This is a genomic window from Nostoc sp. NMS7, from assembly GCF_017115085.1.
GTDB lineage: Bacteria > Cyanobacteriota > Cyanobacteriia > Cyanobacteriales > Nostocaceae > Nostoc.
Genome location: NZ_JABXKJ010000009.1, coordinates 1 through 56051, shown reverse-complemented (window position 1 = coordinate 56051; position 56051 = coordinate 1). Strand labels below are relative to the sequence as shown.

General features: G+C 40.1%; 48 protein-coding genes and 5 pseudogenes. 19 read left to right on the top strand and 34 right to left on the bottom strand.

What is annotated here, in order from left to right; all coding sequences use genetic code 11:
- The first annotated feature begins 40 nt into the window (after positions 1–40).
- From HWQ38_RS01110 to HWQ38_RS01100, 3 genes are all read left to right on the top strand, one after another.
- Positions 41–250, top strand: a complete 210-nt coding sequence (locus HWQ38_RS01110) for a hypothetical protein (RefSeq protein ID WP_292789333.1) — start codon at positions 41–43, stop codon at positions 248–250.
- 331 nt (positions 251–581) lie between these two features.
- Positions 582–2099 (top strand): fdxN element excision recombinase XisF, encoded by a 1518-nt coding sequence (gene xisF, locus HWQ38_RS01105; protein ID WP_292789330.1) that lies wholly within the window; start codon positions 582–584, stop codon positions 2097–2099.
- Between the two features lie 175 nt (positions 2100–2274).
- A complete protein-coding gene (locus HWQ38_RS01100) occupies positions 2275–2655 on the top strand; it encodes a hypothetical protein (protein ID WP_292789327.1) in 381 nt (126 codons plus the stop codon).
- A 658-nt stretch (positions 2656–3313) separates the two neighbouring features.
- Here the strand turns inward: HWQ38_RS01100 and HWQ38_RS01095 are convergent.
- Positions 3314–3553: a hypothetical protein gene (locus tag HWQ38_RS01095; RefSeq protein WP_292789324.1), complete on the bottom strand. Its 240-nt coding sequence runs from the start codon at positions 3551–3553 to the stop codon at positions 3314–3316.
- A 167-nt stretch (positions 3554–3720) separates the two neighbouring features.
- On the opposite strand from HWQ38_RS01095, the gene HWQ38_RS01090 reads away from it, so the two are divergent.
- A complete protein-coding gene (locus HWQ38_RS01090) occupies positions 3721–7218 on the top strand; it encodes a HEAT repeat domain-containing protein (protein ID WP_292789321.1) in 3498 nt (1165 codons plus the stop codon).
- 204 nt (positions 7219–7422) lie between these two features.
- A complete protein-coding gene (locus tag HWQ38_RS01085) occupies positions 7423–7998 on the top strand; it encodes a hypothetical protein (protein ID WP_292789319.1) in 576 nt (191 codons plus the stop codon).
- 70 nt (positions 7999–8068) lie between these two features.
- Here the strand turns inward: HWQ38_RS01085 and HWQ38_RS01080 are convergent, their stop codons facing one another.
- The 8 genes and pseudogenes from HWQ38_RS01080 to HWQ38_RS01045 form a co-directional block, all read right to left on the bottom strand.
- A complete protein-coding gene (locus HWQ38_RS01080) occupies positions 8069–11761 on the bottom strand; it encodes an AAA-like domain-containing protein (RefSeq protein ID WP_292789317.1) in 3693 nt (1230 codons plus the stop codon).
- A gap of 10 nt (positions 11762–11771) precedes the next feature.
- Positions 11772–13391 (bottom strand): AAA-like domain-containing protein, encoded by a 1620-nt coding sequence (locus HWQ38_RS01075; RefSeq protein WP_292789315.1) that lies wholly within the window; start codon positions 13389–13391, stop codon positions 11772–11774.
- A gap of 78 nt (positions 13392–13469) precedes the next feature.
- Positions 13470–13724 carry a hypothetical protein gene (locus HWQ38_RS01070; RefSeq protein ID WP_292789312.1) on the bottom strand — a complete coding sequence of 85 codons (255 nt, stop codon included), beginning with the start codon at positions 13722–13724 and terminating at the stop codon, positions 13470–13472.
- Positions 13725–14199: 475 nt separating this feature from the next.
- Positions 14200–14499: a hypothetical protein gene (locus tag HWQ38_RS01065; RefSeq protein WP_292789309.1), complete on the bottom strand. Its 300-nt coding sequence runs from the start codon at positions 14497–14499 to the stop codon at positions 14200–14202.
- Between the two features lie 274 nt (positions 14500–14773).
- Positions 14774–15011: pseudogene (locus HWQ38_RS01060) on the bottom strand (glycosyltransferase family 1 protein); the annotation flags it as partial.
- 313 nt (positions 15012–15324) lie between these two features.
- A pseudogene (locus HWQ38_RS01055) lies at positions 15325–15815 on the bottom strand (NFACT family protein); the annotation flags it as partial.
- Between the two features lie 383 nt (positions 15816–16198).
- The gene (locus HWQ38_RS01050; protein WP_292789308.1) at positions 16199–16630 is read right to left on the bottom strand and encodes a hypothetical protein; all 432 of its coding nucleotides are present in this window, start codon (positions 16628–16630) and stop codon (positions 16199–16201) included.
- A 44-nt stretch (positions 16631–16674) separates the two neighbouring features.
- A pseudogene (locus HWQ38_RS01045) lies at positions 16675–16773 on the bottom strand (IS1 family transposase); the annotation flags it as partial.
- A gap of 76 nt (positions 16774–16849) precedes the next feature.
- Here HWQ38_RS01045 and HWQ38_RS01040 point away from each other — a divergent pair.
- Positions 16850–17035 carry a hypothetical protein gene (locus tag HWQ38_RS01040; RefSeq protein ID WP_292789339.1) on the top strand — a complete coding sequence of 62 codons (186 nt, stop codon included), beginning with the start codon at positions 16850–16852 and terminating at the stop codon, positions 17033–17035.
- A 23-nt stretch (positions 17036–17058) separates the two neighbouring features.
- Here HWQ38_RS01040 and HWQ38_RS01035 read toward each other — a convergent pair whose 3' ends face one another.
- Entirely contained in the window at positions 17059–17697 is a 639-nt protein-coding gene (locus HWQ38_RS01035; RefSeq protein WP_292789305.1) for a type ISP restriction/modification enzyme, read from the bottom strand.
- A 308-nt stretch (positions 17698–18005) separates the two neighbouring features.
- On the opposite strand from HWQ38_RS01035, the gene HWQ38_RS01030 reads away from it, so the two are divergent.
- The 3 genes from HWQ38_RS01030 (at position 18006) to HWQ38_RS01020 (ending at position 21497) form a co-directional block, all read left to right on the top strand.
- Entirely contained in the window at positions 18006–18149 is a 144-nt protein-coding gene (locus HWQ38_RS01030; protein ID WP_292789302.1) for a hypothetical protein, read from the top strand.
- 417 nt (positions 18150–18566) lie between these two features.
- Positions 18567–19697, top strand: a complete 1131-nt coding sequence (locus HWQ38_RS01025; RefSeq protein ID WP_292789299.1) for a hypothetical protein — start codon at positions 18567–18569, stop codon at positions 19695–19697.
- Between the two features lie 681 nt (positions 19698–20378).
- Entirely contained in the window at positions 20379–21497 is a 1119-nt protein-coding gene (locus HWQ38_RS01020) for a hypothetical protein (protein ID WP_292789296.1), read from the top strand.
- Positions 21498–21548: 51 nt separating this feature from the next.
- Here the strand turns inward: HWQ38_RS01020 and HWQ38_RS01015 are convergent.
- Positions 21549–21662, bottom strand: a pseudogene (locus tag HWQ38_RS01015) (nucleic acid-binding protein); the annotation flags it as partial.
- 235 nt (positions 21663–21897) lie between these two features.
- On the opposite strand from HWQ38_RS01015, the gene HWQ38_RS01010 reads away from it, so the two are divergent.
- The 3 genes from HWQ38_RS01010 to HWQ38_RS01000 all read left to right on the top strand — a co-directional run bounded on the left by HWQ38_RS01010 (position 21898) and on the right by HWQ38_RS01000 (position 23992).
- Positions 21898–22566: a hypothetical protein gene (locus HWQ38_RS01010; RefSeq protein ID WP_292789293.1), complete on the top strand. Its 669-nt coding sequence runs from the start codon at positions 21898–21900 to the stop codon at positions 22564–22566.
- 81 nt (positions 22567–22647) lie between these two features.
- The gene (locus HWQ38_RS01005) at positions 22648–22779 is read left to right on the top strand and encodes a hypothetical protein (RefSeq protein ID WP_292789291.1); all 132 of its coding nucleotides are present in this window, start codon (positions 22648–22650) and stop codon (positions 22777–22779) included.
- A gap of 229 nt (positions 22780–23008) precedes the next feature.
- Positions 23009–23992 carry a tyrosine-type recombinase/integrase gene (locus HWQ38_RS01000; protein WP_292789288.1) on the top strand — a complete coding sequence of 328 codons (984 nt, stop codon included), beginning with the start codon at positions 23009–23011 and terminating at the stop codon, positions 23990–23992.
- 32 nt (positions 23993–24024) lie between these two features.
- Here the strand turns inward: HWQ38_RS01000 and HWQ38_RS00995 are convergent, their stop codons facing one another.
- The 11 genes from HWQ38_RS00995 to HWQ38_RS00945 form a co-directional block, all read right to left on the bottom strand.
- The gene (locus tag HWQ38_RS00995; protein WP_292789285.1) at positions 24025–28278 is read right to left on the bottom strand and encodes a helicase-related protein; all 4254 of its coding nucleotides are present in this window, start codon (positions 28276–28278) and stop codon (positions 24025–24027) included.
- Between the two features lie 22 nt (positions 28279–28300).
- On the bottom strand, positions 28301–28744 hold the full coding sequence (locus tag HWQ38_RS00990; protein ID WP_292789282.1) for a type II toxin-antitoxin system VapC family toxin: 444 nt from the start codon (positions 28742–28744) through the stop codon (positions 28301–28303).
- Positions 28744–29115 (bottom strand): DUF2281 domain-containing protein, encoded by a 372-nt coding sequence (locus tag HWQ38_RS00985; RefSeq protein ID WP_292789278.1) that lies wholly within the window; start codon positions 29113–29115, stop codon positions 28744–28746. The genes HWQ38_RS00990 and HWQ38_RS00985 overlap by 1 nt, the downstream gene beginning before the upstream one ends.
- 167 nt (positions 29116–29282) lie before the next feature.
- Positions 29283–29522, bottom strand: a complete 240-nt coding sequence (locus tag HWQ38_RS00980) for a DUF2281 domain-containing protein (protein WP_292789275.1) — start codon at positions 29520–29522, stop codon at positions 29283–29285.
- 24 nt (positions 29523–29546) lie between these two features.
- Positions 29547–29741 (bottom strand): hypothetical protein, encoded by a 195-nt coding sequence (locus tag HWQ38_RS00975; RefSeq protein ID WP_292789272.1) that lies wholly within the window; start codon positions 29739–29741, stop codon positions 29547–29549.
- 58 nt (positions 29742–29799) lie between these two features.
- On the bottom strand, positions 29800–32916 hold the full coding sequence (locus HWQ38_RS00970) for a type ISP restriction/modification enzyme (protein WP_292789270.1): 3117 nt from the start codon (positions 32914–32916) through the stop codon (positions 29800–29802).
- Between the two features lie 384 nt (positions 32917–33300).
- Positions 33301–33549 carry a helix-turn-helix transcriptional regulator gene (locus HWQ38_RS00965; protein WP_292789268.1) on the bottom strand — a complete coding sequence of 83 codons (249 nt, stop codon included), beginning with the start codon at positions 33547–33549 and terminating at the stop codon, positions 33301–33303.
- A gap of 476 nt (positions 33550–34025) precedes the next feature.
- Entirely contained in the window at positions 34026–34430 is a 405-nt protein-coding gene (locus HWQ38_RS00960; RefSeq protein ID WP_292789266.1) for a hypothetical protein, read from the bottom strand.
- Complete coding sequence (locus HWQ38_RS00955; protein WP_292789263.1) at positions 34427–35020, bottom strand: ParA family protein; 594 nt, start codon at positions 35018–35020, stop codon at positions 34427–34429. Before HWQ38_RS00955 ends, HWQ38_RS00960 begins: the two co-directional genes overlap by 4 nt.
- Positions 35021–35666: 646 nt before the next feature.
- Positions 35667–35924 carry a C-terminal helicase domain-containing protein gene (locus HWQ38_RS00950; protein ID WP_292789336.1) on the bottom strand — a complete coding sequence of 86 codons (258 nt, stop codon included), beginning with the start codon at positions 35922–35924 and terminating at the stop codon, positions 35667–35669.
- A 105-nt stretch (positions 35925–36029) separates the two neighbouring features.
- On the bottom strand, positions 36030–38417 hold the full coding sequence (locus HWQ38_RS00945; protein WP_292789260.1) for an NB-ARC domain-containing protein: 2388 nt from the start codon (positions 38415–38417) through the stop codon (positions 36030–36032).
- 448 nt (positions 38418–38865) lie between these two features.
- Between HWQ38_RS00945 and HWQ38_RS00940 the strand changes: the two are divergent.
- Positions 38866–38967: pseudogene (locus HWQ38_RS00940) on the top strand (AAA family ATPase); the annotation flags it as partial.
- A 105-nt stretch (positions 38968–39072) separates the two neighbouring features.
- Here the strand turns inward: HWQ38_RS00940 and HWQ38_RS00935 are convergent.
- The 8 genes from HWQ38_RS00935 to HWQ38_RS00900 form a co-directional block, all read right to left on the bottom strand.
- Entirely contained in the window at positions 39073–40524 is a 1452-nt protein-coding gene (locus HWQ38_RS00935) for a hypothetical protein (RefSeq protein ID WP_292789257.1), read from the bottom strand.
- On the bottom strand, positions 40521–41090 hold the full coding sequence (locus tag HWQ38_RS00930; protein WP_292789072.1) for a hypothetical protein: 570 nt from the start codon (positions 41088–41090) through the stop codon (positions 40521–40523). Before HWQ38_RS00930 ends, HWQ38_RS00935 begins: the two co-directional genes overlap by 4 nt.
- A 64-nt stretch (positions 41091–41154) precedes the next feature.
- A complete protein-coding gene (locus HWQ38_RS00925; protein WP_292789254.1) occupies positions 41155–41796 on the bottom strand; it encodes a hypothetical protein in 642 nt (213 codons plus the stop codon).
- Complete coding sequence (locus tag HWQ38_RS00920) at positions 41735–42010, bottom strand: hypothetical protein (protein ID WP_292789252.1); 276 nt, start codon at positions 42008–42010, stop codon at positions 41735–41737. The genes HWQ38_RS00925 and HWQ38_RS00920 overlap by 62 nt, the downstream gene beginning before the upstream one ends.
- 46 nt (positions 42011–42056) lie before the next feature.
- Positions 42057–42725 carry a hypothetical protein gene (locus tag HWQ38_RS00915; protein ID WP_292789249.1) on the bottom strand — a complete coding sequence of 223 codons (669 nt, stop codon included), beginning with the start codon at positions 42723–42725 and terminating at the stop codon, positions 42057–42059.
- A gap of 12 nt (positions 42726–42737) precedes the next feature.
- Positions 42738–43250 (bottom strand): hypothetical protein, encoded by a 513-nt coding sequence (locus HWQ38_RS00910; RefSeq protein WP_292789246.1) that lies wholly within the window; start codon positions 43248–43250, stop codon positions 42738–42740.
- 327 nt (positions 43251–43577) lie between these two features.
- Positions 43578–43850, bottom strand: coding sequence for a hypothetical protein (locus HWQ38_RS00905; protein ID WP_292789243.1), 273 nt, complete (start codon positions 43848–43850; stop codon positions 43578–43580).
- Positions 43840–44352 (bottom strand): hypothetical protein, encoded by a 513-nt coding sequence (locus tag HWQ38_RS00900; RefSeq protein ID WP_292789241.1) that lies wholly within the window; start codon positions 44350–44352, stop codon positions 43840–43842. Before HWQ38_RS00900 ends, HWQ38_RS00905 begins: the two co-directional genes overlap by 11 nt.
- A gap of 314 nt (positions 44353–44666) precedes the next feature.
- On the opposite strand from HWQ38_RS00900, the gene HWQ38_RS00895 reads away from it, so the two are divergent.
- Complete coding sequence (locus HWQ38_RS00895) at positions 44667–44903, top strand: helix-turn-helix transcriptional regulator (protein ID WP_114085508.1); 237 nt, start codon at positions 44667–44669, stop codon at positions 44901–44903.
- Between the two features lie 244 nt (positions 44904–45147).
- Here the strand turns inward: HWQ38_RS00895 and HWQ38_RS00890 are convergent, their stop codons facing one another.
- A complete protein-coding gene (locus HWQ38_RS00890; protein WP_114085507.1) occupies positions 45148–45369 on the bottom strand; it encodes a hypothetical protein in 222 nt (73 codons plus the stop codon).
- A 1-nt stretch (position 45370) separates the two neighbouring features.
- On the opposite strand from HWQ38_RS00890, the gene HWQ38_RS00885 reads away from it, so the two are divergent.
- The 4 genes from HWQ38_RS00885 (at position 45371) to HWQ38_RS00870 (ending at position 52609) form a co-directional block, all read left to right on the top strand.
- Entirely contained in the window at positions 45371–46462 is a 1092-nt protein-coding gene (locus HWQ38_RS00885) for a hypothetical protein (RefSeq protein ID WP_292789239.1), read from the top strand.
- A gap of 73 nt (positions 46463–46535) precedes the next feature.
- The gene (gene dnaB, locus HWQ38_RS00880) at positions 46536–47924 is read left to right on the top strand and encodes a replicative DNA helicase (RefSeq protein ID WP_292789238.1); all 1389 of its coding nucleotides are present in this window, start codon (positions 46536–46538) and stop codon (positions 47922–47924) included.
- 255 nt (positions 47925–48179) lie between these two features.
- On the top strand, positions 48180–49061 hold the full coding sequence (locus tag HWQ38_RS00875; protein ID WP_292789236.1) for a CHAT domain-containing protein: 882 nt from the start codon (positions 48180–48182) through the stop codon (positions 49059–49061).
- 137 nt (positions 49062–49198) lie between these two features.
- The gene (locus HWQ38_RS00870) at positions 49199–52609 is read left to right on the top strand and encodes an NB-ARC domain-containing protein (protein WP_292789234.1); all 3411 of its coding nucleotides are present in this window, start codon (positions 49199–49201) and stop codon (positions 52607–52609) included.
- Between the two features lie 195 nt (positions 52610–52804).
- On the opposite strand, the gene HWQ38_RS00865 is transcribed toward HWQ38_RS00870, so the two are convergent.
- From HWQ38_RS00865 to HWQ38_RS00855, 3 genes are all read right to left on the bottom strand, one after another.
- Complete coding sequence (locus HWQ38_RS00865) at positions 52805–53158, bottom strand: CU044_2847 family protein (protein WP_292789231.1); 354 nt, start codon at positions 53156–53158, stop codon at positions 52805–52807.
- 702 nt (positions 53159–53860) lie between these two features.
- A complete protein-coding gene (locus HWQ38_RS00860) occupies positions 53861–54583 on the bottom strand; it encodes a DUF6753 family protein (protein WP_292789229.1) in 723 nt (240 codons plus the stop codon).
- The gene (locus HWQ38_RS00855) at positions 54583–55002 is read right to left on the bottom strand and encodes a hypothetical protein (protein ID WP_292789227.1); all 420 of its coding nucleotides are present in this window, start codon (positions 55000–55002) and stop codon (positions 54583–54585) included. Before HWQ38_RS00855 ends, HWQ38_RS00860 begins: the two co-directional genes overlap by 1 nt.
- Before the next feature lie 154 nt (positions 55003–55156).
- On the opposite strand from HWQ38_RS00855, the gene HWQ38_RS00850 reads away from it, so the two are divergent.
- Positions 55157–56032, top strand: coding sequence for a hypothetical protein (locus HWQ38_RS00850; RefSeq protein ID WP_292789226.1), 876 nt, complete (start codon positions 55157–55159; stop codon positions 56030–56032).
- The last annotated feature ends 19 nt before the right edge of the window (positions 56033–56051 follow it).

The following is a 56051-nucleotide window of genomic DNA, read 5'->3' as shown; positions in this document are numbered from 1 at the left end:
CAGGGCTATGGAGCTTATTTTATCAGTATCCTAGCCTTTTTTGTCGCCCCGTCAGCAGCAATATACTAGTGCATTAAAAGCAGCTAAAACAGCTTATATCGACGATTTCTATTGGCAGGGAGGACAGCCCTACAAAGCTCAAGAGATGCAAGTGGGTGAACAACTTCATCAAACCCGCAAAACAAAAAAACGGCAACGTGTTGAAGGAGTTGTAAACATATTAGGCTACATACTCTGGCAGTGGGCTTAATATTTCTTTACCGATCCCGAAAAACCGATTTGACACTGATTACTTTCAGTTATTTTGGAATCAGGCTAATTGAAAGCCTGATTTTTTATTACTTCCTGTCCCAATTTACTTGCTACTTAAGCAACTTAATTAGGCATGTTTTTTGTAGCCAATTACTAAGTGTATAGGGCGTATTTTGATTAGCTTCTCATTCTGTTTATGCTTAATTTGTGCATAGCCGGCCTGCTTTGTGTATGCACAAAATGATAGACTAATTCTAAGCTTTAATCCTAAAACTCATCATCTATTGGAGCGACTGAAACCTTTGTTGAAGTTAAATCAGGGAGTAAAAATGAAAAGAATAATTGGTTACGCCAGAGTATCTTCTCGTGAGCAAGCCGAAGACCATCAAGCTTTAGAACAACAAATCGCCCGTCTCAAAGCAGCTGGAGCGACTGAAATGTTTGTTGAAGTTAAATCAGGGCGGCGAGATGATAGAGCCAAATTAAATCAAGTTATGATTTTAGTGCAACTAAAGCAAGTTGATGGAGTAATTGTCACCAGAGTAGATAGAATTGCTAGGTCTTTACCCAAGTTGCGACAGGTTATTGATGTTTTTCTAAATTCTGATGTCAACCTGGTCATCTTAGATCAAAGTATTGATTTAAGTACATCTCAGGGGAAATTAATGGTCAATATACTCGGTTCCTTTGCTGAGTTAGAAGTGGACATGCTATCCGAAAGAGTCAAACATGGAAAACAACATGGGAGAAATCAAGTAAAAGCTTGTGAGCAAGCTCCTTGGGGTTATGTTGTTAAAGATAGCAAGTATGTTTTAGATAACAGTCCCTATCTTTGCCTAATTACTGAAGATAGACCAAAAAATTACCTTCAGTTGAAAAAGTCTGATATACCTCTTGAACAACTTCCGGGAAGAACTGTAGCTCAACTAGGAAAGGAATTTATTCAAAGCTACATCCAAGAAAAAAGCATCAGAGGAGCTTTGAGATGTGTATTTAAAAAATATGGAGTAGGTAAAACCAGTGCCAAAATCAACTCTCATGACCGAGTATTTTATTGGACACAAAGAGGTTTTTCTCTTTGGTTAATTAATCCTGTACTTTGTGGACACACATCTTACCTGAAAGAGAATAAAAGAAATCACTTAAAACATCCTAGTGAATGGACAACTATTAAAGATACTCATCCAGACCAAAGACTGATGACTGATGAAGAGGCAGCAGAAATTCAATATCTGCTTGAATTCAATAAAAAGATAGGTAGCGGAGCCTTGGGACAAAAAGCTGATGTCAACAATCATTACCGAGAGTATGCTTATCAAGCAGGAATGATTTTTTGTGGAGAATGCGGCTCCAAATGTACTATTAAATATACTTATAGTAAGAAAAAACGGTATTCTTACTATGCCTGTAGATATTCCCAATTAGGTTGTAGTAATTCTCGCTCAGTTATGCCGCAAAAAATTGAAGAGAATTTAATTAAAATTTTAGTTCGGAAGTCTCAGAAGTTTGCGATAGGCTCGGACTTTGATGATGACTATATTTCACCCAACTCAGACCGAGTTAGTACATTACAAGCCAAGCTAAAAACGGCATCAGAAATTTCTGACTCCGATCCAGATTTGGAGAAATTTAAGCAGAAGCTACGTCAGCAGATTGCATCAGCAGTTGATTCATCTAGTGAAGATTACCTGAGTAGTTGTACAGCTAGTGAAATTCTGCGGACTGGGGACAATTTAGCTTTCTGGCATACGCTGTCTAACGACGAGAAAGTTGGAGTTTTTCCCCGATTGGTTTCTCAAATTTTTATCCACGATGGAGAAGTGAAATCGGTTGTTTTCATCGATTAGTAGACGTATCTTGAAAGTCTACTTTCACCCAGGATTGTGAGAGCAGTAACCGATGTACTCTCTTGCAAAAGTCCGTGGACTGCTCTGTTTGGGGGAAAATTTAATACCTTTAACCCTTCTCCCAACCCCCCATTTGAATAATTTGTCTAGTTTCATCTCTAGGAGCGTATTAAAGATGATAAATTCTCTTGAACAATTTCAACTAAATAAACTTAGAACCCAGATTGCCTATGCTATTGTGCTGAAAAAAGAGAATTTTCGGAAACCAGAGGTAATTGGTTCGCTTAGCTGTCCCTTTTGCCAATCCCAGCTAGTTTACCAGAGGATGCAGCGCAAAGATGGCGATACCCATATTTGTCGCCAATGTCAACACAACTTCTCAATGGAGTTGGTTGATGGGTGTAGATGTTGGTTTCCAGGAAAGCTTGCCAAATGTCATGATTGTTCTCGCTTTCAAGCGATGCTACCACTGCTCAAGGAAGCGAATGATGGTTTACGTAATCTCAGTCGCCAAGAGTTAGAAAGCTTATTGTCTCACCTCTATAAACAGGGATGAAATGAGCATCCGAATTTTTCAATGACCAAAATGGTTTTATCAATAGGTATGAAGTTAACCCCAGATGGGTGGTACGATTCATGAATTCTCTGTAAAGAACATGAATCTTTTTCGGAACTTGCCACCACTAAGGCTGTATATCCCTACATACCGAACCACTTATACAGTAACCGGGGCATTGAATTTATGAAGCCCCATGTAAATTTCTAGCTTTACTAAAACTGCTCTCAAGTCAAAACTTGAGAGCAGTTTTGCATTCTCAATCAGTAACAGCAAAGCGCTCGCGCTTTGTCCAAACGGATAAACACCTCGCACCTAGAAAAGCTAACTTACATTTCCTGACTTCCAACTTACTTAGCCGGGATACCTGTAAAATAGGACACGTTGTAAATTTTTGTTGCAGAGCGTGTTTTATTGATTTACCAACTTGCCCATAAATGATATCGGGGCAATCAAATTTTTGCACGATAAAATCAACTCTTCACCCCAATAGTCCCTTAAGCTTGCCCATAAACAATCATTTTTGGTGATGTTTTCATCTTGAGTTGACATCAAAACCATGTTTTAAAACAACGCTAAATCAATGGTTTTAACTCTTTTGCTTTACAAAACTTCACAACGTGTCCCAATTTGCACGTATCCCGGCTGTACCCCTAATCTACTGAGATTTTAGAGTTTTAATCAGGGAAGCAACCGCACCAATTACGATTGCAACACTTAGGGCGATCGCAAAGGGACTATAAGGGTTTTGCAGCAATACAGGTGTAATATCAACTTGGTATGGCGCATTGCCAGAGCCAATTACTGGGATAGCTTGCTGCGGCTTAACATCAAGTCCTTTGACTGCCTTTATCACTTGTGGCGTGGGTTGGTTTTGATTGGCCTTTGTCATCGTCATAATTCCGTCTCAATTGGTTATGAGACAAAGTTACGTTGAGTGAGAAGTGAAGCGCTGGACATTTAGGGACTGGACGGGGACAGAGATTAATTGACCTTTTCTGACCCAAAAAAAATCAACGAATCCCCTAAAGTAGAAATATCTTCATCCGCACAAATAAATTAACTATGGGGGAAACACGGAATCGCAATAGTGTTCGAGTCAATGAAGAGGGAAAAAAGAAACTTCTAGATGCGAAGGCTGCAATTGGTAAGTATGAAGGCAAGCGTCTAACTCAATTGGAACTTGCCGGACGTGCCGCAGTGGGTGAGAAGACGGTTAAACGCTTTTTTAGTGGTAAAGAAGATGTTGATTGGGAATCTGCCAGTGCGATCGCCAAAGCCTTAGATTTAGAACTAATAGACTTAATCGATGTAAAAGCGACGACTCTGCCACTTGAAACTACAGCTACTTCTATTGACTGGCATGAAGTGTGCAGCACCATGCTAGAACCGCAGCGCCGGATGACCAGCAACCCCTTGATGCAAAATGAATCTGCTAAAAAAGAAAGAAAGCAAATTTATGTTCCCCTAGCACTGGTGCAGAGGACGAAAACAGATAAACGCAACAAGGAAGATTTTTCCCCAGATGCGGGAACACGTCTTTATGAGCCGGAGTATGAAACGCAGCAGCGATTTGAGCATGAAGCTTTCCTAAGTCAAATTCTAGAACGCGGCTCAGGTAAAACCAAAGGTCAGCAGATAGCTGTGATTGGGGAACCAGGTGCAGGGAAGACAACACTGCTGCAAGCGATCGCTTTTTGGGTTTTAGAGAAAGACTTAGGATTGCCCATCTGGGTTTCTCTGGCAGATTTGGGACGAAATGGAACTTTGACAGATATTCAAACATATATATTTAATAGTTGGCTTGAGCAAGCAATTCCCCTAACACAGTTAACTCAAGAAACACGGGATGACTTGACAAACCAAATTCAGCAGGGGCGAGTGTGGCTGCTGTTGGATGGGGTGGATGAAATATCTGGAGGGGAAGCTTCTCACCAGCCATTAGAGGAAATTTCTCGTCAGTTAACTGGATGGGTAGGGCGTTCATCGCGGGTGGTTTTAACTTGTCGGCTGAATGTTTGGCAAGCAGATCGTAATGCACTAGAAACCTTTGAAACCTATCGCTTACTTGACTTTGACTATCCCCAACAGGTACATCAGTTTATCGATAATTGGTTTGTGGAAGATATTGAAAAAGGACAACGGTTAAAGACACAATTAGATTCATCTGAACGGGTGCGCTTGCGGGACTTAGTGCAAACTCCCCTGCGGTTGGCGCTGTTATGTGCTATTTGGGAAAGTGAGGAGGGTAATTTACCAGAGACAAAGGAGGGACTGTACCATCAGTGTGTGCAGCAGTTCTACAAATGGAAACAAAACTGCACAGTTCCCTTCCGCACCAGCATCAAAGATCAATGGAATTTAAATCAGGCATTGGGACGTTTAGCCTTGCGGGATATCAATGAAGGCAGTTCACGGTTCCGGTTGCGGGAAAGTTTCATTATTAAGGATAAGGAATTAGGCTATCCAGATGATGAGACTTCGTTGTTTTACAAAGCATTAAAACTCGGTTGGCTGAATGATATAGGGATTGCGGCGGAATCTCCCAGCAAAGAAAAAGTTTATGCCTTCTACCATGCGACCTTTGAAGAATATTTCGCAGCGTTGGCTGTTGACGAATGGTGCTATTTTCTAAAACACGTTCATGAGAACCCAGAACAAGGAACCTATCGCATATTTGAACCACAGTGGAAAGAGGTGATTTTGCTGTGGTTGGGGCGAGAACATATAAAAGAGCAGAAGGAAGAATTTATTAAGGCATTGGTACAGTTTGAGGATGGGTGTAATAGTCAGAGTCAAATTCCTGACTGGAAAGGATTTTATGAATACCGAGCCTATTTTCTAGCCGCAGCCGGGATTGCCGAATTTAAAGACTGTAGTTTGGCAGATGTAATTGTGGCACAAATAGTTAAGTGGAGTTTCGGTTATTTCAATTCTGAAAAGCAGGAATGGCAGAAATTTAACATAGAGATACAACATAAGGCTAAAGCAGTAATAGAAGAGACGGAACGCAAAAAAACTATCACGGTATTAGAGGAGTTAATAAGAAATTCTCTAGATGAAGATACTTGTATGCAAGCAGCAGTAACTTTAGGGAAAATAGCTAAAGATAATCCCATAGTTGTCAAGGTATTAGAGGAGTTAATAGGAATTTTTAAATCTGAAAGAATCGGTATACAAACAGCATTAAATTTCGGGGAAATAGCTAAAGATAATCCTATAGCTATCACAGCATTAGTGGAGTTAATAGGGAATCCTCAATCTGCAAATAATCGTATAGAAGCGGCAGTCTTTTTAGAGAAAATAGCTAAAGATAATCCTATAGCTATCACAGCATTAGTGGAGTTAATAGAAAATTCTCAATCTGAAGATACCCGTATACAAGCAGCAGAAATTTTAGGGAAAATAGCTAAAGATAATCCTATAGCTATCACAGCATTAGTGGAGTTAATAGAAAATTCTCAATCTGAAGATACCCGTATACAAGCAGCAGAAAGTTTAGGGAAAATAGCTAAAGATAATCCCATAGCCATTAGGGCATTGGTGGAGTTAATAGAAAATTCTCAATCTGAAAATACCCGTATACAAGCAGCAGAAAGTTTAGGGAAAATAGCTAAAGATAATCCCATAGCCATTAGGGCATTGGTGGAGTTAATAGAAAATTCTCAATCTGAAAATACCCGTATACAAGCAGCAGAAAGTTTAGGGAAAATAGCTAAAGATAATCCCATAGCCATTAGGGCATTGGTGGAGTTAATAGAAAATTCTCAATCTGAAAATACCCGTATACAAGCAGCAGAAAGTTTAGGGAAAATAGCTAAAGATAATCCCATAGCCATTAGGGCATTGGTGGAGTTAATAGAAAATTCTCAATCTGAAAATACCCGTATACAAGCAGCAGAAAGTTTAGGGAAAATAGCTAAAGATAATCCCATAGCCATCACGGCATTAGAGGCGTTAACAGAAAATTCTCAATCTGAAAATACCCGTATACAAGCAACAGAAAGTTTAGGGAAAATAGCTAAAGATAATCCCATAGCCATCACGGCATTAGTGGAGTTAATAGAAAATTCTCAATCTGAAGATACCCGTAGGCAAGCGGCATTAACTTTAGGAGAAATAGCTAAAGATAATCCCATATCCATCACGGCATTAGTGGAGTTATTAGTGAATTCTATGAATGTATTTATCCCTATACAAGCAGCAAAAAGTTTAGGGAAAATAGCTAAAGATAATCTCACAGCTATCATGGCATTAGTGGAGTTATTAGGAAATTCTCAATCTGAATATATCCGTTTACTAGCGGCAGAAACTTTAGGGGAAATAGCTAAAGATAATCTCACAGCTATCATGGCATTAGTGGAGTTATTAGGAAATTCTTTGAATGTAATTACCCAGATGCAAGTGGCAGATAATTTAAAAAAATTGTTAACAAAATCTGAAAATATGAAAGTAGTTGTCATCGTTTTGAAAAATCACTTATCAAATCAGGCTTACGAAGTTATCTGGCACTGCACCCAAACTATGACTTATCCAGCCTTTTATCAAGCTTGGCATCGCTAGTCAGCATTGAGCCGAGATACGGATACCGTTGACGAAATATCATTTTGAGGCTCTGATTACACGTAATTGCCCAAATGTGTAATGCAGAATGACTCAAAAGGTGTAACAATGAGCTAACTACAAATTTTTACCTTAATTGCGAAATTTAGCCTATAAACCATGTAGTAATAGGTAAAATAGGATGCCGCGCTTACGAGGTAGCACATGGAGCCATTAACTGCTGGTGCGATCGCTTTCACAACCTGGGTAGTGGGTAAAATCATTGACTGGTCAACAGACAAAACCTTCGATATAGCTTCAGAAAGGCTGATGCAACTTCTGAAGCAGAAATCCCCAGATACAGCCAAAGCTTTAACGTTAGCAAAGGAAAACGCCGCCTTACCACCAGGCGAACGAGAAGATATTGGTGAAGCTGTTTTGGTAGAAGAAGTGAAAAAGGCAGCAGCCACAAACCCAGAAATTAAAGCAGCAGTAGAAGCTTTAGGAAATGATATCAATCAAGTTGTAACTGAGAATCTCGAAGTAGAAAAGCGATTAACAACTGTGATTGAAAATTGGCAAGGGATAAATATTAAAGGCGGAAAGCCAACTATCAAGAACAACACCCTTAACTTTTGTACAGTGACTTTTTATTTGTCGCTGTGCCAAATTAATGTCATCAAGGGTATGAAGCCTGAACTCTCTAGCGTTCAGCTTAGAAGCAGTACAGGTAACTTACAGGCTATATCAACACACATTGCTGCAAACCTAAAGTGGGTAAGGCGTAGCTTAATGACATGAATTTATCTCAACGTCATTTAATTTGTCACTGTACAGCAAGTGTGATCGGATGATTATTTTAATTTTATTTTTATTTGGTAGTTTTTATACTCAAATGGCAGAAATCATAAAGTTCTTTTTGCTCATCCTGATGAGTAGCAAGATAATCTTTCAACCAAATACACCCATCCTGCATAAGTTCATCTAAATATTTAATCTCCCAAACTATTGCTGTACCATCATCTCCTGCTGTCACGAGACGTTTTCCATCTTTGCTAAAATTTACACTTCTGACAATCCCTTCATGCCCTTTCATATCTGCTAAAAGTTGCCCAGAAGTAGTCCACAGTTTAACTGTACCGTAACGACCAACAGTAACTAAAATATTATTTTGATTATTTGGGGTTTCTCTAAAACTAACATTTTTGACACTGCCTTGATAAGTTTTAGTTTCTTGTAGGAGCTTTCCTGATAAATCCCAGCGTCGAATTATGCCATCGTCACCAGCAGTAATAACTTCTTGGTCGTGATTAATAAAACTGACCCCATATATATTTCCGCGATAACCTTTAGATTCTAATTGTATTGCTTTTCTATCTTGAATTTTCCAGAGTTTTGCTTTACCATTTTCCCCAACTGCGACCAGAAAATCAGAATTACTGAATCTAACAGCTTCAACTTTTGCCCCCAAAGTGAATGGGTCATATGCCGATCTCCCAGTACTAAGTCTCCATAATTTTACTGTAGCGTCGTCTTCACTCCCACCTGACGCTAGTAAATCGCCACTTTGATCAAAATTTATACTCCAGATAGCACGCTGATCTGTTTTAATCAGTTGCGGCTCACTGGAGTTTGCTCTCCATAGTCGGATAATACTATCACTTCCAGCAGCAGCAATCACATTTCCATTGGGTTGAAAGCGAACACTTTTCAGTTGAATACCTGGTTCTTTGATTATTTCTTTATATTTAGGTTCAGATTTAGTTGATATATCCCACAACTTAACTTTCCCATCATCATCAGCTGTCGCGATTGTTTTTCCATCCAAACTAAAACGAACGCTATATATTGGTTTTCTATTAGTGTCTTTTTTTCCTAGAACAACTAATTCTGGTCTTCCTTTGACAAATTTATCGACTTTCCAAATTCTTACAAGACCATCATTCTTCCCCGCAGTAGCAAGTTCTAGTTCGCCTTTATTGACATCATCCGAAAAACGAAAACTAACAATACTGCCTTGATGTCCCTGAAATTCTGCGAAATTGTGATGCTTAATTAAAGAATTATCTTCTTCTATTTCCCACAATTTAATCATGCCGCCTTTACTGGCAGTTACCAAAATATTAGAATTCTCTGTAGGGCTAAAACGAACAACTTCAACACCTTCTGGGTCTACTGGAATGGTTAATAATGCTTTATCTGGTTTTAAGGGATTCCATATTTTCACTGTGCCGTCATCCGAGGCTGTGGCAATTTTACATTTTGAGTTAGTAGTATCTTTACATTCATGGCTAAAATTGACGCTGTTAATCCTTTTTTCATGACCTTTAAATTCTTGAATCAGCTTGATATTATCATCATCTAATTCCCATAACTTTGCGATTCTGTCATCTCCACCGGAAACAAATCGCTTGTTATCATTACTCCGATTCAAGCTTTTAATACTTGGTTGATGAGTATCGCACTCATCAGTATTATCCTGTTTATTTTTACAATTTTTGTGAGCATTTTCTGTCGCAATTAGACTTGCTTGATTGCCTGATAAATTCCACAATTTAATGCTTCCATCTTCTCCAGATGTTAGTATTTGATTATTGCTTAAGAATACAACATGGTTTATTCCTTCCTGTTCGGTGTCCTTCTCTAATAAAGGCTCTTTTCTTCCTGCATATATAGATTTTATATCCCAAACCTTGAGTAGCTCATCTTTACCACCAGTTGCAAACTTAGTAGGGTTTTGTTCAGGTGGAAAATCAATAACTCTAATTTCCTTGTCGTGAGCATTAAATTTTATCTTTTGATTATTTTCTTGATTACTTTTATTAGAATTGATGGGAGTCAGTTGAACTGTACCATCCTGACCAGCAGTTGCTATTTGGGTATTATTATTGAACCTGAACCAACGTAGACTATTTATCCCTTCCTGACCGGGATTATATTCATTGCTTTGACGGAAACGTTTGTCATTGAGAATTGTCTGTAATGCTAGTAATGGTGTCACAGTTGGATATTCTTGAAAATTATTGCTATTTCCAACCATGTTTTTCAAACCTTTTCCTACATTCATCGCCAAAGACAAGGATTCGATTTGTGCATTTTCAAATTCTCTTAATGCTGTTAGAGCAGCTTGTTCTAGCTTGGTCGCTTGTTCTGCTTGTTGTCTCTGTTGACTGGCAATCAATACTGTACTGGCAGCTATAACAAAAAAGAAAAGCATTATCACAATGCCTATACGCGTTAGTTTGTTAGCTCGTCGTTTAGCATTATCTATAGTACGTTTAGCTTCTCTTTCAGCTTCTTTTTGTTCTAATTTTTGACTATCTGCTAAAAATTGATAATCTCTAACACTTAAACTTTTGTCTGCTGACCATTCTTGAATTTGTTGTAATTCACAACCAGTTAGTAGTTGGAATTCATCTTGACGGTTAGATTGTAACCAAGCTGATATTTTTTTGACATAAAACGGAGGATACAGTTTATTTTTTTCTTTATCAATCCAATTCAGGTTAAAAACTTGCTCATAAATATAATTATATACTTTTAATTTTCCTTGTTTCTTCGTAACTAAACCAGATAAACGTAATTCAATTTTTTCTGCATTACCATCAGCAATAATTTCTTTATTTTGTAAAATATCTTCGTACAATTCCAGTAGTTTCAAGCTCCCTGGATTACTTTTTAAGATGCGATCGCGTATCGTTCTTAAATGCTCTGGTTCGTCTTGCGCTTCCCAATTTTCGATAATGTGGTGTTTCACAAAATCCTTAATACCTGTGACATCAATCCCATCTGGAAGAAATTTACAAATCTTCTGGGTGAGAAAAGGTTGTCCACCTGTGAATCTTAAAATTTCCGCCATTACCGCTTGAGGATTACTAACTCTACCTATTAATCCTCTAACTAAAGGTTCTGCATTTTCTAATTGAATGCCATTTATTTCAATTGCTCTACCAATATTAAAAGGTGTAGCATTTTCATCAGCAATTAAATTCGATGGAGTTACTACTCCTAAAAGGGTAAAAGTTAGACGTTGATATTCGGGATTATCAGCGCGTTGATTATAGCAAGAACGAATCCAAGCAAAAAAATCATCTGTAAAACTGAGTCTACGGATGTAATCTATTTCATCAATAAAAATGACAATATTTCCAACAGCGTAGTTAAAAATAATCTCTTCAAGAAACTTGCCCAATCGTCGTAAAGAAGGCAATGAATTATGACTAGACCACCAATCATCACAATCAATGGTTTCGTATAATTCTAAACTGTTAACCAAACAATCAAAAATTCCTGTGTACCATTTTTCTTGTGTAATATCAGTCACACCAATTAGAGTGAGATCGATTGCCGCACAGGTAATACCTTCTTGCTGCAATCGTCGCATAGTTCGCACCTGCAAGCTGGATTTACCCATCTGTCGAGAATTGAATACGTAACATAAATCTCCTAATTTTAAAGCTTGATACAAATCTTCATCAGCTTGTCGCGCAACATAAGTAGGGGAATCAGCAGGTAAACTTCCCCCTACTTGGTATTGGTAGTTTGGATTGAGATTTCCTTGCATCAATTTCCCTCTAAACTAAATGCTCTCGAAAGTAAAACCGATACATATCGCACACTGGCACAACATTATTTACTGCATATTTAACTAGTCCCATACTGCGTAACTGGGCTGCTATCTCATCATCTATGCTTATTGGGTTATTAGCATTTACCACATCCTTCATAGCTGTAGATAATTTTGGATTTTTTTTCAAGTTAGATAAATGATTCCGCAAGTGATTACCATACAAACCTTCATCTGTGGATGCTTTCTCTAGCAATTTTTGCAGTGTTAGTTCTTTATGTGCGATTTTGCGGAGTCCTAACCGTAGTAAATAAGGATGTCCACCAATCATTTCTATTAGGCTCTCTATTTCCTTTTCAGTCCAATTAATTCCGTGACGCTGTACTAAATCATTTATTTGTTTTTGCGTAAAATCCTTTAATTCAATTATTAATCCAACATTAGATAAAGATGATTGATTCAAGGAAGTGTCAACCCTATGGGAATGTGAAATTACTAACCTGATTTTTTCCCATATTGGCTTTGTTCTAGAAGCTTCATACCAAGTGCGTAATAAGCCAAAAAACTCGTTTGCAATCTCTGGATATTGAAAAATTAAGTCTACATTATCTAATGCTAAAACGAGGGAATTATTGAAATTTTGTAAAAGATATCTTTGAAAGTAGTTTGTACAATTGATTTTTGGAGACCTTGAATCTTGCCAATAATCTACCAAGTTATCCTCTATATTTAATTCATCAGCTATATTTAAACAAAACCATTGCAAGAATTTATCTAGATTAGTAAATAAATCTTTTTCTGTATTAAAAAGGTTAATACATATAGTTTGATAACCTTGTTGTTGAGCAGCATCAAGAATCCTTACCATTAAAGAGGTTTTTCCCCATTGTTGGGGAGCTTTGATTCTGATTAATGCTCCAGGCTGTAAAATTTGGCTGTGATAATCAGATTCAATAGTCGGATTATTGATATAGAACGGAGAATTCAAAGGTACTGACCCTTCTGGATTTTCCAAGAGGGGTATAAAGTGATTAACACTACCGTTTTCTTGTGGCGAAATCGTGACGTAAGTAATATCTCTACTTTTCAATACTGGGGTTGCAGATTCAGGAATCCCTTCGAGTGCGATCGCGCTACAACCAAACTCATAAGCATCTTCATAGCTGCGGTTTGCCCCTAAAGCATCATAAAACCCCACCGCAAACTTTATCGCTGCTCTATCCCCAATTACCTGATTCATCCCAATCACGCGATCAACACGCTGGAAAATTGCCTCTGCTTGAGCTTCGCTGTAGCAAGCATTTAACAAAACACATTCAGTTTTTTCAAATAACCCAAATAACCTTGCCAACGAATTAGTACTTACTGCTTGTATTGTTCCTGCGCTGTTCTCTAAACACAAACCATCTTTCCTCAATCCATGTCCGGAAAAATGGACTATTTCTGGTTCGTGGTCTAAAAGCGCACGACGCAAGTCATCAGTACGTACTGCCCATTTTGTAATAATTTCAAACTTATCTCGACTTCTCGCACGTTCCAATCCTGCCTGAATTTCCCGCACTTCTTCATCCAGACGCAGCTTTGATGTATTTATAGGATTCGCGGACAAAATCAGAATTTTCTTCATATTTCTAATAGACTATTTGACAAATAGGCAGATATATCAAGTTTGATAAAGTATTGATCGTGTTTAATTATAAGGATTTTAGGATGGTGTTTTTAGGCAGTCGAGACTTTCTCGACAACGAATCTTCAGTACATTCCGGTAATAAACTGGACGAATTGTATCTCCCCAGGTTTTGGATTTTTTCACGAATTGCCAGACGATGACCAAAACCGGGTCTCTGACCACTGCATTAATTGCATTTAACAGCAAATCCAGGTTGACCATAACAAGACTCATATTATCAGTAAACCACAAAGTTTTGAAAACGAACGTAAAAATAGGGGTTTCAGCCATCGGGAATCAGTCAGCAAACACTATTGGTAATAGAGCGATCGCTTCCAGGTAATTAGGGGCATCGTCTGAAATGGTCAATTTAACGTTGTTTTGTGAGTTTTGTGATATCCCTGGCTTTAGCTGAAATGTCCAGATGGTAAGACTTTTAAAAAACTTTTTGGTTTACTGATTATGGACAGTCTACTACGCCACAAGCCCCATTACTCCGTTGAGAGACACGCCACTAAGAAGTTATTGCGAACTATTATCAATTAAGAAATATGTCCGCTTTTTTGAGTCGAGATGAATTAGGCATCACCGTGCTAAACAGGGATGCTCCCGTTTATTCAGTCACGGTCAAACGTGAAGGCACAAATTAACGACCTTACAAAACTGTCGCTTAACTGGTGGCAGGAACTAATATTTATTGCGAGGAATAGGAAAGGCGATGCCCTCTGATCGCCTTTCTTTCGGAAACTTGTTTCCTATTTAATTTCTATCTTTCAGGTGGTTTGCTGCAAGCCTCTTTGTTAAGTTTAAAATCCAAAGGAGATGAAGGAGAGGACTTGAAATTTACTGATATTCCGCAGTCAGATGATTCAACCACAGAAAGAAGGCGCTCGGACACTACTGCACCAACAAAAAGGCTACCCATAACAACTAGAGATGAGATTACTTTGGGAGTTTTCCCCAAAATACTTTTAGCTCTCGTAGCGAGGCTAACTTTGGGCAGTTCAGCCTTTTGTTTATCATTGGAGTTAGAGTTAGTTTGGTCAGGGTTGGTTTTGTTGCTCATTTCGGTTTCCTTGTTTTGTAGTAGCAAGCCAACTTGGGAGCTTAAAAACGTCCAGAGTTAAGAAGGCATCTTGGGAGCCTGAGAAACGTCCAAGTGAATTCATTTCTCTAGAGTCTATTAGCTTTACCGGGCTGTGCTGGCATTGCAGTAAAAAGTTGGCAATCATAGTGTTATGATTGCCTTCATAATATTGAGTTCAAAAAAAGTGATGCTTGCGGCGGTAAACTATGCACCCATCGCATCAATATAGTTTTTTGATCAAAGCCTTTTAACTCATAGGGCCAGCTTTTAAACCCATAGTTCGACAATTGTCGCTATGTTGAACAATCAAGCCTTGCTTCAGACTCACCTTGCGGGTAAACAATATCAACTTGCCATCCTAGCTGCACTAGTGCTTCACCCACTTGATGCATATAAACATTTTGTCCCCCAGCTTCTTCTTTCTCTATTTCAATCGCCGAGTCTCCGTGGACGGAAATCAAGGCGATACGTTTTTCGGTGATAGAGTTCATAGTTTGTGTGCTGCTGATTTTAACAGAACTTTAGGCTGTTCCAAGTTTGTACATAGCATACTTGCCTGAATTGCTTAGGAACCTTGATTTATATTGATTTTAATTTACTACGCCTAATATTTTTTTACATCTTCTGCCAAAAGTATACGTTTATGGGCAAGCTTGAGGCATTGAAAGCGGTGAAGAGTTAATTTTAGCGTGCAAAACTTTGATTGCCCCAATACCATTTATGGGCAAGTTGGTAAATTAATAAAACACGTTACGCAACATTTATTCACAGCGTGTCCCAATTTACACGTATCCCGGCTGAACCCCATTCTTGCCAACGCTCAAACAACCGTCGCCAGTCGTCGGGGTTGAGAGTATCGGTGGATGTTTCTGGTGCGATATTTGCTTCTAACAACATTAACTCCAGCAATGCTGCACTCAAGCCACTATAACTTTTCAGTAATTGCCGCTTGATTGCTCCTGGCACTAAACTTACCCGTTCTTGCCAACGTTCTTGAGATTCGCTCAAACTGGGGACAGTTCCAGTCAGTTTTGGTGGTGTTTCATAAGGTTGTCCGGTTTGGATGGGACGGACACTAGATTGTTGCTGACTAACTTGATGGGCGGCGGTGATAATTATATTGCTAGCGTCGGTGAGAATGACGTTGCTATACTTGCCCATGATTTCTGCATAGACATGATACACGGTGATGCCTGATACAGGGCGCTTTCTCCGGGACGACGGGCAAATTGCAAATCAATAACACGCTCCCAAGGCGCGATCGCTTCAATACCCACCAATGCCAAACCAGGCATCACCGTGCCAAAACGGGAAAATTGTACGCTAAGGCTGAAAGCTTTACCCAGCAAGCATCTTAGACACTCATTTTCACAGCACCCGTGAGCGGCTGTTTATCCTCAGTTCATTGGTGCAGAGTATTGGCAGTACTCTGCACCATCTGGAAAGGCGTTAGCTAGTCAAGAGTGATAAATAGAGGTTGGCACTTGCTCTAAAATTTTTTACACCCCACACATTGTTTACATTGGTTTAAAAGAAACCCAGCCTTAGATTTTTGCTGTGGAGTGGAATTAGTGTCTCTAAGAGTTCTGCCAGCATTACCAGAATCTATACGGTCAGGGCATGGCTTTTGAAAACGATTACTCATACTTTGTACTTGCGTATTGTGTGTGTACGCATTTTAGCGCTCTCGTTCATTAAACACAGTCAGAGCAAGGATTTCAGCCTTAGCGTACAATTTTCCCGTTTTGGCCACGGTGATGCCCATCTGGAAACCCACCTTCCAGATGATTAACGAAAGAATCAGTTTTTCAGACTGCATCTGGAAACCCACCTTCCAGATGATTAACGGAAGAATCAGGTTTTCAGACTGCATCTGGAAACCCACCTTCCAGATGATTAACGAAAGAATCAGGTTTTCAGACTGCATCTGGAAACCCACCTTCCAGATGATTAACGAAAGAATCAGGTTTTCAGACTGCATCTGGAAACCCACCTTCCAGATGATTAACGGAAGAATCAGGGTTTTAACTCTCACCGGGACGGGCGTGTAAATATCTGTTAGTTGTGGCGATCGCTTTTTCTGGATATCCAGAAAATTATCGACGAACAAGCTTTGAAGAAGAACGAACTAGGATCGGCGATCGCTTACGGAACAAAGATTTTCCCGCAGTCCTTGCATTTGAAGCGTTGCTTGATTCCGCGCTTGTCCTTTCCCCATCGGCTCAACTTGGTTGATCGGCACTGAGGGCAGGTATTGATATCTGTAGCGGATTCCCCCGCCCATTCCCATGAATAAAAACTGTGTCGTAGCGATCGCAGGGGGTAAAGTATGTCAAGACTTAGGCAAAAGTACGTCAAGGGTTGGAGGCTGGGGAGTCAGGCGATCGCTTTACTGATGAACGAAATAATCAGGGTTTTGGGATTTCATCTGGAAACTAGGTTTCCAGATGAACCCTCAAACCATTGTTCTGCTGTTGGTATCAGGGTTTTAACTCTCACCGGGACGGGCGTGTAGATATCTGTTAGTTGTGGCGATCGCTACTTACGCTCATTCAATGCTGGTAAAGCGGTTACAATTTTCATGCTTTCCAGGCTGACTCTCACTATACGCTTCACCAAATCAAGAATGTATCTAGGATCTTCTGACCAATCGTTAGGATCTTTGGCAATTTGACTATCCTTGTCTTTGGTAAACTGGTAACTTTCCATAATCCACTCAAGGGCTGATTTCCCATTTACGACATAATCGTAAGTTTCAAGAGGAATACCAAACAAGGTGATTTTGCTGTTATAGATGATGGTGGTTTTATCTATAACTTTAGGCCGTCTCCCAAAACTCATTTTTTCAACACGGTAATCTTCGTTATCTAGGAAGAGTAGTCCTGAATTGTCTTCCGTTAGCGGGTAAGGTTCAATGGTTTCATAGTTGAGATGCCAAGAAGCTAACTCACGACCTGCTTTGCTAAATGCCCAAAATTCCTGAGCGTAGGGGATACGAGGTAACATCTTTTTAAGGTCAGCTTCAAAGCGACGTTTATATTCGGGGCTGTGCAGGATGCCATAGACATAGTAGAAAATATCTTCTTTGGCAATAGTTTTATCCCTGTAGGTTTTTCTAAAATCAGTCAGGATTGTGTCAGGAAGGGGTTCAGCCGGGATACCTGTAAAACGAGACACGTTGTAAAGTTATGTAACGCAAATTAAGCAGAACCCTTGATATACGGTTGTTTCAATCCCAAGCTTTACTTTATTCTTCCAGTTGAAACATTCCCAAAAATGATTGTTTATGGGCAAGCTTGAGGGGCTATTGGGGTGAAGAGTTGATTTTATCGTGCAAAATTTTGATTGTCCCAGTATCATTTATGGGCAAGTTGGTAAATCACTAAAACACGCTCTGCAACATTTATTTACAACGTGTCCTATTTTGCGCGTATCCCGGCTGAACCCCTACTAAAGCAATGGTGGCGCTTCTGGAGGAAATCAAGATGGTTAAGAAACTTTTGGTATTTTTTCAGGTACAGATAAGTAGGATCACAGAGAGTATCGGTCTTATCTTATATGATGTCGCCTATGATGTCGCCAAACTATCAATTCCCGACATCACCGCCCACAGCCTACAACGTTTTTGACACTGCGATATTGAAAACGGCTCATCAAGTCCTAGCGCGTAGCTTTCGGAATTACCGCTCAAAGAGAAGGCGTGTGTTCCTGGTCTGGTAACTCTGGTAACTCAATCCCTCGGTTTTGCAATGCTTCAACTATCTGAGATACAGATTTATTTCCCCTTGGTGTAAGGTATTTTCTACACCTGTAATGCTATTTTCATAAAATTTTACGAAATTTAATTATGTTACTTACTTAATGAACATCCTAAAAACTGGAAAATCAAGCAGGAGGGTAAAGTTTTGATTAAAATGGGGTAAGATTTTAAAAAATCTCTTAAATATTTATTTGTATGTATGGTTGAACCTATTTATGATTAAGCGTCTAGTTATTTCATCTTCAAAGCTATAGTAAACTGTACCTGTGAATAGATAGGTTTTTATATGGATTTCAGCATTTATGAAAAAGAAATAACTAAAACTGGATTTCCATTAGAATTTAATATCTCAGAAATATTACGTCATGAAGGATGGAGTATCATCAACAACAAGTATTATATTGATGATAATCAACAAACTATACGTGAAATTGATATAGTTGCTTATAAAGTTAAGAGAGTAAAAGATTTTGCAGTCTTTACTACTCTTATTATTAGCTGTAAAAAAAATACAAGTAACCTTTGGGCTTTACTTACTAAACAATATGATAAAAAAGATAAAAATTTGCAATTAAATCCCGTGCATATTTGGACTAATACTCCATCGTTAAAATTTAGTATTTCTGAAGAAAATTGGCAGAAAAAATATTATGATTATCTAGCTCAAAAAAATATCAAAAAAGCTATATGTGAACCAGAGTTTCAGACTTTTGCTTTTCAAGAAATGAGTATTCAATCTGGAAAACCACAAAATGATAAGCCTATTTTTGATTCAATTACTTCTCTAATGAAAGCTCAATCTTATGAATTGGAATCTTTACCAAAAAGACAAAATGCAAGAGGTAATAAACAAAAATATATATATCAGTATAATTTGATATCAATAATAGATTCGGAACTAATTAGAATTCATTTTGAAGATAAAAATATTAGTGCTTCAGGGCTAGACCAAGCTATCTACATTTCTGGATATATTATAAAAAAAGAGCCAAGTTTTGCTTCTATTAACTTTGTAAAAGCGTCTGTTTTTGATAGTATTTTAAAAAGCTACAATCTTTTACATGAAGCTAATTGTTCATATTTTGAGCAAGAAGATCAAATCTTTTATCTTGATGCTGTATCAGACTACAAAAAAAGTAAATTTTTAATACAAGATTTCACTCAACATATTAAATTTAATTTAACTTTTATTCTGCACAAAGAACGAAGTAATCTAGAGATTAGAGATATATTAAAAGAAATGTATCTAAATTGGAATGAGGAAGATAAAATCTTAGAAATAACCTTGGTTAATCTACTAGAAAAACAAATTAAACGATTGAATTCAGATGAACATTTACTTGCAATTACGCAAAAGTCTTTAAAAGTTATTTATCACTATGATGGGAGGTTTAAATTTTTATTATCTTCATTTTAAAATTATTTTTAATAATATGCATACCCCAATGCGCTTATAGGCTTACCGTAGTATCTATTTTTTTAAGAGATACAAGAGATACAGCAGTTTACAAGTAAATCAACTACAGGGTCTAGGTTCAAAAGCTATATATGTATGAAGCCTTTTTTACTTCTGGCTGCTGACGAACAACGCCTGAATTCTGCTGTATCCGGCGTTTGAGTAGCATCCGTGCAAGAACTTACGCTAAGACCAAAAAGCAGGCATAGCAAGCCTTCTAGCAACCGTTAAAGATTGCCTAGTTTATATCCTTTTAGGTAAAGTCAAATAACCTTTTAACAAAACAATCAGGGTTGTAGCTTCTTCAAAAGATGCCAACCAGGTTCTCTTTTAGGCAAAGTTTGTCTTAGCGTAAGTTTTTGTACGATTGCTACGAAACCCCCAAGTCCTAAAATCAGAGGAACTAGAAAAGCTACGTAATTTTTTACGCTAAATATCATCATTTATTAATTTTTGTGTATAGCATAATAAGTTAACTGTTGTGAACTGCGATTAAAGCAATTTTGAAACGATAAAAATTGTAACAAAGGAGCGTCGCAAAACCATAATAACTGCCACTACACTGCAATCAAGCGTGTCAAGCCATAGTTTTTGTAACTATACTAGAAACCTTATCTAGAACATTTTGGGATTGTCGCAGTTATGCATTATTCATTTATAACCGGAATAGATATCCTTAACCGTTACAAGGCGGAATTGGCAAAAGGACAGTTTAAAGTATTAATATTTTTTCTGGCAACAGTTTATGATAGTCAGCTTCTAGAAGATATAAAAAGGTTAGATAGAGATATTGACAGATTAACGGGGCCGCACGCTCTCGCTATAGCTTTTATGCCACCTTCACCGAATGATTCGCTTCCACATCTTGGCAACGACTTCAATAAAAATACAGACTATTTTGAAGCTGCTGGTAGGGATTGGAACGCAGGAGATTTTGATAGTTTTGCTAATGCGATGACACAAAATACCTATGATCTTGCTGACCTATTTAACATCCCTTATAATGACTTGCCTAGTATTGTATTTGTTAATCCTCAAGATATTTTAGAAATAGCGACTTTAAAACTTGATAATAAAGGGCTTTCTCCTGTTTATGAACGCATTCGTCAAGTCTTCTGGGAGTGGTACAACGAACACAAAGAAATGCTCGATAAGGCAGATCAACTTCTTATTCTTGCAAATAATACCTTAACTATTGACTTTTCTAATAGCTCCTCATCATCTTCTCTTAGAAAGCACTTTCAAACATCTCGTATGCGTCGTTTATTTGACGATTTTATTAGGGAAAAAGTTTATCCAATTGTCGAAAAAGGTATGTTAGAGCTTATTTCAAAAGCTTCTGTAGACGAGGAGAGAATTAAGCAGCAACTTATCATGCTTTATAAATCCCCTCTCAAGCTAAAAAGGCCGCAGAACAGGATCTTACAAAAGCAGCGTTTGGTAGACTTTTTACAAGAGGAAAATCTATCAATTAATTTGATAGGAGAGCAAGTTACTGGGGATAGGTTTCAAAGCCGCTATTTTGAACTAATTTCTAATGCTGCCAGTCAAGAATTACAAACAAGGAAAGTCAATCCTCCAGCGTTTCCACTGCATAAATTAAAAAATATTGACAAAAGCATAATGTTCAAAAAACCTTCTAAATCTCGGCTCATAAATGCTTTACAGGCAGGGGGAAAAGAAGCATTCAAAGAAGTCATTGATCATCCCCTAGTCAATATTTTTGTAGCGGTTATTGAGGGGTGGCAAGAAGCAGATTAATCGCCGATGGCAAGGATGTGTAATTAGAGCCTCAAATTCTTCTCGCTTCATTTAGCGCAACAATGCCCGAAACCCAGCTTGAACAAAATGTAGATCAGCAGTAACTGCATCTGTCAAACCTTGTTCCCACATCACGACAAAAGAAATACAGTCTGTTAAACTGTAATATATAAAATTAATGTAGTGGACTGGCCTACTTGGTTAAAGCGTTTTGGTAGAAATCGTGATACAGATTGTTTACATTTTGTAAACAGATGTGGCTGCTCGCATTCTTAGAGTAAGTAGTTTACTTTTTAAAACAATTTTTCAATATGCAAACTTAATGATAGTCTCCGGTATTTTTCTGAGGGCAGCATTTTTAGCCAGAGGTTAGATTGAGCGAAAATAAGCACTTTTTAAAATGGCATCTATATTTCACAAAGATTCCCTGTTTTGGGCAAATACAGTAGTTTTTGATAATAACTACAATGAAATTGCATGGGAGGATTATCTCTTTACAGTTGAGCGTTTCAGCGAGGTTTTTTGGTACATTTCAAATCGAATGGCTCAACTTAATGATTATTGTGTGTTAACGCTACAAGAAACGGAAAATCATTATACAAGATTGCTACGACAGAGACATAAGCTTGAAAATGATCCAAATGCACCAGCAGAAGATTTCGACGTGTTAGATTACAACTTGCCTAAATGGGAGGATACTATTCACACAGTATCACGAGCAACTTGTATTCTTCTACTCTCAGCGTTTTTGGAACACTCATTAAAGCTGCTTTGTGCAGAATTTACTCCGGGAGTACAGGTTAAAAAACTTAAAAGGGCAAGTGATATAGATTCCTATTTGGCACATCTCAAGCATCAAGGCGGACTTCAATTCCAAGAGTATACTGACACTCTTGAGCTAAGAAATGTGATCAGGAAAGTAAGGAATGACTTTGCACATGGAACCTGGGATAACGTAAGAATTAACTTAGCTCAACTCAATCTTAGAGATGCATTTGGTACAGTCAGCAATTTACTCTATAAGATTGAAGATGCTGCATGGAATTCAGAATGGGGCAGCAAAACGTAATGCAATGTGCAACTCAATGATGCCCGTTTCCAAAGCTGTGGCTCAGAAGATTCTGGCGATGAAACCTCCTAACTAAAACTGATGTCTGATATCAACCTTGATATCAAGACTCCACCTAGATGGTTTCTGCGTGGAGCTTTTGATTTGGAGTATGCTCTCTTGCGATCGCTTGGAGCAATTTTGCTAACATTTGGCACGCAACATAAAAAGTAGTATCAATAACTATGCCGATTGACATCTTTGACCACAAAGCCGATGCTTTCGAGTCAAAATAATTACAAAACTCACTTAGAACCCCAGAAGTATTAACCCAAGTCATTCCTAGAATCGGAAAAATCTCTTTTTGTGTTTGGGATAGAAGGAGTTTAGTGTATTTTGCGTTGGTGATGTGTGTAATGATATAACACGTTAACGAAAAGGTGCATTGTCATAAACGCTAAAAATGAATAAGTTAAGTACATATACTGAAAGTTCTCTGACTCAAGTTGCCAGTCAGCTCCTTGCGTCAAATGATTTTTTGGCGGAGTTGCAGCAGAAGGCGTCTACTACTCAACGGGGGTATGCTGGCAATATACGGATATTTTTTGAGTATTTTTTGCAAAGGGAACCGACTCAAAAAGATGTCTCTGAGTTCTGGGGGTTGGATGACCAGACGGCTAATGGGTTAATCCTCAAGTTTAAGAATCATTTGGTGGCAGAGGGTAGGAAGGCGGCAACTATTAACCGTTACTTGGCCGCCCTCAAGTATTTAATTAAGGTGGGTCGCAATCTCAAACGCTGTCAGTTTTATTTTGATGGCGACCGCATTGAATCAATGATTGTGACTAAGTACAGGGATACGCGGGGTGTTGTAGTTGATGAGTACAACAAAGTTTTTGATGTAATTGATACCACTTGCACCAAGGGAAAGCGGGATTATGCTTTATTTCTGCTGCTTTGGGCAAATGTTTTGCGACGGGGGGAGGTGGCGAAGTTAATGGTGGGAGATTTTGATTACCACGATTTGACTTTAACTGTTTACGGCAAGGGTAAGGGCAATGATTCTACTAGGATTGACTTAAACCCAGAAGTTGCAGAGGCGGTTAGCGACTGGCTGGGCTGTCGTACAAATATTAAGCCCAGTGATCCTTTGTTTATTGCGCTGGACTTCCACAATTATGGACACCAACTCACCGGGGACGGCATCTACGCCATTGTGAGAAAAACCTGTGAACGCGCTGGCATCAAAAAGCGGATGACACCCCATAAAATCAGGCATTCGGGGATTACCGAGGCGCTGGATTTGGCTTCAGGAGACTACCGGAAAGTGCAGCATTTGAGCCGTCATGCTGACCCCAGGACTATTTTGGTTTACGAGGACAATAAAAATCAATATCAATTGGAGTTAACTAATAAATTAGCAGCCCGTGTGGGGAAAAGGCGGTAATCCCAATAACAATTTTCGGCTCAAATAGGGAATTATGCTCTGATTAAAATAGCAGCTAATGAAACTCGTAAGCTTGTAGGTTTAATACCTTCATTTGCAATTAAGTTGAGTTTGTCAGTATCTTGTACTAACTGCACTAGAAAAGTTTCATCATCAAAATTAGCTTTACTGCCTTCTGTATACTCGCGCAGAAGCTTCTGGACTTGTTTTAGTTCCTTGCAAGCACTGAGTTTTTTGATAGTGTTCTTGACTGTAATCGCTTCTAATCCTCCTGGTAAGCTATCAAATTTTTTCAACCGTTTTTTGATGGAATTAATGCGTTCTGAGGTAATATTGAGATTTTCTAATGTCTCTTCCTGCTGGAGTTCAACAGCCCAATTTTTTTTGAGGTTAACTAATTGGTTATAAAGGTTACTGGCAGATGAAAGCAGATATTTAGCAGAGAAAACGTCACCAGATTCTGGGGTTTTAAATGCTGTGGCAATCGCCATCCCATAACCATCTTTTTCTCCAGTTTTGTCATTCCAGAAGATAGTTTGTGTTTCTGAAGGTATTGCTTCGCCATTGGGGCCGAAATATTCCACTGTTAATGCTACTAATCCAGTAACTTCCTGTTTTTCTCCCGTGCGGCGACCTAAAGTAATGGGATTAGCTTGATAATCTTCCCCCAATTCTTTGAGCAGTTTGCTGAGTTCTTCACTATGTAAAATTTCATTGTAAGTGTAAAGATTGTTGCTAGTTTCCTGTTTTTTATAGGCTGATTCTTGTAAATTGCCCTGCTCCATCTTTCTAGCTTTAACTAAGCTTTGCAAGAAGTCGATATACCCTGGTAGGACTTCATCATCAAATAAGGTATCGCCATATATCGAAGCACCCAGACGCTCAACATTAGAAATCGTGGGGATATCTCCATCTTCCGATACTAAATCTCCTACCAGTTTTTTATTCAGGTTAGCGAGGCGTGAAGCTTGCCTCAATAATTGGTTTTCACTGTTAGCGTAATAGATATAAATATTTTTTGCTTGATGCTGCTTAGGTCGGTCAATTCGACCTATGCGCTGTTCCAAAATCATCGGATTCCAGGGCAGGTCAATATTAATTAAATAGTCTGCATCCTGGAGATTTTGACCAACTGAAAGAGTTTCTGAACCAATAAGAACTGCTAGTTCTTCATCTGCTTTTGGTCGTTCGGCTGGGTTTTTACAGTTAGCAGCAGGAGCAAATAAGCGAAATATTTGTTGACGTTTAAGATTAGTTTGATGCTTAGTTATTCTCAGGGCATTATTGGGATTAACTACAATTGGGTTATTGGCTGAATTGTTGGGATAATACCGTTTGGTAGAGCCAATAGCCATGCCAATACCTTTGGCTGCAATTGTTGTATCTTTAGCCATGTAACGGTAATAGTCAACCACTGTGTCACTAAAGGTAGAAATCAGCAACACCTTATGACCAAGGCTGACTAATTCTTTGACTTTATTGCTGACTTGTTCACGTTTATGGTCAATGACAAATTCACCCGCTAACAGGTTTTGAATTTGTTCTAATTGTTTGATATCACCTTCACAATCTGAGAGAATTCTATTATAAATAAGTTGTGTTTTGATGGAATCGTGGCGTAAGGCATCAATGACCTTTTCAATAGAACTTCGCAATTGTTGGCGTTTGTGTTCTTGTTCATTGCTATTTTCTTCGTCTTCCTCCTCGTCTTCTTTTTCATAATCTTCATCCGAGTCTTCGCGGTCAGAAAAATCAAATAAATCCTCTTGTTTATGCTTTTTTTCTGATTGAAACCCGTAGTGGATGAGTAGAAATTCTTTCAAGCCGTCGGCATCAGGAGCAACATTTTCTAAGCGTTGCTGAAGCAGCCGAATCTTATCCCCAAAGCTTTTAATAGTGCGGTTAAGGGCATACATACTCGATTCTGCCCGTTGCAGGAAAAAGCGTCGCTGGTTACTCAACAAACTACGCTGTTCTGGATTACCTGTAAGGTAGCGAATCGGGTCAGCAAAGGGGATATAAAGACTGGTTTCAAATTGGGTGAAAATTTGCTCTAGTGCTTGTTCTGTGGCGGGTTCAAACTCCACTGGCAACCATTCTGCTACCCGTTTGGCATAGAGATTCAGGTCAGGGGTAGCATCGCGCAACATCTGGCGAGTGCGCTGGAGAAACAATTCTCGGTAGGTGCGGCGAAATAGTTCAGTGTTATCGGTAAACGGTTCTACACCAATCTCGCGGTTTTGGAACCAGTGGAGAAGTTCTGGGGGAAAACCATGTTCACTAAAACCTTCAGGGCGGCTCAGGAAAGGTGAGAGGATGTTATAGATATCTTGCCGACGGTTGTTCCACGGGGTAGCGGTTAGTAGTAAAAAGTGTCGCTGCTTTCCTGATTTGCGATCTTGTTCTTGAACTTGCAAACAGGTCTTGTGAATGCGATTATTATAGTTGCGGATGCCTTCGTGTGCCTCATCAATAATAATTAAGTCCGCACCACCGTAGCGAATCAGATTTTCAGTAAACCCACTACCTTTACGGCTCATCAGGTTTTTATTGAAGAGTTCGTAGTCTTGCTTTTCATAATCAAAACCCAACTCTGCCATTTCTCGGTTCCAGTTATCATGCAATTTTTTGGCGGCAATAATGGCGATTTTGGCGCCAGGGTTTGAGGCGCGGTAGAGACGGGCAACAGTCGCGGCTAATCGACTCTTACCCAAGCCCACCGCATCCGCACAAACAGAAATACCAAAGTCTTGCATTACCCGCAGGCAGTGTTGCGCCCCAGATTTTTGATGTTCAAACAAGATATCTTGGTTAACTAGTTGGTCTAGCAAGTCACTGCCTTCGACTCGGAACTGGCGGGGGCGCTGCTGTGCCAGCCAATAGAGGAAATCATTAGGTGTGCCGTGATTGCCTGCCAGGATTATTTCTATAGCTGGCTTAAAGCCGGCGATTTCGCTGTAGTCAGGAATTTCTAAGGATTGGCTGACAGATACAGGTATTTGGGGAGATGTGTTGTAACTACCAGTGCTGGTTTTGACTCGAAAATCATTTAATTTCGTGGGTGGGTGGTCGGCGTGTACCTCAACTTGACCAACAATGCGTTCTGGTTCTTTGCTGTCGATGGTAACTTGCACCAATTCGTCATCAGCAATTTGAATATCTTCTATTTTGTCGAGATTTTTACCCGTTATTTCAACAGTGGTGGTTTCCCCTGATGAAAATTCGTCAGGGGTAATAGTCTCAATCACTGGTTGTTGAAGTTTAGTACGTCGTTCTCGTTCTGCGAGTACCTGCTGTAAAAATTCTTGGCTGAGGTCGAAAGTGATATCTTCTCGTTGCCACTCTGCATCAAATTGTTCGATGCTGTTGGCAATTTCTTCTGCATCTAATGGCGAATCCCAGGAGTAGAGAAATGTCACGCTTTCGGCATTTTTGGTATAGGCGGCACGGGTAAAGTTATCAGAACCTTCATGCAGGATATGATTTTCTAGAAGGTCGGTAAGAATACCAGTTTTTTTGTGATAGATGCCTCGCCCTGAGTTCATCTTCACCAGTTTGATTTGCAAAAACTCCAAGCGGACTAACTCTGCCATAATTCCAGTACCAGAGAAGGCGCTATCTTCCAAACCCTGAAGGAATTCAGTTAAGGTGCGGCGGGTAAATTCAGCGCGGTAATTCGGGTCTTGTAGTTTTTCTAGTTCTTCAATATCAGCACTTTTGGTAAAACCCTGCCAGTCCATTAACAGGCGAATTTGACCTTCGGTTAATACAATTTGTTGGAGTGGTTCTTCATATAGCTTTAGTACTCCACTATCAAAATAGGCAGTGGAACGACGATAGATTTGGGTACGTTCTAAGATGCTAGAAATAAAAGGATGATATTTATCAAATTCATCAGGTAAGTTTAATTTCCGACGGCGACCTTTAAGTTCTAAAAAACTCCCGACTTGTAGTGATTTTTCTTTATAAAAACTTTCTTTTTTCAGGAATTTTTCAATAAGATTTAACTTGCTAGTTCTAAGTAGAGTAGCGCTGGGTAAGTTTCCATCTTTGAGGGGAGTATATTCAAAAACCTTGGCACTTTTAGGTTCAATTCGCAGCAGTCTATAAGCAGCGTGTTTGTCACCAAGTCCCAGAAAAGTGATGATATTATGCAGGCGATTTTCAGCGTCTCGATGCTTGAATATCAGCCAATATTGATTGTCAACGCCTTTGATGAAGTTGCCTTGTAGTAAATAGTAGGGGCGTTGTTTGCGGATAATATCTTGAATGGCAGCTTCCAGCATAGGTAGGAGTAAGAAGTAGGGTTTACAGCCAAGATTCAACGGATAATGCTTTTACCTGTATAATTCGCTGAAAGTCGCTGTCGGCTGATACAACGGTAAAATTATGTTGTAGAGCAACAGCAGCAATCCAGAGGTCATTTTCATCAAAACCCAGGTCTGTTATCTGAGTTTTTCTCCGCTTGCTTTTGTCTTTGGGGCCAAATTGTCTCATCAACGCTGCTTTGAGTTGACCATAAATGGTAGCCGTGTCCTCTGTAACTCCGTAAATGCCTATATCTTCAAGAAATTCTGTCAACCGAGCCAGATTAGTTTCTCTGTTGGCAGAATTTTCCATCATATATGTAAGTTCTCCCTGCACAATTACGCAGGTGGCAATGTTTAATTCTCCTACCTCGGCTATTCGACGAATGACGTTTGGTTCACCGAGGATGATAGCGCTACAGTGGTTTGTATCTAGTAAATACATTAATCAAAAGGATTTAAATCATAATCGAATTTGGCTTTGCCACGAGTGGCGTAAACCGACTGAAGACACTCTTGAAAGTCATCGCCTGACCAGGTTCCGGCGTGTCTGAGGATGGAACGTCCAGAAGCTGGACGGTAGGATAGTTGAGAACTGTCACTTGGGGTACTTATGGTTTTCAGGTGTTCTAGTAACGAACTGCCTGTAGACTTAATTTGAGTGTGAGCTTCTGATTCTATATGTTCTTGGATTTGCTTTGTCTCGGCGATTTGTTGGTGTTTCGCTTGTAAAAATTGAACAAAGTCTAAAATTTCCTGCAATAGGGGTTCAGGTAATTTTTCTAGTTCTTGGGTAATCTGTTGTTTAATCGTCATTGTTTCCTTTTGTGTTTATACGACTGAAAAACTTTACTGTACTTTTTACAAATCTTATACTTTACTTCCCTCAAAAGGATTTAAGTCATAATCAAATTTAGCATCTTGCCCTGAGAAATCGCGGCTGTACAAAAAAGTGCAATGATTTGTATCAAGCAAATATATTCTTAAAATTCCAGTGGCATACGAGTATCATGAACAAGCTGAAGACATTCTCTAATATCATCACCTGACCAAGTTCCGGCAAATTCTAGTAAATCTTCAGCTGTAGAACTACGTAAGTTATTTGTATTTGACTGTTTTGCTGTATGACTGGTTTTGATTTCTCGAATTAAATTAAGTGCTTCTGTTAGCAACTCTGGTGGTAAAGTTTCTATTTCTTGGATTAATAATTCTTTGCTAGTCATCTTTTACCTCTAATCATTCCCTCTTTATTGTATCGGGAAGCCTGGAATCGCTTGGTCAATTTTGTGCATCAGTTTGATTGTTTGTTGCAATGCTACTACAATTCGCTGGTAGTGTTGGATGTCGTCATCGCTTAACTGTCTACCTTTGCGGTCTTTAAGCCATTTTTGGCAGACTTGATAAGCTAATCGGCATTGAAGTTGCATGATCAAGGCGGGCAAGATGCCCACCCCACAAGAATTTGATAAAATTTAATATGCAAATTAGATGTGTTTTAGCTTAACCACCAATTTGGAATTTCCAGACTTCTTCCGGGACACCAGTAAATTTGTCACCTTTTCTGTTGATGGTGACAGCATCTTGGTTGTATTTGGGATGTCCAGCATCGACTAGATTATTACCGTCATTCTCAATAAATTTAGTGATGAAGTTGTCGAGTTGGGGTGATTTCATTAAGTGGAGTGATACTAATTCTTCACCATAATTTGCTAGTTGCTGGAAGAGTTCGTTATTGCTGGTGAGGGGTACGCGGGGGAAGTCGATTTTGAGGAATTCGGCGTAACGGGTGCGGTAGGTGGGTGAGTGGAAGATGGCGTAGATGTAGTAGAAGATTGCTTCTGGTGTCGGGGTATAGCCTAGTTTTGAGATGATGTCTTTGAGGAATGCGGGGGAAAGATTAGGGCGGCGTTTTTGTTCTAGTTTTGGAAATTGATATTGGTCATTTTCGTTGTAGAGATAAAGTGGATAACAATATCCAGCACCTTTATTACTTAAAGTAATCCTACACTCTACAACGGCATTCGTAGCGAATACGTGATTAAATATTCCTTCTGCAACCTGACGAACGCTTATTAAGCCTAGATTATCTTTTCTAAAAATATGTTTTTCAAGTAAAGGTCTAGGATAATCCATCGATACAGTGCTGAAATAACATGGTCGCTCATCAAAAGGGCGGTACAAACAATGAATTAACTTACTTTGCCACTCAGCATCACGACGTAGAACTTTACGAGCTTTACTTAATTTCCAATCACGGTTATCTTGGAGCATATATTTCTGAGCATATTCATGATCTGAAATGCTATCATCACGCATTTCTTCAATTTGCTTGTAAAGTTCCTCTTTTTCAAAATTGATGGCAAAATGGTCGCGGTGTGTCTGGAAACCAAGCACGTTAACTGGAAAAATATCTGGTACTTTCCATCCTTGCTCGTATTCTCCAAGCAAATTAATATTTTGTGGGATAAACAAATAAAATGGTGACTGTGGCTTCAGTTGTGTCCATTGGGTTGCTGTTATATCATTTTCTTTCAGCCATTGATATTTACTTTCTCGTAAACCATACAGGTCTGCATGATAAACATTAGCAACTTCCTTATTACCGTCTTGCCGTTTAACAAAAATACTAATAGCTACACCCTGCTGGATATCAAAAACGTTTTCATCCTTTGAACCATCAATACACTTCTCTTTTTTCTTGCTGTTCCCATGTAAATCAAGAACATAAATGTCGTCAAAGGTGTTCATCAGACTTTGACGCATCCCGCGAAATGTGGGGTTATCCAAATATCCGTGATTAGTGATAAATGCTAGGATACCGTAACCTGTTTGTTCAATTCGCCACTGAGCAAAACGAATAAATTTTACATAATCATCATTTAGCCATTTAGGATTTCTTTCACCCAAAGGTTTACCATCAACTTCAAAATAACTGCTAGTTTTTTGGTGAGTGATTGTATCTATACCCTTGAGTAGATTACTAATCCAAATGCCATTATTAGCAGAATGACCAGAGTAAGGTGGATTTCCCATCACAACCATTACTGGTGCTTCTTGCTTAATTCTGTTAGCTGCATCGGCTTCATCTCGAATCCAATTATCAAAATCATCAGCAGGTGGAATTTGAAATGCTTCTTGTAAAGTATTAGTTAGATAAATTCTTAGTCTCTCATTGCTATCAAATTTATATCCTAATTCTGTTAGCTGTAACCCCAATTTCATGTGTGCTACAGCATAGGGTGCCATCAATAACTCAAAACCAAGAAGTCGTGGTAATAAATGTTGAGATACATAATCTGACCATTTATCTGAACTTAAATTTAAAGATTTATATATATGGTCTACCGCACTAGATAAAAAAGTTCCGGTACCTGTAGCAACATCTGCGATTAATACCTTATGAATTTTACTCTTGCCATCTAATGTTTTTACCTTTGTCGCATCAGCAAGCCCATCTGCTAATTTAAAGTCTGTTTTTAAAATGTAGTCAACAGAATTGACGATATAAGAAACCACAGGCTCCGGTGTATAATAAACACCCCGACCTTCGCGCATCTGTGGTTTATAAGCTGTCAAAAAATCCTCATAGAAGCGAATAACAATATCTTCCCGGTTCATCTTCAGTTGAAAATCCGAGAGAATTGCATCCATCTTGGCTGCCCGGAGTATACCAAAAATATCTGCGATCGCACCAATTAACTCATCTCCTAGTTCCTTTGGTGTCTGCTGAGAAATATCCTCAAATAACTTACGCAGAAATGGGTTAGTTTCCGGTAACTGCTGCCAAGCCGATTCTCTATCAAAATAAGTTTCTTTTTCTCTACTTTCTCTCTTATCCTTTACATAGCCAAATACTCTAGCAGTAAACAACGCATAGGCAATAGTTTGGGCGTAAATATCCGCAAAACTATAGTCTTTCTCATTATCTGAAGTCAGTTGCAGTGTGGGCAATAACTCCCTTTGAAAACTCTTCAGCAACTTGTGCAGATAACCATCAGTTCCCTCATTTTCCTCATTTTGATAAACTTTGGGGATAGCTTGCTCAATCCGCCGTGCTGCCTGGGCCAGCGCCCTTGCCAGTTCGCCTGCTGTTTTTGCTGCTGGGTAAAATACCCAATCTACCTGGGGAATGGCACAGAATGATTTAGTCGCAATGGGCAATTCCCCTTGCTTGAGGCGATTTAAACGGGCTATCAGTTCTGCGTCGTTCCACTGGAAAGTTTCAATGTGTCGCTGACGCAGCCCCCCTTCAGTTGGCAGCACCAACGGTACTCGCCCAGTCCCTTCGGTTGTGGGTAGCAATAAATACATTACAGGCTGCTGTTCAAATTCTCTACTGGCGTAATGACCATATATTTCTTGCTGCTTTTCTTTTAATGTCAGATTTTTTTTAATTTTTTTATCTGTTGCTTCATTTAATTCTGAGTAAAAGCCAATAGCAATTGGGCAAGTTTCTAAAGCTTCATTTTCATTTTTACCAGGACGCAAATACCAAAAAGCCGAACCTTGAGGGTCATGTTGCAACACTGGATATCCTAATAGTTCTTTTAATGCTTCAACACGATCATCCTCAGTTCCAACCATAAAGGCATAAGAATTATCTTGGTTGAAAGTCATAAACCACCAATCTCTTATTTATCTAATTTTTTGGGAGTTGATTGAGATGTTTATTGGTGGGATAGTTGGAGAGAACCTATGCACAATGCTGTTGCAAGCGCTAATATAATTAAACACTTGCAACAAAATTGCTACAGCTAATCATGTCTGCACTAACAACAAGTTTGTGTATCTGACTTTTCACGGTATCTGGAAAACCTCTCTCTAAATCTCTCTCCTAAAAGGAGAGAGACTTTGAATTTTCCCCCTTCCCTCGTAGGGAAGGGGGTTAGGGGGTTAGGTTTTCCGTGGCTTTGTTACATAACGTGAAAAGTCAGGTTTGTGTATTGCAGACATTAGCTCTAGAAAATATAGGAACTCAGCCCAAAAATTATCCTAAATAAACTAGGGAGTCGAATGTTTCGCCAGTAATTCCTGTCCGCGATCGCCCATCTCAAAAAGCAATTTTTCTATCTGCTTCATGGCAATAGGTGAGGGCTGATTACGCCGATTTTCCCAACGATTAACAGTGGGGAAAGTTACACCTAATGCTGCTGCAAACTGTTCTTGAGTTAGACCCGTTATTAGGCGAAGTTCGCGGATAAATTTGCTGACTTCAGGCTGCTTAATAGCTAACGGCTTTTTGAAATTCATTTAAATTAATACTCACTACCAAATCCGGTAAGTGATATATCAAATTACATACTATCTACATAAACTCCGTTTTGCCGAGAGAGAATTTACTTAAATTAAAATTTCTCTATTTATGTAAAATCAGTAATATTTATTAGTAAAGTTCTCTTCAAATAAATTTCAAAATAACAATTAGACGTTATTAATAAGTAAGCTTACCCTTGAATTTCGATAAATATAGTGTTAATAATATTACATTATTTTTATTTCTACCACCGGGTAAACCAGGGTTTATTAAAGGTGAGACTCTACTGGTATAAATGTCTGGTGGATTACTATCTGATACCAGTACCAGTGACCAGAAGCCAATCCCAGTTCCTCATCAAAGGAAAAAGGACTGCTCAGTATTTTCAGCGATCGCCTCAGTTGCTAGGTTAAACAATACAGTCCCTCCCCTCCGCACCTGATTCTTCTGGCTCTCCTCATTCAGCAACGACTCAATCTAATTTAGAATTTCGCCTTGGCGTAAATTCGTCAATTAGTAAATCTATATTTTCACCTTGCTGCAATTTCACCCAGACAGCCATGAGAAAATCTACCAATTCGCTTTTATCAATCTCTACGCCACGCCTTTTGAGTTTAAGTAACTCTTCCTCTACATCTAAATCTGTTGAGCGTTTCACATAGTAGGTGCGCCCAATCCAAGCATCATCAGACCGCTTTCCAGTTGCAGGTCTGCCACGTTTGCTCTTTTCAGAAGAAGTTGGTGCTGGTGGGGACGGTGTTGGAGTTTGTGTCACGTTACTCTCTGTGATTACTTCTAACGCTTGTTCTGGCTCAAGTTGTGGTTCCTCTTTGGTTTCAAATAACTTTTTAAAAGGGCTAGGCTTAGGGTTGCTCATGACAATATCTCCTTACCCACCTGTTGATACTCCCGCCATGCTATTTTGCTGCTGCGGTCTTTGACTTGGTAAACTGGCAGCCCCTCCAGTGCCGCTTTTTCATAAACAGCAAATCGTCTAATCCCATGTTGAAATAGTGGTATTCCCTCTGCCTCTAATGCTTCCCGTGCTTGCTGTCCAGTTAAGCGGGGGGCTGGGGGAATGATTGTGAGCAACACACGATAGCGATCGCTACCTAATGATTTAAGTGCGCCTACAGTCTGCAACAGTGCATCCATCGCTAAAGCATCAGGGGTAGTAGGCAAGATTAATAAATTACACCCATCAGCAAGTGCTTCTAAATCTTCGTGGCTTGGCCTAGCTGCTGTGTCAATGACCACATGATCAAAATTACGGCTGTGCATAGGAGCTTGTAGTAAATCCACAACTTTAAAGGGTAATGCTCCTCGCTTTGCCCATCCTGTGGCACTGTGGTTTGGGTCGCCATCAACTAGCAAAGTGCTGCCTAGCTGAGATAGAAAGCAAGCAATATGGATGGCGCTTGTCGTTTTAGCTACGCCACCCTTGAAACTAGCAAGGGTGATTATCACTCCATGTACTCCAGTAAATGCTGCTAGTTTACTCTTAAAATGGCGAAAATTTGTATTTGTTTATTTATGGAATGTTAAATTGGCGACAATACAAATTGCCAGCAATTCGCTTTTTCAACAATTCATATTTTCGCCAATTCAAAAAAAGCAGCATACTCAGGTATTCTCTAGACCTGTAATGCTTGTTAGGTAGACGAGTTGGGGGCGGTGGCCTCATTTACTCTTGCTGGTAGTGTCCGGTGTACGCGCCATATTATGGACAGTCTACTACGGTACGATGCTGATTATTTCGTTGAAAGACGCGCAACTCAAAAGTTATTACAAACTATTATCAATTGATAAATACGTCCAGGGGTATGAGTAGCATTCGCGCAGAAAACCGGGTTAAGAGACATAACACCAGTAATACAAACATATTTCAAAGCTGAAACCCTTATTTTCTCGTTGAGTAGTGACTCGATGATAAGCAGAGCGTCAATGGACTTAGTTCTGGATATAATCCTTATCTAATAAGACTTTCAAGCTTATCCCGGTTTTCGGTTCGCCTGCTACTCAAGCCCCGATGATTGCTCTAAAAGCGATAGCTTAAAAGCTTATACAGTAATACTTTCAGTATATCTTGCACCTCGTGCCAGCTACGCTATATTTACCCCAAATTCCCCACTAGGATAAACAATTCTCGCCCTCTGCTGACAGCAACATTGAGTAGATTTGGTCGCCGATTAATAAACCAGAGGCTATCAGTTGGTTGACATTGGCGAGTCGAGAAAATTATTACTGATTTCTGTCCACCTTGGAACGTGTGAACTGTGCCAATGCTCTTGGGGGAAAAATCTGACCAGCGAGATTTTAAACGTTGAGTCAGCGCATCTACTTGACGGCGATAAGGTGAAATCACGCCAATTGTGTTGTCAGAGTCAGGAGAATTTAAGCAATAACCCGCCCCTGATTGGCAAAAGGGGCTTTATCTTAACTTTTCACGGATGGGTGCGGTAGAATTTGCGTTAACCTAGTTGTCTACTCTACGTTTAAGGATAGGAGTATGCTTTATCACAGACAGGTCTCGTAAATCAGAAAATTCTTCTAGAAACCAGTTGTGCAATAAGGAAGCTGCTTTAATTAATTCTGGCTCCTGAAGAGAATTAACTAGTCTTTTAGCTGTCACAGTGGCTTTTGCAACTTTTTTCCGTATCTCAATATTTATAATGCTTTGCGGACATTTATTATACTCTTCTTTAAGAATTTTAATACAGGATAAAGCATCGACACTATTACGTTGTTGTAGTAGATAATCTGCTTTTCTATGAAAAAACTGAAAATATAGGTTATATGATTTTCTCCGATTTATTTCTGATATATCTGTACGAGTTAAAAGTTTATCAATAATTTCCTTCGCTATTTGAAAATTTCTAAGATACAAATTTGCGCGTGCAATTTCTATTTGAATTTCTGAAGATTGTGGATCTATTTTCTCTGCTTCTTGAAAATTTTTAAGTGCATTTTCATTATCATCGAATTTTCTCATTAGAAAACCACCATACCAAGCTCTCAAAGGAGCATGATTAGGTTCTAGCTCGATAGCTGCTTCATAAGCTGTTTTAGCCGCAGGAAAGTTCTCTTGAAAATCTCTAACTTGTGCTTCAACTCTATACACTTCAAAATATCCTGGAGACAAACGTTTAGCGCTAGCCAATAGTTCGTCTGCATCAGAAAATCTCTTTGAACGCCCAGCCTCTACTGCGTCTTTCAAGTATTTTGCTGCAACAAATTCACTTCTTGAACGAATATTTATTGAGGCGTAAGCATAGGGATTATCTCTTTGTGAAGCTTTAAATTCTTCAACAGTAGAAATTAATTTCTGCTTTCTCTTACTATACTGCTTATGAATTTCTGCCGAGGCTGGATGGTGTTTTCCCAAGTATTCTCTAGACATATCCGTCAAGCTGTACTTTGACTCAAAGGAATTACCTATTGGTTGACTTGACATGACAATCATGTTTGAACGTAGTGATTCTTGAATTGCTTCTTGCAAATTAATAACATCCATATCTCCAGCCAAAAATGTCAGTTCAGCTTGACTATGCTGGCCTGGTACGGAGAGCATAAGTTCAAGAATTTTTCGGGGACTTTCAGATAGATACTGGTAAACATTGGACATGCAGAATTCTAGAAACATCTCAGGCTCTGCGAGAACCTCTTCTGGACGTTTGCCTGCCCGAACAGCAGAAACAAACCACTTAATGTACCCAGGACTATTTTTCATGCGGTTACAATATGCTTTTAACTGATCATTTGGCATATTGATTAACATATCTACTTCACGAATCCTGGCAGTTGCTCTTAATAAAGCAACGGCATCATTCTGATCCATTGACTCCAATTTTACAGGGCGTTCAAAAGCACCCAAGCCAATTCTGCTTGTCAGCAATATCTTGCTTCCCATAGGTAAATGTTCTAAGAAACTTCGGATGCGTTCATCAAGGATTGTTTCAAGATTATCAATAATTAATAGAATTTTAAAATTACTTAGATACTCAATAACTTCAGAGAATGGATCAGAAACTTGCATTTTATCACCTAAGAAGAAGTCGGAAACATTCTGTAGCATTCCTAAAGAATCATTAATAGCACCTTCAATTCTTTTAATTTCAAATGGGGTTAATTGTTCTGTTTTTGAAGATGTCCATACAATGGCTTCAAATGGACAATTTTCTTTGTCAAGCATCTCATAGGCAACTTTTAATGCTGTAGCTGTCTTTCCAATTCCTCCATCTCCAATGATTGTAATAACAGGATATGGGCCTAAGCAGAGCTTAACTAAATTATCTACTTGCTTCTTGCGACCGATAAAACCAGTTTCATCAAAATCAGGTATCGGCAAGTTATGGTTCCCTGACGACTCGTAGATGGGTATATGTAAGTTCAGTACAAATGTAGGTTCTGTTTGAAGTCGCCCCAAAACTTCATTAAGGTTGCTCCAAGTATGTTTATCACGAATCAGTAAACGTGAAATATCAGTGGTATTTGATAAATCTTCTGGGTCTAATGGACGAGAATGCATGACTCGATTGCGAACTGGCACTAGCTTCTCAAGTTGTTTTGTTACGTCCTGAAAATGCTTTGCGATAGAACTGGGTAAGAGATTTCGATGAGCATTAATAATTTGAAATGCTTCAGCATAATCAATGTATTCAACTAAATCCTCATTTGAAATATTAGCAGCAGAAACCTGTATATCTTTGCTTAATCGCTCTCGGCTTTTCTTTAAAATCTCCTCTCCAAACAAAGAATTTGATTGGACTTGAGGCGCGAGATGTGTACAAATAATTTTTCTCATATCTTCTTCTATATTTGATAGGATTGCATATAGAGTCAGACGTGAAATACTAAAACCCATAGTTGTATCATCCTTTAAAATCTGGGTAGTGGTATAGAAGTAGTGATAGCAGAGACTGAAACCCTTGTTCTATAAAGACTGGCAAGAGAAAAATCATTACTTCTATACCACTAGTAAAAGCTGTCGCTTAAGTATAATTCATTAGTGGGGGTTTAAGTAGCATCCGATGCTGTTAGCGAATTCAATGATGGTACATACTTAGCCCTTAAAGTCGGTTTAGTGTCTATAACAACATCCAGAGAGAAGTATCTACTAGCAAATAACTAGCACGTCAGGTTCCAGCCAAGTCAATCCAGACCGAAAAATTTTTGAAGAATCTCCCACTCGGTCACAACCTATATCATTAAAATTTTTCAGAAAACAGCAGCTTTATCTCTTTTCAAGCAGTACCGATTGTCCCATCAACAGTTATCTTTAATTGTAACGGCGCAGGTAAACCAACTCACTTATGAGCCGAATCATCGCAGTCTTTAATCAGGCGGGAGGTGTTGCCAAAACCACCCTTACCCAAAACCTGGGCTACCAACTAGCACAACTGGGTGAGCGGGTGCTGTGGGGGAGGGGCAATAATTTACTCGTAGAGTGGCCAAAACTCAGCAGTCTACCACCCGCACTACTCCAGTTCTTAACATCTAAGGAATTGGTTTTCTAACGATTAATCATCAAAATCAATTGGCTGACCGTTAAAATGCTTGTGAATGCTTTCGGGAGTCAGCCAACCAGGAATTGTCACCTTTTTATCTACTTCTGCATCACCTTCGGAATTGTTTAAACCGTTAATTATTGCAACTTTTAAAGGTATCTTACCATCGGCGGTTTTGCGGTCAATTTGAATAGTTCCTCTGGCTCTACCTTTAGCAGTTCCATCACTTCCACCAACAGCCGTATTAGTGAAAAAATGGGCGATACAGACTAATCTTTCTTCAGCTTTTCTAGGGTCACTAAGAGATGCTTTAACAAACTTTTTGGCAGGCTCCTTTGTCATATCTGACTCAGAATAGTTAGTGAATTCATCAACTAGTAACTGTTGCGATTGCTTCTCAGGTTGATTATTAATTCTGTCTAGCCATCGTTCACGAGCATCATCAAAAGCTTGACCAATCTCTTCTTCTGTTTTAGCTATCAACTGAGGGCTTAAATATCTCCAGGCGTTTCTGAGATTCTCCCCGGCGTGTGCATCTATAAGCTGATACAAAGGCATATCAAACAGATATTCTCTGAGCATGACAATTGAAGCTGCTAGGGTTGATTTACCGCTTCCCGCTTCTCCTAGCACCCAAAGGGGTTTTTGATTGTCGATAATCTTCCACAGCCAGCCGCCTTCATGATTCTTGAGCGCTTCGATTAAATTACTGATGAGGTGCTGGTCAGTCAAAGGATGATTGTCACTGTCTGCGATCGCGCTCTTGGTTTTGCCCTCAATCTTGCCGCGTTCCTGGTCGGCTTTCGCCCTGTCTCGAAGGTTCTCAGAGATGGTTTTATCCATCACAGAATGATTAACAGCACGGGCTTTCATAAAATCCTCTAGCTGAATTCGAGCCTTAGCACGTTCGTTATCCTCATCGGTTAGCCCCAATTCTTTACGAGAATGAACGTCTAGGTCAGTTAATCCATCTTTTAAGCGTTCAGTGTAAAGCTGGGTTGAATGCTGCTTAATCTCACGTTTGTGCTTATTTTGCTGCCAAGTTGCATAGTCGCCAGTCTTTTCCAGTTCGCCCAGTTCGTAATCCGTGCGCTTGAGGCGTTGCGAACGCACGAGCAAACAACCCACAATACCCCATAGCCCAATAACTGCAATCCCATATCCAAGCAACTGATTAGGGTTATCTGTGGGCAAATCACGCACCCATTGAATTGCATCGCCCTTGTACGGAATGATGCTGCCATACAGTCCGTAGCGCTGCCATTCTTCAGTAAGGACAAAACGCGGTTGGTTGCAAAAACGCTTATCCAAAGCTATTTGACTGTGTACGCCGTTTGCTGACCTTGGGCAAAATTGAATTTGTGTCAGGTCGTAAGGCTGACGTGTTTGCGATGTTGCTAGCCCGATGATTGCGGCTACACCACACACACCAGCCAGTACTAACTCGAAAACACCCTGTTTCATTCCCGCCCCTTAAAAATAATTGCAATAGAGCCAATGAATAAAGCCAACGCGACTGCAATACTTACCCAAGGGTCTGATTGCGGGTTCTGTTTTTCAATGGTTTGAATATCTTGGCTAATCTGCGTGACTGTTTCTTTAGTCAAATTCTCAAAATATTGATGGTCTTTGACTGCTAACCAAGTTGTGATACCTGCAAACACCAAGCCTCCAGCAGTTTTTATAAGATTTTGCATATTATCTACCTCTAGTCCGTCACTGTTGTAATTAACTCTCAAGCCCGTTAACCCAGCCAAAGAGCCAACGCTGCATATAGAAAATGAGAGCGAAATTGCCAGCCAGAGATTAACGCCACCGCCAGTTATTAAGAGATATTTAGCTATAAAGAATCCCGTAGAATTTAGCGACCAACCGACAAAGAATCTCGTCAATTTTTCAGTTGTATTGATAACATCTTTGCGGTGCTGCTTGCGCGACTCTAAATGTTCTATCAAGTCTTTTGGTAACGGCGTATCTGGGGCGATTTCGCTTACTAATTCCTCTTGATCCTCTTCAAGGTCGTATGTCATATAACTGTTATGATATTTACTTGCCCGACAGTTAATTCAGGCGGTAACTGTCGGGATTGAACTGTCATAAACCTAGCAGAGCATCCTTGATTTTTTGCACTATCGAGCGCCCAGCATATTGTTTTTTCGGCTTGAAGTCATCACGAGCGTTATCACCCATTTCTAAGTAATACTTGCCCAGTTCTCTATCATGTTGTAGGTCAATTGTTTGTTGTCTAATATCTGTCTGCAATTCCGCCTGTAACATCTTGTATTCACCGTCAACTTGCATCATGTGTTTGTCCACCCATGACTTGAGCAATAAATGGTCTGTTGATTGTTGATGGCGCAGCGCTTCTTTCTCCTTGGATGAAGCAAAATCAAGCTTCATCTCTTCTAAGATATTCGCTAGATGAGTATCAGCTAAAATTGCTGACTGTACTGCTCTTTCAATCTTCTCGCCGCTAACACCAGCTTGTTTGTAGATGTCACTCAGGACTACGTTTAAGTCCTCAGTCCCCTTGATAGCAGCTAACATCTGCTCTCTAACCTGTGGGGCGAATTCGCTAATCTTCGCCCCGTCATTACCCATTTGTCCTATCAACTTTAGGGCGGATTTATCGCCTGTTAGCGCTCTGACTACTAAGTTGGTAGATGCATTGAATTTAGTTTTTAATTGGCGCTCTAGGTGGCGTGATTTGGAAGTTACCAGATTCTTTAGCTTCATTGAACTTTTCACAGCGATATTCCTTCTCTGGGGTAAAGATTTGATTGCAGTGGTACTCCATTCGCCTTACATATTGCTCAATAGCTGACTTTCGTTTGAGATATTGCTGATAGCTTGATTGCTCTAGAATTGGCAGATATACCCAGCTATACAAGGGTAAAATCACAGCACCGAGCGCACATAAGCTAACAGCAATTCTTGAGAAGTAGCTCATCCTCACCCAACGAATAAACAAGCACTCAAGCAGCGTCAAGTCATCACTATTGAGCCGCCTTGAGCCTTGCGAGGATTGAGAATTTGGTGCTTTTAATGTTTTGGCGGATGACTCCCATATCCGCTTTGATGTCTCCTGAAAAGTTGTTAACCTTTTGGTTCAATCTAGAAGCTCTGTTGCTTACGTGTTCTCGCAAGTCTTGGGCGTTAGTTTCAAATGATTGCTCAATGACATCAAATTTCTGATCAACGTAGCTCTTGATTGCAGCCGTTACAGTACTGATGAATTGGCTGTAGTCGGTAAAAGTGTCGTCAACGTTAAGAGCAATGCTCAATGTTTCTTGTTCGGTTAACTCAAACCCCAGCGCCGATGATTGGGCTGTTACAAAGGAACGCTTATCTGAGCTTGTTACAGTGATGCTGTTAATCTCTTGGGAAGCGACCGTAAGCTGACTGTTATCAAGTTCCGGGTCAGGTTGTGCATCTTCTAACCCTACTAGAAAGGTTTCTTCAACGAGTTCATCAACTACAGATAATTGGCTTGTCGATTTGACTTTGAGATAGTCAACGGCTTGACTCAATTGCTCTTTGGTTGGATTGTCAAGGTCATCGCACTCGACAGCAAAAGCTGCTGTTGTGTAATCGTCTTTGGTAAATCCTTGATAACCCTGTTTGTACAAACGAGCGCGGACATTGTTAGTAAATTTGTCAGACATGATGATTGCTCCTTAAAGGGCTAGTGTTAAAACTGAGATGGTTGCGGATTTCATGGGCTGCGTTCGTCTGTTGATTGCCCATTTAGCAGCAACAAACGCAACAAGGGCTAAATCTTTGCTGTGGTAAGTATGAAGGGCGTTATAACTTAGAGTTGCTTGGCTAAACCAGTAATAACGAGTGCTGCGGGGTACGTCGTCAAGGTTGATTTTTAGATAGTCTGCCAGCGCTACTAGGAATTGTTGACCTGTGTATTGAACTTCTTGGGCATCATAGAAGTGTTTAAAGGCTTGCCATCGAGAGTTAAAATCAGAGGTTCTAAAAGAAAAGGCTGGACACTTACGCTTCATGCCTGCATAGGTTTCAACAATGCTTATGGCTTTTTCGGATTCAATGGAGAGCGAGAAATATTGCTTCAAGGATGCGACTGTGCGATACCAAGTGATATCTGAAATGCCTTTTTCCGTGATGCCCTCGTAAGTTTCTTTGAGCAAGCGATACTTAGCTACATATTTTTTTGTTGCCACATTAACTCTGTTTTATTACTTGAGTGTGTATAAAATTGACCGACTATCCGTAAATTCCAGTTATTTGATAGGCTAAATTAGCTAGAAACAGTTATCCTGATACGCCAAATTAGCTAGGCACTATCAATAACCTTGGATCTTGGACTTTAGACAAATGTTTTAGCCTTGGTTTTATCGGCTATAACCATGCAATAACAAGGGTTGTCAGCTTTGATGACATACTGACACTTTCTCGTTTACCCCCACGAATACGCCCCTTTTGGACTAGTTGACGCGCTTGTACCAAAGCCTTTGGATGTTTTGCGCGGTACTAGATGTTACCAAGGGTTAGAACAAACTCAACTGTATTGAGTTGTTAGTTATCTCTGCTGTATGCTGTTTATATAAGCTCGGCACTTCGTAGCAGCGTCTTAGCACCTTGTCACGATTGAGCTTTAAGTCAGCGCTCTTAGACTGACGCGGTAAAGGACGGAAATAATATTGTGTGTGTCTGATACTGTCACTGCTTGTTAAATATCTGTACAGCGTTCCATTAATCCAGTAAGTTTTGCTCTGGCTCAATAGCGTGACGCATCCTACAAGCTCTTTATCAATCATCATTTTTATCTCCAGCCGCACACGCGCCTGTTAAGCTTGCACCTAAGAAGACCGCGATAGATGCGATGGCGCTTCCTTCAAAAATTTTGGCGTTGTAGATCCATGTGGGTTGATATTGGTCGCCTCTACTTTCCTCAATGCGGTCAAAGCCGTGACAAAAGATAGAACCAACAACCATAAAACCTGTTGTTAGTAAGCTCAGAATTGCTACTTCTGACGCAGCATCTTGAATGAATGAGTTAATCTTTTCACGCCAATGAATTACACGGCGAATGTGCATTACTGGCTTCTGTTCTAGATATGAATGCCACTCTTGATCAGTAAAATTCAAGGGCTTGGAATTACAATGAACGTGAAAGTCAAGTAGTTCGCCCACTGCTTGTATTGCATCCCCTATCATCACATCTGGAGAGTATTCTAGTTGTCTGAACTCTTCCGAATCTCGAATTTCTCTGAGCCAGCGATCTATTGCTTCTAACCTTCGTAATTGATTTTGATTAAGCATTGTTCTCTCAAGAGGTAGTTCGTTGATTGCTTCTTGCGTTGCGTAAATTGATATGCATGAATCCTCGCTTGTGATGCTCCCACGCACAATTACCACGACCGCAGATATAGAGCGGACGCAATACAGATAATCTGTGTTTATAGCTAGATAACTGTGTCCGGGCTATTGACGTATCGATAACCCGGACACTATGATATTAACTAAAACCGCTCATTAATGTCAAGCGCTCATTAATATAAATCGATTGGCATTTACTAACGGTTGGAAATTAGCAATGATAAATGGTTGTATTGATAACCGTTTATTGTTACTGAATGCCTATAAGGAACCAAGTCAAGAAATTTGTAGACGGTTTGGGGATTACTCGCTATCGCTTTCAAAAAGATACGGGCATAGCACCCAGTACCGCTTACAACTTATACGATAATCCTGATTGGATACCACAAGTTACAGCTTTAAACAAAATCTGCGATTTTTACCGTGTCCAGCCCAGCGAGTTAATTTACTGGGTTCCACCAGAAGAAATTAAAGAAGACAAGGAGGATAAATGATCAACACCGACCAGCCACAGGACATAACAGAGCGGCTAAACGATATAGACGAGCGCTTAAAACAATATATATATACAGTTGCCCCGCTTACGGGGTTGATTATGCGAACTTGCGGATGTGGAGACTGAAGCGGGAGAGCAATGGAGCCTGGATAGGCAAAAACGCTGTCCCAGTAAGGCGTGAAACTGGGTGTAATATCCAAGAGCGACAGGGCAAGGATATGAGAGAGCCAAAGGGCAGACAGTTAGCCAAATGTTTGCCCCGTGTTCCAATCAAGAAACCCGCTCGGACGGGAATCTAAGCGGGTTTCTTGATTATTTGGCTGTACACAAGCGGTAACTCCGAAACGAAATTGTCTGTGGTAGGACTTTTCGGAACCGCGATCGCTGACTCTATGATAAGCAGTTCTGCGTTCGCGTTGCAAGGGAGTTATCCGAAATATTACAAATACTTCGGAATGTAACATAATGAACTCTCGAAATGTAGAACAAGCACATGGCTATATAGCACATGACGACAGAGATGATTTTAATTTTATTTTTGTCCACAAAGAATTAGACGATTTTGGGCTTGATCCATATTCATTTCGTATATATAGCCGAATCGTAAGACGTGCTGGCAAGGGAGAAGCCTTTGAAAGCAATAAGAACATGGCGGCAGGTTGTCGGATGTCGGAAGCGCAGGTCAAGCGATCGCTAAAGACTTTAACGACACATGGCTTGATTATCAAAGAGTCTCGCCCCGGTACAACTTGCATTTATCGTGTTGCGCCTAGACGCAATTGGTCAAACCCTATACCGATTATTAAAGAGTTTTGTACGGATAGCTCACACAGACCTACCCTTACCCAGGTCTCTCAGAACGGGGGGGTAGGTCTGACAGAGCTAGGGGGTAGGTCTGACAGAGCTAGGGGGGTAGGTCTGACAGAGCTAGAAAGTAATTCCCTCTTAAATACCTCTAATAAAGTCAATCCCTCTAAGAGCGATGGAGGGAAAAAAAAAGAGGAAAAGAGGAACAAAGAAACTGACCAAGAAAAAGCACTTCTAGATAATCACTACGCTGTTAATAAAGAGAAAGTCTCTGCAACTAACGAGAAATCCACTCATGAGGATCTAAATTCCGGCGCGGCGCGTGAGAATCATTCTCAAATCTTGGTTTTCAGTGATGACCCAGTTAAAGAAGTGGATTTCCTGCTTTACTATCAGACCTATCAGCGATCGCAGAGCAAAGACATTAATAACGTAGCCCCATACGTAGCCACAGTGCTTTCTAAAAAAGATGAAGGTAGTACAGAGATATTTTGCTTATTTGAGCAATGGAAAGCGGGTTGCAGGACATTACATCGCAAAATTAACAACTTCGCTGATGACCCCGCAGAAGTAGAGAAACAGCGTCAGCGCTACGATTTTCCTAGTTGGGAGGCGTGGCTGCACGATCACTACTACAGTATGCTCCAGTCTGAGGGACTATCTAAGTTTTGCAAGCATAAAGTATCTGCCAAATGGTACGAATGGGCAAGCGCCAAGTTTCCTGAAAGATTTGTAGATATTCCCGATTGACCAAGCCCCTTCTCTTCAGGGTTTTGGATGTATGACTGTAAAAATTTAGACCTAATCGAACTCAAAGGTTAATATGTACGCCAGTGACGACAACGTAATTCCTTTTGCTACGATAGCCAATAAGCTACCACCACAGAGCATTGAATCTGAGGAAGCGATACTTGGGGGCATCTTGCTTGACCCAGTAGCCATAGAACGTGTCCGCGACATTTTGAAGCCGCATCACTTCTATATCAGCGCTCATGGTCGTATATACAACGCAGCGCAGAGACTGAATGCCCAAGAATTGCCCACAGATTTGTTGATGATCACGAATTATTTAGCCGATAATGGTTTGTTAGAAATTATCGGCGGGCGAAACAAGTTAGCATCGCTGGTTGACTCTACAGTATCAGCAGTTAACATTGATGCGCTGGCAGGTCTAGTTGTGGAAAAATGGAAGCGCCGGGAACTAGGTAGACTGGGAAGCCTTGCAAGTGAGTTGCAGCACAAATCCAATGAAGAAACGCCCTTAGAGGAAGCCTTCTCACAATTACAGGACTTTATTTATGAGTTGCAGCGTTCGTCTGATAATGCGGGGGCCAGCCACATTTCCGATGTGGTGATTAATCTGTTTCAGGATATTGAAGACCGCAGCCAAGGTAAGGTATTACCTGGCATTCCCACAGGCTTTTATGATCTTGATGCAATGACTTGCGGATTCAACCGCAATGATTTAGTCATCGTTGCGGGTCGTCCGGCGATGGGGAAATCAGCGTTTGCGGCTCAGATAGCTTTTTATCTCGCCCAAGCTTACCAGTTTCCGGTTGTCGTGTTCAGTCTGGAAATGTCAAAGCTACAGATTGCCATGCGTGCGCTTTCAGGTGAGGCTGGCATAGAAAGCGGCTACTTGAAAACAGGGCGCATTTCTAACAAACAATGGGAACCACTATCACAGGGCATCGGTACACTATCAGAGCTACCTGTTTACCTCGATGACCGCCCAGACCCATCACTGAGCTATATAGAATCTGAGTGTCGTAAAATCATGGCACAAGAGCGCCGTGATTTGGGGTTAATCGTTGTGGATTATCTGCAACTGATGGATGGTAACTCCGGGGGCAACAGAAACAATGAGATAGAAAAGCTGACACGCGGACTGAAGCGTTTAGCAATGAAGTTACAGACCCCTGTTATGTGTTTATCGCAACTATCAAGAGCAGTAGAAAACCGTAATAACAAACGCCCCATGCTCTCAGATTTACGTGACAGTGGCGGGATTGAGCAGGACGCGGACAAAGTAATCATGTTATATCGTGATGAATATTACGACCAAAACACGCAAGAGAAAGGAATTGCAGAGATTATCCTTGCTAAAAACCGCGATGGGGCCACAGGCACAATCCAACTACTGTTTGATGCACACTTAACAAAATTTAAGAACATGGTGCGATCACAGTCTGCACAAAGTGACTGGGATTAAAAAGCATGGTCAGAGTAACGTTTCTCTGACCTGCCTCTAAGCAAAACTTGTAAAGGTATTTCTTAATTACAACTTGAAAGGTAGGTAGAGAGAGACTTCTGAGAGCCATTACTGTGCATCGCTGTTGCCCGGTCGGTGCTATTTCTTACTTTTTGTGATTGAAGGGATGGCAAAGAAGTACAAAGCAAACTGTCTTATACAAAATGCTGCAATATATCAATATACTGAAAATTAATCCAAATTTTCTTGTCTCTTATGAATAGCAACGCAAAAGTCAGAAAAATTTTAATTTTGGCAGCAAATCCCAAAGAGACAAAAAATTTAAATTTGGCTGAGGAAGTGCGTGATATCAAAGAAGCGTTGCAGTTGGCACGGTATCGGGATCAATTTCTTATTGAACAAGAATGGGCAGTACGTCCAAAAGATATTCGACGAGCGATTCTAGATTTTCGACCGAATATTATTCATTTTTGTGGACATGGTGTGGGAACTCAAGGTTTATGCTTTCAAAATAATGTGGGAAATCTCCAGTTTGTGACGGGGGAAGTACTAGCAGATTTATTTAACAATTTTGCTACACAGATTGAGTGTGTATTGCTTAATGCTTGTTATTCAGAAGTTCAGGCGAACGCTATTGTCCAACATATTAATTATGTGATTGGGATGAATGCGCCTATTAACGATAAACCAGCAATTGAATTTACTGTAGGTTTTTATGATGGTTTGGCAGGTTACGATCCTGAACAGGATAAAGTTTCACCTGTGGAGTTTGCTTTTAATCTTGGTTGTAATGCCATTGGTTTAGCTGGGTTATCAGCCAATGCTATCCCTGTACTTAAAAAGAATCCTAATTTTGAAAATAGAATAATTAATCCACTAGTGATAAAACCACGTACTAATAATATACAAATTTCTGGTCGAACTAAAATTTTTATTTGCCAAAGGTTGACGCAAGATTGGCAAGTTTTAGCAGATTATTTCGAGATTCAACCACACGAACTTGCTGGTTTTAAACCGGGAAGAGAACCCCAAAGTATTTGGGAGTGGTTAGAGCAAAGAAATCGACTTGGTGAACTAGAATCAGCTTTGATTGATATTAAGCGAGGTGATTTAGCCGAGGAATTAAAAAAAAACTAGTTGATGATGTTGAACCTGAGGCATCATATTTAGGTAAACTTATTGGTGATGTACCAAACTTACCGCCACACTTTTTACCCCGTCCCGAACAACTAGCTCCTTTAAAAAAACAAGTACTTGATGGCACAAATCAACATATGGTAATTACAGGGAAAAGCCGAAGTCTTGGTGTGCAAGGAATGGGGGGAATTGGAAAAACAGTCTTAGCTACAGCCCTGTCTCGGGATGAAGAAGTTAGAAAGGCGTTTCCTGATGGGGTGTTTTGGGTAACATTGGGAAAAGAAAATAACCAGATTTTAACTTGGCAATCCTATCTTGCTCAAGCATTGGGCGATAAGCAAGCGGCTTTTACCAAAATTGGATTGGCGAAAGCGCGGTTGCGGGAGTTGTTTGCAGATAAAGCTTGCTTGCTGATTCTGGATGATGTTTGGCATTTGGATGATGCGATGGCGTTTGATGTTTTAGGAGAACGCTGTCAAATGTTAGTTACCACCCGTGATACAGCGATAGTTACGGGTTTAGGAGGGGAAGAATATCATCTGGCGGTTTTAGATCGACAACAGGCGTTAGCACTTTTGGCAGATTGGGCAAATCAACCAGAGATTATGTACCCCAAACCGCAAAATGATGTCGCCTTACAAGTAGCGCGGGAATGTGGAAATTTGCCCTTAGCATTGGCGATGGTAGGGGCGATGATGCGGGGGAAACCGCCAAATCGCTGGCAGAATATTTTAGAAAAACTACGTAGTGCTGATTTAGAAAAAATTAAACAACAGTTTCCCGATTATCCTTATCCGAATTTACTCAAGGCAATTCAGGTGAGTGTGGACGATTTAGATGAGAATTGCCAACAGCGATATTTAGATTTTGCGGTCTTTCCTGAAGATACACCCATATCAGAAGTAGTTTTGCAGACTTTTTGGCAACCCTTGGGGTTAGATGAGTTTGATACCCAAGATATCATTGATGAATTGGTGAGTAAATCTCTGGCTTTGCGGGATGAAGTGGGAAATTTGCGGTTGCATGACTTGCAGTTTGATTATGTCAGAAAGCAGCACACCACCTTAGCAAAAGAAAGTTCGGGGATAGAGTGTTTACACAATCGCCTATTAAATGCTTACAGCGAAAACTATCCTTCAGGTTGGCATAGTTTAGATAATGACGGTTATATCTGGCAAAATTTAGCCTATCACTTGCTAGCAGGGGGAAGGGACAGAGAATTACAACAACTGCTGTGTGATTTTCGTTGGTTAGAAGCGAAGTTGGAAAGCACTGATATTAATGCTTTAATAGCAGATTATAATTTTTTACTAGAAGATAATAATTTACAGTTAATTCAAGGTGCATTGCGACTTTCGGTACATATTTTAAATCAAGATAAACAGCAATTGGCAGGGCAATTATTAGGACGGTTGTTGGGTTTTGAAAGTTTAGAAATTAAGAAATTATTAATTCAAGCGCAGCAAAGTACAACTCCTTGCTTACTTCCACAAACAGGAAGCTTAAATCCTCCTGGCGGCTCCTTAGTAAGTACCTTGGCGGGTCATAGTCATCGGATAAATGCAGTTGCGGTCAGCCCAGATGGCAAGTACGTAATTTCTAGTTCCAATGACAAGACCCTCAAAGTCTGGAATTGGCAAATAGGAGAACAACTGCGTACCCTGACGGATCACAGTAGCTCGGTAAATGCAGTCGCCCTCACCCCAGATGGCAAGTACGTGATTTCTGGTTCCTCTGACCAAACCCTCAAAGTCTGGAATTGGCAAACAGGAGAACAACTGTGTACCCTGGTGGGTCATAGTGAGTTGGTAATTGCAGTTGCCGTCACCCCAGATGGCAAGTACGTGATTTCTGCTTCTTTTGACAAAACCCTCAAAGTCTGGGATTGGCAAACAGGAGAACAACTGCGTACCCTGACGGGTCACAGTAACTCAGTATTTGCAGTTGCTGTCACTCCAGATGGCAAGTACGTGATTTCTGGTTCCGATGACAAGACCCTCAAAGTCTGGAATTGGCAAACAGGAGAACAACTGTGTACCCTGGTGGGTCATAGTGAGTTGGTAATTGCAGTTGCCGTCACCCCAGATGGCAAGTACGTGATTTCTGCTTCTTTTGACAAAACCCTCAAAGTCTGGGATTGGCAAACAGGAGAACAACTGCGTACCCTGACGGGTCACAGTAACTCAGTATTTGCAGTTGCTGTCACTCCAGATGGCAAGTACGTGATTTCTGGTTCCGATGACAAGACCCTCAAAGTCTGGAATTGGCAAACAGGAGAACAACTGCGTACCTTGGCGGGTCATAATCGCCGAGTAAATGCAGTTGCCCTCACCCCAGATGGCAAGTACGTGATTTCTGCTTCCAATGACAATACTCTCAAAATCTGGAATTGGCAAACAGGAGAACAACTGCGTACCCTGGCGGGTCACAGTGGCTCGGTATTTGCAGTTGCCGTCACCCCAGATGGCAAGTACGTGATTTTTGGTTCCTCTGACCAAACCCTCAAAATCTGGAATTGGCAAACAGGAGAACAACTGCGTACCCTGGCGGGTTACAGTAGCTCGGTAAATGCAGTTGCCGTCACCCCAGATGGCAAGTACGTGATTTCTGGTTCCTCTGACAAAACCCTCAAAGTCTGGAATTGGCAAACAGATGAACAACTGCGTAACCTGGCGGGTCACAGTAGCTCGGTAAGTGCAGTTACTCTCACCCCAGATGGCAAGTACGTGATTTCTGGTTCCAATGACCAAACCCTCAAAATCTGGAATTGGCAAACAGGAGAACAACTGCGTACCTTGGCCGGTCACAGTGGCTCGGTATTTGCAGTTGCCGTCACCCCAGATGGCAAGTACGTGATTTTTGGTTCCTCTGACCAAACCCTCAAAATCTGGAATTGGCAAACAGGAGAACAACTGCGTACCCTGGCGGGTCACAGTGGCTCGGTATTTGCAGTTGCCCTCACTCCAGATGGCAAGTACGTGATTTCTGCTTCTTTTGACAAAACCCTCAAAGTCTGGGATTGGCAAACAGGAGAACAACTGCGTACCCTGACGGGTCACAGTAACTCAGTATTTGCAGTTGCTGTCACTCCAGATGGCAAGTACGTGATTTCTGGTTCCGATGACAAGACCCTCAAAGTCTGGAATTGGCAAACAGGAGAACAACTGCGTACCTTGGCGGGTCATAATCGCCGAGTAAATGCAGTTGCCCTCACCCCAGATGGCAAGTACGTGATTTCTGCTTCCAATGACAATACTCTCAAAATCTGGAATTGGCAAACAGGAGAACAACTGCGTACCCTAGCAATTCACAATAGCTTAGTATTTGCAGTTGCCCTCACCCCAGATGGCAAGTACGTGATTTCTAGTTCCTTTGACCAGACCCTCAAAGTCTGGAATTGGCAAACAGGAGAAGTAATTGGGAGTTTTACTGGAGATAATCCCATCTTTTGCTGTGTTGTTGCACCCGATGGAGTGAGAGTTGTTGGTGGGGATTTATTAGGAGGAGTGCATTTTTTTCGATTGCAGGTACAAAAGAGTAATTTATAATTTGGGGTAGATATAGCGTCTTGAGGCTGATGATTGCGATTACTTGCACTCCACTGTTAACCTACCAACAATGCTCGCTCCTTGAAAAGCAGACTCTAAAGGAATTGCCAGCAAATTGTGTTTCTCAACTCGAATAAACGATTGGTAAGGTTTCTGGAAAACTTTTCGGTCTACTAATTGTAGGAGTTTCGCATCTCAGGACTGTTCTTTAGGTTTCCATTTCATTGTGACTTCTATTTGTGCGCCTGTACTAGCTTTTGCGATAACTGCACCAACCTCAGAATCCAACTTGATGGCAAGTTTAATTTCAAATTCCTCTGGTCTTGTAGCTTTATCCATCTGTTCGACACTTTGGACTACTCGTTTTGCACAATCACGAGTTAACCTCATGGCTTCACCGAAGACATCACGAACTTTATCTACAACTTTGAATGTATCAATACCTCGCAATTCTCCATACTCATCACTAACTATAGAAATTTTATCTACTTCAATATAAATAGTAACTTCTTCACCATTAACTGAGTCTTGACTTTTGATAATAGCCATTAATATTATTCTTTTTCAATAGTGGATTAAAAAGCTTTTGTTAAAGCAAGAGTGATGCTCTCACCAGCAGTAAGTGGCTTCATGTGCTACTTGGTTAAGCGGCATTATAATCTATTACCATATAATTTTGATTCTTAATACAGTAATTAAGTAAAAATTTATAGTTAACTTATTGTTCCGTCTCGTAATTCGTGCAGTATTACACATTTAGGCTATTTGGTGTAATGCAGACCCATTTCTTCTAAATCAGCTTTGAAACAGCAGATTTTTACCGCCGCCTAGAGTTTGGATCTGGTATTGAGCCGAGATACGTGTAAAAACCTGCAAGATGGTCTGGAAAGCCTTGCTATATATACGTTCTAGTATTTTTGATGTCTAGTAAGAATTTGTGCATGAATGCACTGGCACTTCTGACCCCATATTTGCTTTTCGCCTACCCAAGAGAATTATAAATACTCTGTGGTAAGATGCTCTCAATTTGGCTACAAACCTTTCTATACAATAGTTGCAGACAATTAAAGGCAAAAGATGGTCAAAGTCCTTGCTGTAAAACCTGTAAATAAAATTAATAAATACTCCAGTTCTTGTAGCGATACATACCCAAGATTTGCGATCTTCTGCCAATTTTACTTAAAAATGCCTGAACCCTATATATAGCATGAGTTTCCAGACCATCTTGCAGGTTTTTACTTGTATCTCGGCTCAATACCGATCTGTCCCCAAACGTTTTTCAACCCGTTGCAGCTTAGTATTAGTCCAACCAGTCTGCTCCAAAATCTTTTCCAGAGACTTGGTAGTTTCATAAGGAACACTGATGGGAAAAAGGTGTGAATAAAACCAAAACAGAATAAAAAATGTGACCGGAGAAAAAAGCCGAATAATAAAAGCTCTCGCCCAACTTTTAGCGTCTGATTCCACGCCTTTTTGGTTCATTAGAGAGATCATCTCCTTGACTTCTTTCAATTCCTCTCGCAACGGTTGGCTCAATGTCTCTGGTTGCCTGGGGGAGATATTGTTCAAATTCTCGGAGAGTTTGGTTAAGCTCGTTAATTGCTTGAGTTGTTGCTGAGATGTTAGATTTAATGCGCTCAAGGCTGTCCCTAGCTGATTGCAACTGGTCGCTAGATTTTTGATGTTCTCCGTGTGGTCGGCTTGAATCTTCAATTGCTCCGCCGTCAGTTGGCTCCATTCGTTTAGCTCTACCTGTAAATTTTCAAACAATAATTTCCAATCGTTTGGAGCAGTTTCTGTCAGTTGTGCCAAGTACCCAATGTACTGCACTAACCTAAAAGCTGGGTCATCCTGTTTCATCCCAGAATCCAGCGCAAATCGCAACACCTTAGCTTGAAACTCCGGCGGCTTTTCTGACAGCAACCTATCTAAATGAGATACCGCACCATTCCCCTTACCATTTGCGATCGCCATTACTCTAACCCCAACTGTATAGCCGCCTTAGAAAACTCAGTTTCAACCGCATCAATCCAGCCATAAACTCTCGATTGATTACTCAAACTAAAATCCTCATGCTCTAGTGCCTCCCTGAAAGTAAGATCCTTCGAGTCAACGAGGTCAAAAATATCGTCATATAACTCAGGCAATAACAGTTCAATCGCCCCCAACGCTTCCACAGCCTGCTTCATCTTAGAATTGTTGTAGCGAGTGAACTTGTGTTCATCACCCCAGTAGAGATTTTTCACCACCACATAATCAACTTTGTCGCCGCAGAAATCCACCAGACGTTTTAACTGCAATAAACTATCCTTGACTCGACCCAGCACCGACACCATAGTGATGCGATAACCCAAACGCTGGGCATTCTGAAAAAGAAAAATATCCTTAGCCACGCGTCTACATTTAGAATGAAATAGCCCTGAGTTTATATAAGGCGGACAAAGACCGAAAGCTCTTTTTATCGGTGCAAATTCTATGTACTGTTACCATTCACCTCATAATATCAATAACATGAGTGAGTCGGAAATTCTTGAGTGGGCAGAGTCTATGTTTGAGAGACCAAAAGCCTTACAAGAATTGCCACTCATTTTAGCTCCCAAATGTTTGTTTCGAACTCCACAAAAACTGCGTCGGCAATCGCCTGTTATCAAATCCGACTTGGATGCGTGGATGAACCGTGCCAGAGAAGATGATGAACTCTTGCGGATTGAAAGACGTCTTATTCCCTTCGCCGAAATTTACATTCCAGACACCTCTGACGCAAAGCAATTTTTTACCATCGCTAAGGCTTTTGGCGAAATTTCAATGCTAGCAGGAGTCATACCTAAAAACCAGAACCAAGGCTACTGGCTGAAAACTCTCCATTACTTACATCAAGCTAGAGGGGTTCTATTTGCTCATAAACTTTTGGGTGTGATTCCAAATCCTCTTGAAAAGCAAGGTTTATTCGAGGAATATCTGCCAGAAACTAGCATCCACAATCTTGATCTCATTACCAACGTTGACTTAGCAGAGTATCAACTCATCAAGAGTGGAGAATGCTACATTCAGCAATGGGTTGCCAAACACAATATTGTTTACCCATTTAAGAATCCATTTGAATTGTTTCTCTCAATTCACAAGCAAGCTTTCTTGGACGGTTGGACTTTAGGACCTGCTTGTCAAGAATCTAAGTGGTTCTCTATCGAGCAACAAAAAGAATTCCTTGCAGTACGTATTCGTTTATTAGAACAAATCCCTTGGATTAAACGAGAGGATAAACGAGGAACATATCAACAGCAGGAGCAGGAATACCTCAAGTTCCTTAAGAATTATCAGTGGTACGGTTACTTCATTTTGGCATTGCGATCGCACCACTGGAGCCAAGAGAAATCTTGGCAGCAATATCTGACGGGGCGACAAAATAGGCTAAAAAGCTTATGAGATAAAGAAAGCAGCAATT

Excerpts from the sequence above, each read along its gene's own strand:
- xisF (WP_292789330.1), top strand. The coding sequence starts at position 582 with ATGAAAAGAATAATTGGTTACGCCAGAGTATCTTCTCGTGAGCAAGCC.
- HWQ38_RS01100 (WP_292789327.1), top strand. The coding sequence starts at position 2,275 with ATGATAAATTCTCTTGAACAATTTCAACTAAATAAACTTAGAACCCAG.
- HWQ38_RS01095 (WP_292789324.1), bottom strand. The coding sequence starts at position 3,553 with ATGACGATGACAAAGGCCAATCAAAACCAACCCACGCCACAAGTGATA.
- HWQ38_RS01090 (WP_292789321.1), top strand. The coding sequence starts at position 3,721 with ATGGGGGAAACACGGAATCGCAATAGTGTTCGAGTCAATGAAGAGGGA.
- HWQ38_RS01085 (WP_292789319.1), top strand. The coding sequence starts at position 7,423 with ATGGAGCCATTAACTGCTGGTGCGATCGCTTTCACAACCTGGGTAGTG.
- HWQ38_RS01080 (WP_292789317.1), bottom strand. The coding sequence starts at position 11,761 with ATGCAAGGAAATCTCAATCCAAACTACCAATACCAAGTAGGGGGAAGT.
- HWQ38_RS01075 (WP_292789315.1), bottom strand. The coding sequence starts at position 13,391 with ATGAAGAAAATTCTGATTTTGTCCGCGAATCCTATAAATACATCAAAG.
- HWQ38_RS01070 (WP_292789312.1), bottom strand. The coding sequence starts at position 13,724 with ATGGCTGAAACCCCTATTTTTACGTTCGTTTTCAAAACTTTGTGGTTT.
- HWQ38_RS01065 (WP_292789309.1), bottom strand. The coding sequence starts at position 14,499 with ATGAGCAACAAAACCAACCCTGACCAAACTAACTCTAACTCCAATGAT.
- HWQ38_RS01040 (WP_292789339.1), top strand. The coding sequence starts at position 16,850 with ATGTCAAGACTTAGGCAAAAGTACGTCAAGGGTTGGAGGCTGGGGAGT.
- HWQ38_RS01030 (WP_292789302.1), top strand. The coding sequence starts at position 18,006 with ATGGTTAAGAAACTTTTGGTATTTTTTCAGGTACAGATAAGTAGGATC.
- HWQ38_RS01025 (WP_292789299.1), top strand. The coding sequence starts at position 18,567 with ATGGATTTCAGCATTTATGAAAAAGAAATAACTAAAACTGGATTTCCA.
- HWQ38_RS01020 (WP_292789296.1), top strand. The coding sequence starts at position 20,379 with ATGCATTATTCATTTATAACCGGAATAGATATCCTTAACCGTTACAAG.
- HWQ38_RS01010 (WP_292789293.1), top strand. The coding sequence starts at position 21,898 with ATGGCATCTATATTTCACAAAGATTCCCTGTTTTGGGCAAATACAGTA.
- HWQ38_RS01005 (WP_292789291.1), top strand. The coding sequence starts at position 22,648 with ATGTCTGATATCAACCTTGATATCAAGACTCCACCTAGATGGTTTCTG.
- HWQ38_RS01000 (WP_292789288.1), top strand. The coding sequence starts at position 23,009 with ATGAATAAGTTAAGTACATATACTGAAAGTTCTCTGACTCAAGTTGCC.
- HWQ38_RS00995 (WP_292789285.1), bottom strand. The coding sequence starts at position 28,278 with ATGCTGGAAGCTGCCATTCAAGATATTATCCGCAAACAACGCCCCTAC.
- HWQ38_RS00990 (WP_292789282.1), bottom strand. The coding sequence starts at position 28,744 with ATGTATTTACTAGATACAAACCACTGTAGCGCTATCATCCTCGGTGAA.
- HWQ38_RS00985 (WP_292789278.1), bottom strand. The coding sequence starts at position 29,115 with ATGACGATTAAACAACAGATTACCCAAGAACTAGAAAAATTACCTGAA.
- HWQ38_RS00980 (WP_292789275.1), bottom strand. The coding sequence starts at position 29,522 with ATGACTAGCAAAGAATTATTAATCCAAGAAATAGAAACTTTACCACCA.
- HWQ38_RS00970 (WP_292789270.1), bottom strand. The coding sequence starts at position 32,916 with ATGACTTTCAACCAAGATAATTCTTATGCCTTTATGGTTGGAACTGAG.
- HWQ38_RS00965 (WP_292789268.1), bottom strand. The coding sequence starts at position 33,549 with ATGAATTTCAAAAAGCCGTTAGCTATTAAGCAGCCTGAAGTCAGCAAA.
- HWQ38_RS00960 (WP_292789266.1), bottom strand. The coding sequence starts at position 34,430 with ATGAGCAACCCTAAGCCTAGCCCTTTTAAAAAGTTATTTGAAACCAAA.
- HWQ38_RS00945 (WP_292789260.1), bottom strand. The coding sequence starts at position 38,417 with ATGGGTTTTAGTATTTCACGTCTGACTCTATATGCAATCCTATCAAAT.
- HWQ38_RS00935 (WP_292789257.1), bottom strand. The coding sequence starts at position 40,524 with ATGAAACAGGGTGTTTTCGAGTTAGTACTGGCTGGTGTGTGTGGTGTA.
- HWQ38_RS00930 (WP_292789072.1), bottom strand. The coding sequence starts at position 41,090 with ATGACATACGACCTTGAAGAGGATCAAGAGGAATTAGTAAGCGAAATC.
- HWQ38_RS00925 (WP_292789254.1), bottom strand. The coding sequence starts at position 41,796 with ATGAAGCTAAAGAATCTGGTAACTTCCAAATCACGCCACCTAGAGCGC.
- HWQ38_RS00920 (WP_292789252.1), bottom strand. The coding sequence starts at position 42,010 with ATGAGCTACTTCTCAAGAATTGCTGTTAGCTTATGTGCGCTCGGTGCT.
- HWQ38_RS00915 (WP_292789249.1), bottom strand. The coding sequence starts at position 42,725 with ATGTCTGACAAATTTACTAACAATGTCCGCGCTCGTTTGTACAAACAG.
- HWQ38_RS00905 (WP_292789243.1), bottom strand. The coding sequence starts at position 43,850 with ATGATGATTGATAAAGAGCTTGTAGGATGCGTCACGCTATTGAGCCAG.
- HWQ38_RS00900 (WP_292789241.1), bottom strand. The coding sequence starts at position 44,352 with ATGCTTAATCAAAATCAATTACGAAGGTTAGAAGCAATAGATCGCTGG.
- HWQ38_RS00895 (WP_114085508.1), top strand. The coding sequence starts at position 44,667 with ATGCCTATAAGGAACCAAGTCAAGAAATTTGTAGACGGTTTGGGGATT.
- HWQ38_RS00890 (WP_114085507.1), bottom strand. The coding sequence starts at position 45,369 with ATGTTACATTCCGAAGTATTTGTAATATTTCGGATAACTCCCTTGCAA.
- HWQ38_RS00885 (WP_292789239.1), top strand. The coding sequence starts at position 45,371 with ATGAACTCTCGAAATGTAGAACAAGCACATGGCTATATAGCACATGAC.
- dnaB (WP_292789238.1), top strand. The coding sequence starts at position 46,536 with ATGTACGCCAGTGACGACAACGTAATTCCTTTTGCTACGATAGCCAAT.
- HWQ38_RS00875 (WP_292789236.1), top strand. The coding sequence starts at position 48,180 with ATGAATAGCAACGCAAAAGTCAGAAAAATTTTAATTTTGGCAGCAAAT.
- HWQ38_RS00870 (WP_292789234.1), top strand. The coding sequence starts at position 49,199 with ATGGTAATTACAGGGAAAAGCCGAAGTCTTGGTGTGCAAGGAATGGGG.
- HWQ38_RS00865 (WP_292789231.1), bottom strand. The coding sequence starts at position 53,158 with ATGGCTATTATCAAAAGTCAAGACTCAGTTAATGGTGAAGAAGTTACT.
- HWQ38_RS00860 (WP_292789229.1), bottom strand. The coding sequence starts at position 54,583 with ATGGCGATCGCAAATGGTAAGGGGAATGGTGCGGTATCTCATTTAGAT.
- HWQ38_RS00850 (WP_292789226.1), top strand. The coding sequence starts at position 55,157 with ATGTTTGAGAGACCAAAAGCCTTACAAGAATTGCCACTCATTTTAGCT.